44 protein-coding genes, 4 tRNA genes, 2 rRNA genes and 1 pseudogene (2 of these 51 cut by a window edge) are annotated in these 57,671 nt (G+C 36.8%); 28 read left to right on the forward strand and 23 right to left on the reverse strand.

What is annotated here, in order from left to right:
• The 3 genes from V4B18_RS03225 to V4B18_RS03235 form a co-directional block, all read left to right on the forward strand.
• Window positions 1-94, forward strand: a 23S ribosomal RNA gene (locus V4B18_RS03225) (it extends 2,717 nt beyond the left edge of the window).
• A gap of 71 nt (window positions 95-165) precedes the next feature.
• Window positions 166-280 (forward strand): 5S ribosomal RNA (gene rrf, locus V4B18_RS03230).
• A 108-nt stretch (window positions 281-388) separates the two neighbouring features.
• Window positions 389-465: transfer RNA gene (locus V4B18_RS03235), tRNA-Met, on the forward strand.
• A gap of 759 nt (window positions 466-1,224) precedes the next feature.
• Here the strand turns inward: V4B18_RS03235 and V4B18_RS03240 are convergent.
• Complete coding sequence (locus V4B18_RS03240; RefSeq protein WP_455476337.1) at window positions 1,225-2,301, reverse strand: DUF3792 domain-containing protein; 1,077 nt, start codon at window positions 2,299-2,301, stop codon at window positions 1,225-1,227.
• Window positions 2,302-3,439: 1,138 nt separating this feature from the next.
• On the opposite strand from V4B18_RS03240, the gene V4B18_RS03245 reads away from it, so the two are divergent.
• Window positions 3,440-4,333, forward strand: coding sequence for an N-acetylmuramoyl-L-alanine amidase (locus tag V4B18_RS03245; protein WP_455476391.1), 894 nt, complete (start codon window positions 3,440-3,442; stop codon window positions 4,331-4,333).
• Between the two features lie 93 nt (window positions 4,334-4,426).
• On the opposite strand, the gene V4B18_RS03250 is transcribed toward V4B18_RS03245, so the two are convergent.
• The gene (locus tag V4B18_RS03250; RefSeq protein ID WP_455476392.1) at window positions 4,427-5,662 is read right to left on the reverse strand and encodes a porin; all 1,236 of its coding nucleotides are present in this window, start codon (window positions 5,660-5,662) and stop codon (window positions 4,427-4,429) included.
• A 325-nt stretch (window positions 5,663-5,987) separates the two neighbouring features.
• Here V4B18_RS03250 and V4B18_RS03255 point away from each other — a divergent pair.
• Window positions 5,988-6,078, forward strand: a tRNA-Ser gene (locus V4B18_RS03255).
• 852 nt (window positions 6,079-6,930) lie between these two features.
• Here V4B18_RS03255 and V4B18_RS03260 read toward each other — a convergent pair.
• The 9 genes from V4B18_RS03260 to rpmH all read right to left on the reverse strand — a co-directional run bounded on the left by V4B18_RS03260 (window position 6,931) and on the right by rpmH (window position 16,656).
• Window positions 6,931-9,090 (reverse strand): isocitrate/isopropylmalate family dehydrogenase, encoded by a 2,160-nt coding sequence (locus tag V4B18_RS03260; protein WP_455476393.1) that lies wholly within the window; start codon window positions 9,088-9,090, stop codon window positions 6,931-6,933.
• A 1,613-nt stretch (window positions 9,091-10,703) separates the two neighbouring features.
• A tRNA-Leu gene (locus V4B18_RS03265) sits at window positions 10,704-10,788 on the reverse strand.
• Between the two features lie 108 nt (window positions 10,789-10,896).
• A complete protein-coding gene (locus V4B18_RS03270) occupies window positions 10,897-11,517 on the reverse strand; it encodes a 2,3-bisphosphoglycerate-dependent phosphoglycerate mutase (protein ID WP_455476394.1) in 621 nt (206 codons plus the stop codon).
• Window positions 11,518-11,543: 26 nt separating this feature from the next.
• Window positions 11,544-12,353 carry a 4-hydroxy-tetrahydrodipicolinate reductase gene (gene dapB, locus V4B18_RS03275; RefSeq protein WP_455476395.1) on the reverse strand — a complete coding sequence of 270 codons (810 nt, stop codon included), beginning with the start codon at window positions 12,351-12,353 and terminating at the stop codon, window positions 11,544-11,546.
• Window positions 12,354-12,685: 332 nt separating this feature from the next.
• Window positions 12,686-13,378 carry a glutathione S-transferase family protein gene (locus V4B18_RS03280; protein WP_455476396.1) on the reverse strand — a complete coding sequence of 231 codons (693 nt, stop codon included), beginning with the start codon at window positions 13,376-13,378 and terminating at the stop codon, window positions 12,686-12,688.
• A gap of 159 nt (window positions 13,379-13,537) precedes the next feature.
• Complete coding sequence (gene yihA, locus V4B18_RS03285; protein ID WP_455476397.1) at window positions 13,538-14,182, reverse strand: ribosome biogenesis GTP-binding protein YihA/YsxC; 645 nt, start codon at window positions 14,180-14,182, stop codon at window positions 13,538-13,540.
• Window positions 14,179-16,011, reverse strand: coding sequence for a membrane protein insertase YidC (gene yidC / locus V4B18_RS03290; protein WP_455476398.1), 1,833 nt, complete (start codon window positions 16,009-16,011; stop codon window positions 14,179-14,181). The genes yihA and yidC overlap by 4 nt, the downstream gene beginning before the upstream one ends.
• The gene (gene rnpA / locus V4B18_RS03295) at window positions 16,001-16,399 is read right to left on the reverse strand and encodes a ribonuclease P protein component (RefSeq protein WP_455476399.1); all 399 of its coding nucleotides are present in this window, start codon (window positions 16,397-16,399) and stop codon (window positions 16,001-16,003) included. The genes yidC and rnpA overlap by 11 nt, the downstream gene beginning before the upstream one ends.
• A 122-nt stretch (window positions 16,400-16,521) precedes the next feature.
• Window positions 16,522-16,656 carry a 50S ribosomal protein L34 gene (gene rpmH, locus V4B18_RS03300; protein ID WP_332061010.1) on the reverse strand — a complete coding sequence of 45 codons (135 nt, stop codon included), beginning with the start codon at window positions 16,654-16,656 and terminating at the stop codon, window positions 16,522-16,524.
• Between the two features lie 602 nt (window positions 16,657-17,258).
• Here rpmH and V4B18_RS03305 point away from each other — a divergent pair.
• From V4B18_RS03305 to V4B18_RS03330, 6 genes and pseudogenes are all read left to right on the forward strand, one after another.
• Window positions 17,259-18,353: a P-loop NTPase gene (locus V4B18_RS03305; RefSeq protein WP_455476400.1), complete on the forward strand. Its 1,095-nt coding sequence runs from the start codon at window positions 17,259-17,261 to the stop codon at window positions 18,351-18,353.
• 61 nt (window positions 18,354-18,414) lie between these two features.
• Window positions 18,415-19,125: pseudogene (gene pyrF / locus V4B18_RS03310) on the forward strand (orotidine-5'-phosphate decarboxylase).
• A gap of 39 nt (window positions 19,126-19,164) precedes the next feature.
• The gene (rsmI, locus tag V4B18_RS03315) at window positions 19,165-20,052 is read left to right on the forward strand and encodes a 16S rRNA (cytidine(1402)-2'-O)-methyltransferase (protein ID WP_455476401.1); all 888 of its coding nucleotides are present in this window, start codon (window positions 19,165-19,167) and stop codon (window positions 20,050-20,052) included.
• A gap of 4 nt (window positions 20,053-20,056) precedes the next feature.
• Window positions 20,057-20,425 (forward strand): YraN family protein, encoded by a 369-nt coding sequence (locus V4B18_RS03320; RefSeq protein ID WP_455476402.1) that lies wholly within the window; start codon window positions 20,057-20,059, stop codon window positions 20,423-20,425.
• Between the two features lie 92 nt (window positions 20,426-20,517).
• Window positions 20,518-20,763, forward strand: a complete 246-nt coding sequence (locus V4B18_RS03325) for a hypothetical protein (protein ID WP_455476403.1) — start codon at window positions 20,518-20,520, stop codon at window positions 20,761-20,763.
• A gap of 54 nt (window positions 20,764-20,817) precedes the next feature.
• Window positions 20,818-21,609, forward strand: a complete 792-nt coding sequence (locus V4B18_RS03330; protein ID WP_455476404.1) for a pyrroline-5-carboxylate reductase — start codon at window positions 20,818-20,820, stop codon at window positions 21,607-21,609.
• A gap of 388 nt (window positions 21,610-21,997) precedes the next feature.
• Here V4B18_RS03330 and V4B18_RS03335 read toward each other — a convergent pair whose 3' ends face one another.
• From V4B18_RS03335 to V4B18_RS03345, 3 genes are read right to left on the reverse strand one after another with little or no spacing between them, the layout of a single operon-like run.
• On the reverse strand, window positions 21,998-23,659 hold the full coding sequence (locus V4B18_RS03335; protein ID WP_455476405.1) for a 4Fe-4S dicluster domain-containing protein: 1,662 nt from the start codon (window positions 23,657-23,659) through the stop codon (window positions 21,998-22,000).
• A gap of 3 nt (window positions 23,660-23,662) precedes the next feature.
• Window positions 23,663-24,583: an electron transfer flavoprotein subunit alpha/FixB family protein gene (locus tag V4B18_RS03340; protein WP_455476406.1), complete on the reverse strand. Its 921-nt coding sequence runs from the start codon at window positions 24,581-24,583 to the stop codon at window positions 23,663-23,665.
• 52 nt (window positions 24,584-24,635) lie between these two features.
• Window positions 24,636-25,382 (reverse strand): electron transfer flavoprotein subunit beta/FixA family protein, encoded by a 747-nt coding sequence (locus tag V4B18_RS03345; RefSeq protein WP_455476407.1) that lies wholly within the window; start codon window positions 25,380-25,382, stop codon window positions 24,636-24,638.
• 576 nt (window positions 25,383-25,958) lie between these two features.
• On the opposite strand from V4B18_RS03345, the gene V4B18_RS03350 reads away from it, so the two are divergent.
• The 3 genes from V4B18_RS03350 to V4B18_RS03360 all read left to right on the forward strand — a co-directional run bounded on the left by V4B18_RS03350 (window position 25,959) and on the right by V4B18_RS03360 (window position 28,660).
• On the forward strand, window positions 25,959-26,768 hold the full coding sequence (locus V4B18_RS03350; protein WP_455476408.1) for a hypothetical protein: 810 nt from the start codon (window positions 25,959-25,961) through the stop codon (window positions 26,766-26,768).
• A 168-nt stretch (window positions 26,769-26,936) separates the two neighbouring features.
• Window positions 26,937-27,857 (forward strand): sulfite exporter TauE/SafE family protein, encoded by a 921-nt coding sequence (locus V4B18_RS03355; RefSeq protein ID WP_455476409.1) that lies wholly within the window; start codon window positions 26,937-26,939, stop codon window positions 27,855-27,857.
• 2 nt (window positions 27,858-27,859) lie between these two features.
• The gene (locus V4B18_RS03360) at window positions 27,860-28,660 is read left to right on the forward strand and encodes a TIGR02186 family protein (RefSeq protein WP_455476410.1); all 801 of its coding nucleotides are present in this window, start codon (window positions 27,860-27,862) and stop codon (window positions 28,658-28,660) included.
• 28 nt (window positions 28,661-28,688) lie between these two features.
• Here the strand turns inward: V4B18_RS03360 and V4B18_RS03365 are convergent, their stop codons facing one another.
• A complete protein-coding gene (locus tag V4B18_RS03365; protein WP_455476411.1) occupies window positions 28,689-28,973 on the reverse strand; it encodes a DUF6460 domain-containing protein in 285 nt (94 codons plus the stop codon).
• Between the two features lie 405 nt (window positions 28,974-29,378).
• Between V4B18_RS03365 and xseA the strand changes: the two genes are divergently transcribed.
• From xseA to V4B18_RS03405, 8 genes are all read left to right on the forward strand, one after another.
• Window positions 29,379-30,809 (forward strand): exodeoxyribonuclease VII large subunit, encoded by a 1,431-nt coding sequence (gene xseA, locus V4B18_RS03370; protein ID WP_455476412.1) that lies wholly within the window; start codon window positions 29,379-29,381, stop codon window positions 30,807-30,809.
• Window positions 30,787-31,413, forward strand: coding sequence for a DNA-3-methyladenine glycosylase I (locus tag V4B18_RS03375; RefSeq protein WP_455476413.1), 627 nt, complete (start codon window positions 30,787-30,789; stop codon window positions 31,411-31,413). Before xseA ends, V4B18_RS03375 begins: the two co-directional genes overlap by 23 nt.
• Before the next feature lie 1,104 nt (window positions 31,414-32,517).
• Entirely contained in the window at window positions 32,518-34,143 is a 1,626-nt protein-coding gene (locus tag V4B18_RS03380) for an ABC transporter substrate-binding protein (protein WP_455476414.1), read from the forward strand.
• A 384-nt stretch (window positions 34,144-34,527) separates the two neighbouring features.
• Window positions 34,528-36,153, forward strand: a complete 1,626-nt coding sequence (locus V4B18_RS03385; RefSeq protein ID WP_455476516.1) for an ABC transporter substrate-binding protein — start codon at window positions 34,528-34,530, stop codon at window positions 36,151-36,153.
• A 102-nt stretch (window positions 36,154-36,255) separates the two neighbouring features.
• On the forward strand, window positions 36,256-37,332 hold the full coding sequence (locus tag V4B18_RS03390; RefSeq protein ID WP_455476415.1) for an ABC transporter permease: 1,077 nt from the start codon (window positions 36,256-36,258) through the stop codon (window positions 37,330-37,332).
• A complete protein-coding gene (nikC, locus tag V4B18_RS03395; protein ID WP_455476416.1) occupies window positions 37,329-38,258 on the forward strand; it encodes a nickel transporter permease in 930 nt (309 codons plus the stop codon). Before V4B18_RS03390 ends, nikC begins: the two co-directional genes overlap by 4 nt.
• Window positions 38,251-39,135, forward strand: a complete 885-nt coding sequence (locus V4B18_RS03400; protein ID WP_455476417.1) for an ABC transporter ATP-binding protein — start codon at window positions 38,251-38,253, stop codon at window positions 39,133-39,135. The genes nikC and V4B18_RS03400 overlap by 8 nt, the downstream gene beginning before the upstream one ends.
• A complete protein-coding gene (locus tag V4B18_RS03405) occupies window positions 39,122-39,904 on the forward strand; it encodes an ABC transporter ATP-binding protein (RefSeq protein WP_455476418.1) in 783 nt (260 codons plus the stop codon). The genes V4B18_RS03400 and V4B18_RS03405 overlap by 14 nt, the downstream gene beginning before the upstream one ends.
• Window positions 39,905-40,938: 1,034 nt before the next feature.
• On the opposite strand, the gene V4B18_RS03410 is transcribed toward V4B18_RS03405, so the two are convergent.
• A tRNA-Met gene (locus V4B18_RS03410) sits at window positions 40,939-41,015 on the reverse strand.
• A gap of 172 nt (window positions 41,016-41,187) precedes the next feature.
• Between V4B18_RS03410 and V4B18_RS03415 the strand changes: the two genes are divergently transcribed.
• Together V4B18_RS03415 and V4B18_RS03420 are read left to right on the forward strand one after the other, a co-directional pair.
• Entirely contained in the window at window positions 41,188-42,132 is a 945-nt protein-coding gene (locus V4B18_RS03415; protein WP_455476419.1) for a Gfo/Idh/MocA family protein, read from the forward strand.
• Between the two features lie 54 nt (window positions 42,133-42,186).
• Window positions 42,187-43,305: a DegT/DnrJ/EryC1/StrS family aminotransferase gene (locus tag V4B18_RS03420; protein WP_455476420.1), complete on the forward strand. Its 1,119-nt coding sequence runs from the start codon at window positions 42,187-42,189 to the stop codon at window positions 43,303-43,305.
• A 242-nt stretch (window positions 43,306-43,547) separates the two neighbouring features.
• Here the strand turns inward: V4B18_RS03420 and V4B18_RS03425 are convergent, their stop codons facing one another.
• Together V4B18_RS03425 and V4B18_RS03430 are read right to left on the reverse strand one after the other, a co-directional pair.
• Window positions 43,548-44,207 (reverse strand): hypothetical protein, encoded by a 660-nt coding sequence (locus V4B18_RS03425; RefSeq protein ID WP_455476421.1) that lies wholly within the window; start codon window positions 44,205-44,207, stop codon window positions 43,548-43,550.
• Window positions 44,208-44,233: 26 nt separating this feature from the next.
• A complete protein-coding gene (locus V4B18_RS03430; RefSeq protein WP_455476422.1) occupies window positions 44,234-44,830 on the reverse strand; it encodes a DUF1134 domain-containing protein in 597 nt (198 codons plus the stop codon).
• 215 nt (window positions 44,831-45,045) lie between these two features.
• Between V4B18_RS03430 and chpT the strand changes: the two genes are divergently transcribed.
• The gene (gene chpT, locus V4B18_RS03435) at window positions 45,046-45,684 is read left to right on the forward strand and encodes a histidine phosphotransferase ChpT (RefSeq protein ID WP_455476423.1); all 639 of its coding nucleotides are present in this window, start codon (window positions 45,046-45,048) and stop codon (window positions 45,682-45,684) included.
• Window positions 45,685-45,849: 165 nt separating this feature from the next.
• On the opposite strand, the gene ctrA is transcribed toward chpT, so the two are convergent.
• Entirely contained in the window at window positions 45,850-46,551 is a 702-nt protein-coding gene (gene ctrA / locus V4B18_RS03440) for a response regulator transcription factor CtrA (RefSeq protein ID WP_455476424.1), read from the reverse strand.
• A gap of 607 nt (window positions 46,552-47,158) precedes the next feature.
• On the opposite strand from ctrA, the gene V4B18_RS03445 reads away from it, so the two are divergent.
• Window positions 47,159-47,545, forward strand: coding sequence for a flagellar export protein FliJ (locus V4B18_RS03445; RefSeq protein WP_455476517.1), 387 nt, complete (start codon window positions 47,159-47,161; stop codon window positions 47,543-47,545).
• A 128-nt stretch (window positions 47,546-47,673) separates the two neighbouring features.
• On the opposite strand, the gene sciP is transcribed toward V4B18_RS03445, so the two are convergent.
• Entirely contained in the window at window positions 47,674-47,949 is a 276-nt protein-coding gene (sciP, locus tag V4B18_RS03450; protein WP_455476425.1) for a CtrA inhibitor SciP, read from the reverse strand.
• Between the two features lie 346 nt (window positions 47,950-48,295).
• On the opposite strand from sciP, the gene mnmA reads away from it, so the two are divergent.
• Window positions 48,296-49,525, forward strand: a complete 1,230-nt coding sequence (mnmA, locus tag V4B18_RS03455; RefSeq protein ID WP_455476426.1) for a tRNA 2-thiouridine(34) synthase MnmA — start codon at window positions 48,296-48,298, stop codon at window positions 49,523-49,525.
• A 1,585-nt stretch (window positions 49,526-51,110) separates the two neighbouring features.
• A complete protein-coding gene (locus V4B18_RS03460; protein ID WP_455476518.1) occupies window positions 51,111-52,019 on the forward strand; it encodes a cation diffusion facilitator family transporter in 909 nt (302 codons plus the stop codon).
• A gap of 32 nt (window positions 52,020-52,051) precedes the next feature.
• On the opposite strand, the gene V4B18_RS03465 is transcribed toward V4B18_RS03460, so the two are convergent.
• From V4B18_RS03465 to V4B18_RS03475, 3 genes are all read right to left on the reverse strand, one after another.
• Window positions 52,052-52,954 (reverse strand): metallophosphoesterase family protein, encoded by a 903-nt coding sequence (locus tag V4B18_RS03465; protein ID WP_455476427.1) that lies wholly within the window; start codon window positions 52,952-52,954, stop codon window positions 52,052-52,054.
• Between the two features lie 238 nt (window positions 52,955-53,192).
• Complete coding sequence (locus V4B18_RS03470; RefSeq protein ID WP_455476428.1) at window positions 53,193-55,298, reverse strand: glutamine amidotransferase; 2,106 nt, start codon at window positions 55,296-55,298, stop codon at window positions 53,193-53,195.
• Window positions 55,295-57,671 carry the 3' portion of a DUF4159 domain-containing protein gene (locus V4B18_RS03475; RefSeq protein WP_455476429.1) on the reverse strand. 422 nt of this gene lie beyond the right edge of the window, so the window shows 2,377 of its 2,799 coding nt (coding positions 423-2,799); its start codon lies off the right edge, out of view — the gene reads right to left on this strand; its stop codon occupies window positions 55,295-55,297. The genes V4B18_RS03470 and V4B18_RS03475 overlap by 4 nt, the downstream gene beginning before the upstream one ends.

The raw sequence follows: 57,671 nt of genomic DNA on the forward strand, positions 1-57,671 counted from the left end.
GAACCGTGGTAGACTACCACGTTGATAGGTCAGGTGTGGAAGTGTGGTAACACATGAAGCTTACTGATACTAATAGTTCGATAGGCTTGATCGTTCCCATTACCTATATACATTTACTAATGCAGATATAAGAGAGCTTCTCATCGTTTCTATGCGCTTTGCTGACTTGGTGGTTATAGCGGAGCGAACGCACCCGATCCCATCCCGAACTCGGCCGTGAAACGTTCCAGCGCCAATGGTACTGTGTCTTAAGGCACGGGAGAGTAGGTCGCTGCCGGGTCTGCTAAGTGCATAAAAACCTTTCTAAGCAAAAATAAAATTAAAGGTGAAATCACTAAAGGTGAAATCACAATTGAACGTAAAAATAATCTTAATCTGGTCTTAATGGCGCGGGGTGGAGCAGCCCGGTAGCTCGTCAGGCTCATAACCTGAAGGCCGCAGGTTCAAATCCTGCCCCCGCAACCAGTATCAATCAGTGTTATAAAATACTATCAAAAAAAATCTAAGCTCGAAAATACAATAGACAGGTAGATCATATCTTTTAAGAACAACGGGTTGCTCATTTAAAGTCCGTGGAAAACTTAGAGGAAAAAAGTGCGCTATATTATGAAACTTCATGGAAGCTTTTCTGAAAAATTTTGGCGCGCTCTTAACATCTTTAAAAAACAGCATAAAAACATGAAAAATTGTTAGGGCAAAAATGCCCATTCGTAACTGAATAAATAGGAACATAATCATCGCAGATTGTGCTCAAAATATGCTCCTTAATCTTCTTCCTAAAAAATATAACCCCATCAAACGCGCATCTATAGCTTGTAAATAAAAATCTTAAGCACAAACTTTTTGATCTTCAAACACGCTCCTCAGCACAACCCTCTCTCATTATCGTCTATTTTGCTATTAGTTATGGGGAAAAAAGACGCTGTTGGTTCCATAAAAACACACTTCATCTCCTAAATACAATCATAGTGACCAGATCTTCACTGATATCTGCTTTGCAACAGAACTCAACATGAAAATTAATATAAAACCAAAAATTCTGGTTTTTATTCAAGACGCCATTATTAAGCGGCATAATATGAAGCAGAATAAGGAAAAATATATCACTTCTTATCCTATTAAAAATAAGCTAAGCTTAGAAAATTAAGTATTTGGGAAAATAAAAAGCTGCACCAATTGTGCAGCTTTTCTATGAATTTCATATTTTGTGAAGCAAAGATTTTTTTAAATATGTAAAGGGATTTTACGACTTTTGTAGCCATAGTAACCAAAAAGACTGGCAACAATGGCACCTATCAGACTTCCAAAGAAACTCCACCATCCAATGTGAGATGCAGTTTTAGCAGCTTGATCGGCAGTGTCACGAGCATCCTTTGCAAGTGTGTCTAATTTCTTGGATAATGTATCTATCTGCTGTTCAAGAGCCTTTATTGTCTGCTCGGTTTTTGTTTTTGCTGTTTGATAAACATCAAGCGCTTGATCGGTTGTTTTTTCTGCTTCAGCGCGGGTCATGCCATTGTTTATAAGAGCGTTGACAATATCGTCGCGGTCAATGTTTTTTGTGATATCTTGTATATGGTCTGAAAGACGTGTGCTCAAGTTTTTAAGATGTGTGCGATAATGAGAAGGATCATCCTTAAAAGCCATTATAGCAGAGCCGATATCTTTGATAGCGGCCTTATAGACTTGCTTTAAACGGTCAGGGTTGAGAGCGGGGATATCACTTTTATTGAGGAATTCGCGCAATTGGCTGCGCAATTTATCAAAATCAACTCCATTACCGTCTTTCCCATTTAAAAAGTTTTCGCTACCTAACTTTGAAAGCAGAGGAAAGCTATCTGTGTCTAAATTGGCCACAGTTTGCTGTATCGCAGAACCGCTATTTAAAATAGCTTTAGCGCCTAAATTTGCTGCGCTCGAAGCGAAAAAAATCGTTTGGATAGCTATGATAAGTGTTAATAAAGCCCAAGTTAAAAAACCATGAAGTGTGCCTGACATATCTGCAAAACGTCCAGCAATAAAACCTCCGCTTGCTAAGCTGAGAAGCATAATAATCAGGGAACCAATACCAATGGATAGAAAGACGCCCTCAAAAGGAGACGAAGAATAAAGGTCAATTTGCCCTAATCCTAAAGCTACAACCAGAAAAGATAAGCAGATTGAAGTAGCAAATGCTGTCACCAGTCCAGCAAAAACGGCTGACCATGAAATGGGTGTGTGAAGAAAGGGATATTCTGTTTCTATTGATGTTGCTTTAAATAAATGAGTATCACGCTCACCTTCTGGAATACGGATTTCCATGTCTTTATCTCCTTAAATGATGCTGGAGATAAAATGCACTTTTGATAATTATGTTCCAAAAATGGTCAAAACAAACAAAAATAGTAAATGATACGTGATGAAAATGTAGAAACACTCAAAAAACGATTGCTGGTATTATAGGTTAGACGCAGCAGTTGTTTTTAATGTCTTTCTAGATAGTTTATATTTGCATGCATCTTTTTTTGGCATCATAGCATGGTTGAACGGTGTTTAATAACTAGAAAATATTTGACTCTAAAATTTCACAAAAAATGCGAGTGCTGTCGTTCAGGTTTTTTAGGATATTACTGAGGTTAGAGTTTTACATTACCTTTTTTGCAACAAATATTTATACAATTTCGAGTAAAAATCATATGCATATATGAATTGTGAAGGGGATCTCTATTGAGCAATGAAACCACGAGTATTCTTAAAGATTTATTTAGTTCAGAACAAAAGTAGGCATCTGTTTCTTTAGAGATGAGAGATATATTTTTAGGAGAGAGGATCGGAAAAACCTCTTAATGAAAAAACAAAAAGGCATTTTGATTATTTATGACAGGTACAGAAAAAACTTGTAAATTTTGTTGAAAAATATACCTGTGAAGAGTTAATCGTAAATATGCGTTATTAATTTCTCTGCCAATAAATTGCTACAAAAATTTCATAAAGATGTTTTCTAACGCTTTTACACTATTGTACGATAGTTAGATATCGTATCTCGTGTGCAGGAGTGTTTGGCGTATGGTGTTGTTCAAACTTATAAGAGAAAGAATTGTTTTACGTGCAAGATGCGAAGAAATATTGAGTCAGCGGTTTTTCTATACTTTTATTTGTTTTTCGGATGGGCAATTTTTAGGCATTTATTTGGGCAGATATTGAAGCTGTTTATTTGAGCATATTCTCAGAATCGCTTTGCTGGTTGTGTGTAGAGACTTTGAAAATGCGTATGAATTGTTGGAGAAAAGCTTTGATGTTTTTTATGAGCCAATTGTAAGCGTTGTTTTTGGTATCTGGATGTTGGAATTTTATTGTAAAAATTTTTAAAAGTCGTTTCAACACTAATTTTGCGTGCTGTCCTGCTGTCTATTGGGATGCGCGATGGTTTTTGTAAACTAAACAAAAAGGAAGAATTTCGATGTATCAGATTGATTACAATAGTTATCGCTCTATCAAGAGCTTTAATCGTCGTGTTCGTTTTCTTGTAATGCATTATACTGCGCTTGATTTTAAAGCCTCTGTTATGGCTCTTACAGGAGAAAATGTTAGCGCCCACTATCTTGTTCCTGATCCATCAGAGCAGACGTATATTGAGTCAGGATTTAAAGATATGCGTATCTTCAATCTAGTTGATGAAAACGAGCGTGCATGGCATGCGGGTGTGAGTGCATGGGCTGGACGCAGTAATCTAAACGATACATCTATTGGGATTGAAATAGTTAATTTAGCGATGAGTCACTCTGATTCATCAGAAAAGGCGCATACTGATGAAGCGTCTTTGAAGGGTGTGCACATTTTATATCCAGTTAATAAAGATGGATATGAATTGCAGGATGAAGCAGTTAATTTAGTTCCTTATGAAAATGAGAGCTTTATATTTCCTCCTTATAATCCGACGCAAATTGATGCAGTTAAGGAACTTGCGTTGAATATTCTTCAACGGTATCCAGATATTATGCCAACCGATGTTGTTGGGCACAGTGATATTGCCATTGGACGAAAGAGTGATCCAGGGGCTGCTTTCCCATGGAAAGAACTTTATACGGCAGGCATAGGAGCATGGTATGATGATGAACTAAAGGATCATTATCAGGAGCAGTTCTGTAAGAGTTTTCCATCCAAAGAGGATGTCTTGGCTAAGTTGAAATGTTATGGATATGATATTTCGATTGCATGTACCGAAATTGGGTATAAGAATTTGATCCGAGCGTTTCAGCTTCATTTTCGCCAAAAAAATTATGATGGAATTTTGGATGTTGAAACAGCGGCAATTATCTATGCTTTGGTAGATAAATATTTTCCGTCAAATTGATTTGACTCAGTTTAATTTAAATAGTTGCAGATGGTTCTAAAAATTAAGAACTGGCAACATAGGTTGCCAGTTCTTAAAAACGTCGTTTAAGAATTAGAATGAGTGTTGGATACGAATCATACCTTGTAAAGCACTTTTCCCATTTAGAGCATGTATAAATGTTGTATTGCCGTCAATGCTCTTTAGAGTACGATCATCGTTCCAAGAAACATAAGTTAATTCAGGTGTAATCACGAGACCTGGAACCAGCGTGTATGAAATATTTACGGAAGTTGCAAAGGTTTTTACAGCACTGTAAGAAATTTGAGCATTCAAATCTGCTGTTGGGGTAATTTTATAAGTTGCGCCAGCCCATGCAGCCCATTTTCCTCCCCAGTTTGCATAGATTGTGGCATTTTGTCGTGATAGTATAAAACTACCGTCTTTTGTAAATATAGCGGCGCCATCTTTTGTGTTTACTTCATAGTAGTCAATGTTGTCTTTATAGCCACCCATTGCCCATAGATTTAAATTCTCATTGATATTGAAATCTACACGCAGCTTACCAGCCCATTTTGCATAGTAAGAATCATAAGCAGCAACTGTTGAAAAGCCACCCCATTTTTGCATAAATTTCATACCAACAACAAAATTAGGAGTATAGTCTTTTGTTTGTTTACTCAATTCGGGCAGATCATCGATGAAAGTGGGAGAAATTGCACCATCGTTATTAATGTAAAAGCTTTTGTTTGTAGTACCTGAAGCATTTCCTAATTCAGCTCCGATAATAGCAGAAAAACCGCTGTCGCCATTAAAGGTGTAAGAAATAAAATTGGTTCTTGTAACACCAGCGGGCGCTATGCTGTCATCATTTATAACATTACCATAGCCACCAGTCCAATTGTTGAAAATTGTATCATCAAGACCTACGCGAAAACCACCAAGTTCGAGGTAAGCAGCTGAGAGTTTTGCACCATCCTTGTCTCTACCGTTGCTCCACTGTGAGTAAACCTTTGCATATGAACGAAGTGTTCCTAACTCTGTTTCAGTGGCAGTTTGAAAAACAAGTGTGAGTCGTGATGATGCACCGTAGCTTTTTCTACCTTCGTTTAATTCTGCATTTGTTGTTGCATCAACGTTATCTCCACCTATAAGATCAGCACGGATACTGCCTGATAAGCGTATGCAAGTTTCTGTCCCAGGGATATAAAAATATCCTTTTCCATATGCATCACAAACGCGAACATATTTCACAGGTTCTAATTTTTTTGCAACTTCTGAAGCTGCTTGTGCTCCAGAAATCGTGGCAAAAATTGCTGTAGTGCTAAAAAAAAGGGATTTAATATTCATAATGGATCTCTCCGGTAAGGGTAACGTAATCTTGATATTTGCTTAATTCACTCAAGACAAAATGAAATATGCAATATTGATGATCTTGGCTATACTAATCTTTTTAGGATATACAAATACGAAATTGCTTTTTTTTATGGTATTCATGTAGTATCCGGTGAAGTGTTGCGAAAAAATCACTTTTTTTGCCTATTCATTGTTATATTCAGAGTTCATTAATAAATTTTATTTGATTTGGTTAATAAAAAATAAAAATCTTAGATATTTTTGAAAAAAGTAGAAAATATCTTGAACTTTTTGTCGATACCGTTTATGCACCGCTCTTGGAGAGGTGGCCGAGTGGTCGAAGGCGCTCCCCTGCTAAGGGAGTAGGGCTCAAAAGGCTCTCGAGAGTTCGAATCTCTTCCTCTCCGCCATTGATCTTAAAAAACTTTCCTACGTTTCTTGATGGCATAGATCAAAATCGAAACATTTGTGGATTTTTTGCTGTTTGCAATTGGTGTCCTCTTTATAAAAACATCCCGTTTTTCTCTATTTTTCTTCTCTATAATCTCTTTCCTGAAAACGCTGTACTTGGGAAATAAAGTACAGAGCTTTTAGTTATGAAAAATAAAAGGGTTAGCAATTGACCTATTTGCATCAGTCTATGCTTAGTATTGTTATTTATCGGGTGAGATGTTGAACTTGGAACGATAGCAAATACAGTTTTTGTTGTCTTTATAATCTTCAAATGGATTGCTGTCGTATATGTCGAAGAATTTTTAAAGCATCTCCTTTCATTGGCAAAATCTTTCAGCAGCTTTTACTGTTTGTTGGGAGAAGCGGTTTGTCATTTGCCATGTTTATTGGGATGAGGTTATAAACGTGAGAGATGTTATCATTTCTGGTGTTGGTATGTAACGCGAACAGTATGATCATCAATAAATTTGATTGAAATATGAGACTACTCGGCATCTGCATGTTTAGAAAGGTAACACAAGTTACATTGGCATTGAGGCTTTCTAATTTTTATGAAAAGCTTGGGGCGATTGTAATGCTTTTAGTGTATCTATAAGGCTATCAGTAACTTGTAAATCCTATAAACCAATTAAGGTTGGATCTTTTGCTCTGATAATACGAATTTTATCCTAATTCATATGATTGATAGTCAGGGACATAAAGATTGTACGAATTGAGGAATATTCTTACAAGCAAAGCATTACATAAATCTGTAGAAGAGACAGTTGTTTATAATTTTGCTCGTGATAAGCAGATATTCGACAGATGAATTATCCTTCTTTAAGCGACTCTAAGAAACACCAAGCCGCATAATGTGGAACAACCTGTTTCAGCAATAATTGATTATAGGGAACGGTCAAATGGTGTTGCTTGGTTTTAGAATGATGTACAGAAATAGTCATTTTTCCCATCACTTCTGTTGAAGTTATGAGTGTTTGGAATGCTGGCTCTATTTGTACAGAGACATTGCAGCGCGGTAAGTTGCGCTTATCAGGGATCGTTGTTGGCAAACAAGATTGCAAGGCATTATCTTTTGTTTCCCAAATGACATTATAGTGTGCAGTTAAAATATCTAAAGCGGTTTTTTTATCTCGACTGACAATATAGCCAGAAAATTCTTGTTCGAACTTTGCTAGAGCTTCTGTTGATAGGGAGGCATCGTGTGCTGTCTCTATTTCCACAAAGACATAAGGGCTTTTCCATAAAAAATGCACATTATGTTCTTCTGCTAAATTCATTTTTTGCACTTTGCGGCCTATTTCACCCTCGCTTATTCCAATTAAGACCCAATGATAGGTTTTTTTCTGCTCTTGTAGATAGGCAAATTGGCGCAAATAATTTTCTAACATGAGTTGCGCTTGTGATGGCGGCCCAGGTAAAACAAGAATTTTCGCTTGCTCAAATGATAAATAAAAGCCTGGAGCAGTGCCCCATGGATTATCTAATATTTGTGCGTTTTCTGGAAAAAAAGCCTGCAATTTATTGCAGTCATCTAAAGGCAAGCCTAATTTTTGTAATTGATCTTGGATTGTTAACCAAGCTGTTTCATTATAAATTAACGCTTGTCCAACCGTTTTTGAGACAGCTTCCCGTGTTTTATCATCAGGCGTTGGACCTAAACCACCACAGACCACAATAAGGTCATCTTGTCGGCAAGAAGCAAGAATAGTGTGGTTAATATGCATGAGATTATCACCACAAGTGCTTTGAGATCGAGTCACATAACCAAATTTTTTAAGCCATTGGCTAATCATTTGTTGGTTTGTATTTAAATACTGGCCCGATAATAATTCATCACCAATGGTAATAACACTGGCGCTCAAATATTCTTTGGGTTTTTTTATGGCTTCGATAATGGCATGAGCCATTTTTGTGGTTGAGGCGTTGCCACCTAAATCATAAGTTAAAATTTGTGCCTCTTTCATAACTTGTTTAATAGCCTTGTGAATTTGTCCTGCTTCTTTTTCAAAACCCAAATAATCAAGAAGCATGGCAACAGTATAAAACATAGCAGTTGGATTTGCTTTATCTTGTCCTGCTATATGGGGTGCACTTCCATGAACAGGTTTAAAATAAGCACTTTTCCCGCCGATATTAGCGCTCGGCGCTAACCATAAACCGCCCATAACTGCTGCACCAACATTTGACAGAACATCACCAAACATATTTTCGGCAACAATAACACCAAATTCATGTGGCTTTCGGATAAGACAAAGTGCTAGAGCATCGACATTGTGGATGTCGGCATGAATGTTAGGAAATTGTGCAGCAACCTCAAAGAAAATTGTTCCAGCAAAATGGCTACTTTCTTGCATCACATTCAGCTTATCCGCGAAAGTTACGCGTTTAAAATGATGTGTGGAGGCATATTCAAAAGCTAATTTAAACAAACGCTCTAAACCAAAACGTGTTTGGATGCGAGCTGTCCACGCTACCTCATCTCTTCCAGATTTGTCAATATTGGGATGTTGTAATCGCTTAGAAACTTCGCTTTTTTTTATACCTTTAAAATCTAAACCAGCATAAAGACCTTCACTATTTTCTCGTATAATACAACAACGAAAGGGATGTCCTTCGCCAACAATCGAAAAAATAGGGTAAATATTTGCAAATAGGTCTAGCTTTTGTCGCAATTGGATGAGAGGAGAAACATAGGCTACATTTTGATTTTTATAGGCGAAGGGGAGAGCTTTTAAAGCCTCCGGTTTATCTTTACTGGTTATAGCACCTAATAAGATTGCATCAGCTTCTGTTATTTTTTGCCAAGTTTCAGTAGGCACTGGATTTGCATCTTGGCACCAACATTCCCAGCCAATGGCACTATAGTCTAATTGTATTGGTAAGTTAAAAATTTCAAAAAGTTTTATAGCTTCTCTACATATTTCAGGCCCGATACCATCACCGGCTAGTACTAATACTTTTTTATTCATAATTAATTTAGTTATTCCTCTTGAAATAATTGCATTCTGGTTATGGGATTATCACTCTAAGGACGCATATCTGTATCTGGAATGAATAGTGATGTTGCATATAATCATCTTTAGAGATGCCAGAGAGATGCCAGTTAATCCAAGGCCTTTTATGGATTTGGAAGGGCTGTTACGATAGCTAATTTTGACCCATTCAATATCGCTATGTGTTATATTTTGAATATGTGTTAAAGCATAGTCAAGTTTAAATTGGAATTTATTTTGATATCCATCATTTTCATAGAGTTAGTTACAGCGATATTATTTATTTTACTTACAATTGCTCCTCTTTCATGTAATTAATTTACATTATTTACAGTTCCAAACTTGTATCCAGATCAATATATTATAAATCCACTTATGCAGATAAGATTTGTGATGATGGCTGTATAACGTGAGACATGATCGGAAATTTTTCCGATAAGGAATGCAGTTAGAGCAGTACTATCCAATTGCAAAGTACTCATTACACCAGAGGCTGCTTCTGAGTTTTATGGATGTGCAGCAATCGTAGAAGCTGTGTCCAAGGGTAGCAAAAAACTATTACCGAAAGTAAGAATAGAAAAAGATACTGGTTAGTAATAAAATGGACTTATATAAAGCTGCAGCGTACACAAAACCTCTTTCAGAACAAACAATATACAGCTTTGGTGGATAATATTTTCGATATTTCTTTTTTTGCATGAAAACCAACCAAACGCTGTGCAAAAGGCATGTTTCTCACTACACAGTTTTACGAAACTCTTCGGTTTCTATCGCAAAAACGTGTTTCTCTTTACTTGCAGGCATTGCTGCAACGATAATTGGTATTCAAGCCAGTTGTTGGTTTGTGTTGACAATGATTGCACTGAGCTTCGCCATATTATGGCGTATCTTCTCTTCTTTATGGCAAAAAAATTATCATAGTAAATAAGTAGCTTAAAAAATGAATAGCACTATCTACAGTATGCGCCAAAATGTGATACAGATAATTCTCGAATTCGGTATGAATTCTGAACCTTTGAAAAAATTGTTTGGCTGGGATCTTCTACTATAAATAAGTTTGTTCACACTTCGCGTCTTATTTTAGTAAAGAAGGAACGCAGTTTTAAAGATTGGCGTGCATGTTGTGGTAAAGTGCTCAAGAAAACAAGTTGGCTGTTAAAATTTTCTAAATGAACATAAAAGCTGGCTATATTCTATTTGCTTTGTATTTTTTGTAAGGCTGAAAAAAATTATGAAAATATTCAAGGTAATGACCTTAAAAATTCTCAAAGTTCTTTTTGGGTGAGGCATTTTGAAGGTTCTTAGGATCTATTTATAGCTAAAAGAGGTATTTTTTGATAATTATCTATGTGGCAAAAAAGATTTGCAAATTTAGTATTTGATTTTAGAGTTACTATTAAGATTCGAACTATTGACGTTGAAGTTTTTTGTACATTAAAAATCGTTTTTTAAAAGGTATAACAGTAAACTTCTAATGTTCTATTTAGAGTTGTTATGAGTATTTTTAACCAAGCGATAAAGGATGAATTATTTGGTGGATTAAAAATAGAATAATCAACTAATTTATTGATTATAATTGATTTTTTAAATGGTGCCCAAAAGAGGACTCGAACCTCCACGCCTTACGGCACAGGTACCTGAAACCTGCGCGTCTACCAATTCCGCCATTTGGGCTATGAAATTCATCTAAGCTTACGAAGAAGCTCTGTCAATAAAATTGTAAATTCATTTTTTAGCTGAAATCATTAAAAAATAATTTGTGTCTGTTATAATTTAAAAGATTTAAAGTGATATGATTGTTTTTGATGAAATTGTTGAGTCAGAATTGAATGTGTAAATAATAGGAATGCCAGTTGTTAATTCTTTAGATACAATTTCTTTACCATCTAAACCTTCAAGTGCCATAATAAGAGCGCGGAGAGAATTGCCGTGAGCTGCAACCAAAACAGTTTGAGAACGCAAAATATGAGGTTGGATATGGTAAAGATAATAGGGCCAAACACGTGCACCGGTATCGCGTAAGCTTTCTCCGTTAGGTGGTGCAATAGTATAAGAACGGCGCCATATTTCTACTTGTTCTTTCCCCCATTGTTGGCGCACTTCATCTTTATTTAGACCAGATAGATCACCATAATCACGCTCATTTAATGCGGAGGTTTTTATTAATTGCAAATCTGGTTGTTCCATTTGTTCTAAAATGTGCTGAGCTGTTTTTTGCGCGCGCTGTAAGGCAGATGTATAAACGATGTCAAATTTTAAACCAAATTTTTTAAGATTATTTCCCGCTGTTATCGCTTCTTCATGACCTCTTTCTGTTAGATCTGGATCTTTCCAGCCGGTAAAAAGATTTTTAACATTCCATTCACTTTGTCCGTGACGGATTAAAACAAGTGTGCGTCTCATTACGAATTTCCTGCGTTAATTCTTGACTATTCGTCATTTAGTCCCAAAACATCGAGCATTGAATAAAGACCTTTTTTCTGATTTCTTGCCCATAAAGCTGCTTTTAACGCACCATTGGCAAAAATAGAGCGTTCTTGTGCTAAGTGTGAAAGAACAATGCGCTCGTTTAAGCCAGCAAAGATGACACTATGATCACCAATGACGGTTCCACCTCTTGAACAAGAAAAACCGATAGTGCCTTTTTCACGTTTTCCTGTATAGTTATTGGGTTCGCTAAGGCTAACGTCCTTAAGCATAACATTGCGACCTTTAGCTGCTGCATTGCCAAGAAGAAGAGCTGTTCCAGAAGGAGCGTCAATTTTGCTAGAGTGATGCATCTCGTAAATCTCAATATCAAAATCATCAGATCCTAATATTTGAGCTGCTTTTTTTACGAGGCTTGCTAAAAGATTAATTCCAAGGCTCATATTTCCAGATTTTACAATAGTAGTATGCTTCGCTGAATCTGTAATTTGCGCTTCTTCTGTTTTATTAAATCCTGTTGTTCCTATAATATGAACTAAGCCTTTTTGAGCTGCATAGTCGGCATAGAGAACACTGGCTTGTGGCCGAGAAAAATCCAAAATCCCTTCCGTGTTAGAAAAGGCACTTTCGGGATCATCAGTGATGCGAATGTTGAGAATATCTGAGCCAATTAATGTGCTGGCGTCTTTTCCTACAAAAGACGATCTTTCACGCACAAGCACAGCAGAAAGTTCCACGTCTTTTCTATGCTGGATAGCAGTAATGAGTTCTCGTCCCATTTTTCCATTTCCACCAACAACTGTAAGACGCATATTTATCTCCTTATGATCTTTTATTCTTTGAGTATAGGTAAATTCTCTTTTTTTTTCCAATTGTTCTTTTAATAAGAAAAAAATTTTTTTCTTTTGATTATTGGACTAATAGTTGGTTTATAAGAGCTTGTCGTGAAAAATATACGCGTTATCTGATAGAAGAGATCCATGCGAAGACAGAGCAATAAATTTAAAATGCGCATTTTGTGGACGATGTGAGGATCACATGTTATGATGCGTAAATCCGTAAGATTCCTTGTAATAGAAGCGATTAAAGATTTATTGTTTACTGTGAATATTGCTTTTACTTTTGTCTCCAAGAGGAGGGATACTCAAAAATCAAGATCCGCATAATGAGGACTAGCCGCAATTCCTCGAATGCGATCTGTTAAAAGAGGGCGAAAGGAAGGACGCGATTTAATTCGCATATACCAATCTTTGGCTGCAGGAGAATGCTCCCAATCAATTTCTCCTAAAAAATCCAGCACAGAAACAGCCGCAGCTGCTGCTAAATCTGCATAAGACAATTCCAATCCGACTAACCAATCACGAGATGCGCAAAGCCAATTAAGGTAGTTCATATGTGGTCGAATATTGGCGCGTGCATTGCGTAAAATTTGCGAATTTGGGGCTCCACCTCCAATGGTTGATGGCATTTCACGTTTATAGATTCTTTCTCGTACAATATGGCGTGTAGCCTCATTTTCAAATTTATTTAAGAACCAATCGTTGAGACGGCGCACCTCAGCACGATCTAAAGGGTTTTCAGGAAAAAATTTATTTTCTTGTCGTAAACTACCACGTGTTTCATCTAAATATTCGAAAATAACGGTGGCTCCTGATAAGGGAATTTCACGTTCAGCTAGAAGGACAGGGACATGTCCAGCTGGATTAAGTGCGAGAAACTCATGTCTTCTTGCCCATTCGTGTTCTTCAATCAGTTGCGTATTTATAGCATATTCTCCAAGAACGAGGCGTATGAAGCGAGAGGCAGAAGATAGAGGTGAGTGAAAAAGCGTCAGCATAATTTATACTATTAAATAAAGTTGATGAATTCTGTAAAGAGTAACAAGATGACTTATAAAGGTGCTTTACTGGAAGTACAAGATCATTAGCCTCTGTAAACAATCATATTTAATAATTAATAACAGGGATATACTTTATTATGACAGGGTTATACCTTATTATATGATTGCTTGCAAAATCGCAGCGCGTAATTCTTCTAGACCTAATACTTTTTCTGAAGATGTTACGAGAAGTTCAGGATAAGCTGCTGGGTGCTTAAGGAGCGTTGCCTGTGTAATCATTATTAACTTTTTGAGCGCGTCTGATTTGACTTTATCGCTTTTTGTCAACACAATCTGGTAAGAGACAGCTGCTTTATCAAGAAGAGTTAGAACATCTGCATCATTTTTTTTGATTCCATGACGTGAATCAATCAAGACATAGACACGTTTTAGTGTTGTGCGCCCCCGTAAGTAGCTAAAAATTAGGCGAGTCCACGCCTCAACAAGATTTTGTGGAGCTTCAGCAAAACCATAGCCTGGCATATCTACAAGTGCTATAGGAGGAAGGTCTTCAGATTGACTGCTAAAACCATCAGGTACAAAGTAGTTAAGCTCTTGAGTGCGTCCTGGTGTATTTGAGGTGCGTGCTAAATTTTTTTGCTGAACGAGTGCATTTATCAAGGATGATTTCCCAACGTTAGAGCGTCCTGCAAACGCGATCTCCGGTGGTCCCTCAGGAGGAAGAAAGCGTATTGCAGGCACTCCACGAATGAAAATCCAATTGCGAGAAAAAATTCCAGAAAGAGAAGAATATTTTGTCATTCATGAATTTCTTTTTTTGGTGATTTTCGCCACATAGCTTTTAGATTATCTAAAAGCTCAATTTTAACGCCTTGACGTTTCATCATGATACCTTGCTGAATCATCGACAATACATTGTTCCATGCCCAATAAATGACAAGACCAACAGGGAAGGAGGCGAGCATAAAGGTAAAAATGACTGGCATCCACGTGAAAATCATAGCTTGCGTTTGATCTTGGGGAGCAGGGTTCATACGCATTTGTAAAAACATTGTTATTCCCATGATGAGAGGCCATGCGCCAAGCATAAGAAATGTTGGAGTTGTATAAGGCAAGAGACCAAACAGATTAAAAAGAGAAGTTGGATCAGGAGCTGCTAAATCTTGGATCCAACCGAAGAAAGGGGCATGCCGCATTTCAATGGTGATATACAAAACTTTATAAAGAGCAAAGAATATTGGAAATTGAATCAACATGGGCCAACAGCCTGCAAGGGGATTGATATTTTTGCTTTTATACAACTCTACAATTGCTTGTTGTTGCTTGACTTTATCATCTGGATATTTTTCTTTGATCTCCTGTAACATTGGCTGTAAAAGCTTCATGCGTGCCATAGATTTGTAGGATTTATTTGCAAGCGGGAATAGAAGTATTTTCAAGAGTACTGTGACTAGAAGAATGGCTACACCAAAATTGCCTGTTTGCTTATAAAGAATATCAATAATAGAAAACATTGGTTTAGTGATGAAATCAAACCAACCCCAGTCAATTAAGAGAGCGAATTTTTTAATATTCAGCTTATTTTGATAATCATTAATGATCTCAACTTGTTTTGCACCAGCAAAAAGATGGTTTGTAATGGTCTTTGTTTCATGGGGAGCAACAGTTAAAGGGGCTTCAAGCAAATCAGATTGATAGTGAGTGCTTAGGCGATCAAAATAGATAAAGCGACTTGTGTATTCTTTATCTTGCTTAGGAATAACCGCAACAGCCCAATATTTATCGGTAATGCCAATCCAACCTCCTGTAACTTTAGCAAAAGTCATACTCTTTTGGCCATTATCAGGATTGGGACTAAGATCTGCCATATTTGTGTACTTTTCCGTTTTGAGTGCATCACCTGCAACTCCTATCATGCCTTCATGGAGTACATAGGCTGCCTTTGAGTTTTCTGGTGGAGCAGCACGTGCAACTCGAGCATAAGAGGAAAGGTAGATTGGTTCATTACTTTCATTGCTGATAGAATCCTCAACGGTAAACATGTAATGATCATCAATCGAAAGGGTTCGGCGGAAAATTTGTCCTTGTCCGTTATCGTAGATTAAAGTAACGGGTGTTGAAGGGGTTAGAGTTGTATTATTGCCTTCTATTTGCCATTGGGTATCAGATTGTGGCAATGCTTTTGCAGGTAAAGATGAACTTGTAAAGCCAAATTCAGCAAGATAAGTTGTGGTAAATCCCTTGGGATTGAGTAGAGCGATTTCTGGTGAATCTTTATCTACTGTTAGGCGATATTTTTTGAGCAAAAGATCATCAAACTGTGCGCCTACAAGATTAATAGAGCCCGAAAGTTCATTCGTATTTATTGGAACACGATTTGTTTTTGCTAATTGAATATTCCGAGCCTCAGAAGTCATTTTAGAATTTATTACAGGTATTGCCCCATGTATTTGTGCATCGTCAGAAGAATCTGCGGTAGCAAGTGGAGATTGTTGTTTTGACAGCTGCTGTGCATTCATTTGCTGTTGTTGCAGTTCGGCTTGTTTGGGAGCAACATAAAGAAAATGCCACGAGGTGAGCACTACAAAAGACAATCCAATGGCGATAAAGAAATTGCGGTTATATTCCATTCTTACTATCCTGTTGCCGTTGCTGATGTTGTATTTTCGGTTTTATCCGTACTCGTCGACTTAATTCATTGATCAAAGATGTAAATGGCGCATGAAGCACATCTCGATGTGCGACAATAACATAGTCTGTTCCTGCCTCTATCTCATCTGTTAAACCAACTCTAACTGCTTCACGCAAACGTCTTTTTATACGATTGCGTTTAACAGCATTACCGTTTTTACGCGTGACAGTAAAACCTACACGCGCAACAAGGGGATGCTTCATTTTTGCTGTTTGTTCACGGGGTTTAACTTCAAGCAAAAATAAAGGACCGCGTCGTTTTTCTCCTGTACGTACAGCCAAGAAATCCGCTCTCTTGCGAATGCGGCAGGGATGTTTTTTCTTCATAAAAAACGTCTCGTAGCTTTAATAAATGCCTGCAAAAATACAAGCATTTGAGATCCATAATAAAAACCTCACAACAAGGAGACGGTAAGTAATATTAAACCTGTCGTGAAAATTAAAAATGGTCAAGCAGATAACCGTTTGCGTCCACGAGCACGTCTTGCTGCGATAACTTTGCGTCCACCAGCTGTTGCCATACGTGCACGAAATCCATGACGGCGTTTACGTACAAGTTTAGAGGGGTTGTAAGTGCGTTTCATTTATTTTAATACCGCGGTGTGCGGCCCTTCTTATTTCTATGAGCAGTTATGCGCTAGACGAACAATCTTACTTTTATATCAAATAATCGCCAATCCATAAGGAAAAACATTAAAAAAGTCAATCTTAGATTATTTTTCTACCTCTTGAAAAAATGCAAAAAATCTCTCTAGATATTTATTTTGTGAAAGATATTTCCAAACTTAAAAAAGTGATTATTGGTTATCATGCTTCAATTTACAATTATTTTGTCCATATACACATGCATTTAAAATAGGCTATAAAGAAAGCAAAGTGATTTGTTATTGTATCACTATAAAAAGTATCATTATGCACTATTCTTTTTTAATATAAGCAATTTGCTCGATTTTAGTTTTTAAAGACGCTTTATAAAGTGATTGTACAGTAAAGTATATTTTGCTGAATTTCATGCTTTAAGTTTTTTATATGAGGTTGGTTTAGTTTTTTGAAAGAGATAAGACGTAAAATACTTATACACTTTAAAATTCTCATAAAGTGAAAATTTTTAGGTCATTAATTTAGGTATTTTTGTCTTTGTTTCTGTGTTTTCTGGCATTTATATATTTATTAAAGAGGAAAGAGTGTGAATCTTATCACAAGCGAGGTTATTCGCAAAGAGTTACGGAAAATTAAGGGACTGGATTTTGAAAGCGATATTGTATCGTTGGGGCTTCTTTCAGAAATATTGATTATCAATGGTAAGGTTTTCTTTTCCATTACTGTTCCTGATGGGCGTGTGCAAGAATTTGAATCGTTGCGTCATGCTGCTGAAAAAATGGTAAGCGCTATGGATGGGGTTGAATCTGTTGTTGTTACACTTACGGCAGAAAAAAAATTGAAGTCATCTTTGTCTGTGCGTAAAGACGCGATTTTGTCTGCACAAAAACATAGAGCAAACTCATTGCCTGCTAAAACGGCGATAGAAGGTGTGCGGCATGTAATTGCGGTTGCTTCTGGGAAGGGCGGGGTTGGCAAATCTACCATGGCGATAAATATTGCTTTAGCTTTACAAGATTTTGGCTTCAAAACGGGAGTGATGGATGCAGATATTTATGGTCCATCTTTGCCGCGTTTGACGGGGCTTGTTAATCAAAAATCGCAGCTTGTAGGTGAAAAAAAACTTCAACCGCTTGAAAAGTTCGGCCTTAAATTAATGTCGATGGGATTTTTGATTGAGGAAGAAAAGCCTGTAGTCTGGCGTGGTCCCATGGTGATGGCGGCTGTAACGCAATTGTTAAGAGACGTTTTATGGGAGCCTCTTGATGTATTGGTGGTTGATATGCCACCAGGTACGGGAGACGCGCAATTAACGCTTGCGCAACAAGTGCAATTAACGGGTGCGCTGGTTATTTCTACTCCACAGGATCTTGCTTTGGTTGATGCTCGTAAAGCGATAGAAATGTTTATGAAGGTTGATGTTCCTATTTTAGGCCTCATTGAAAATATGAGTTATTTTATTGCTCCTGATACACGAAAACGCTATGATATTTTTGGTTATGGTGGTGCACGTGCAGAAGCTGAACGCCGAGGTATCCCTTTCTTGGCAGAAGTGCCGCTTGATGCTGCATTGCGGTCTTCTTCAGATGATGGCGTGCCAATCTTTGCTGCTAAACCCAATGAAGAGCATGCCAAGCTTTATCGTACAATAATTGATCAGGTAAAACACAATTTTTTTTAATTGTGTTTTTCTAAAAGCTTTTACTAAGATACAATCATCAAAAAATATAAAGGATTGTTTTATGAGAATTTCAGGAAATGAGCATCTTATCATTGGATTAGATGTTTCAGATGTCAAACAAGCGGAAAAATTGATCATACAATTGAGTAATAATATCTGTTTTATAAAATAGGTTATCAATTAGCTTTTGCTGGTGGCATGGAAATTGATTAAAGATTTTGTTCAAGTGCGGAAAGGGTTTTTTTCGGTATGAAATTGCTAGATAATGATTATATCATTGAAAAGGCTGTAGAAAGTATTGAAAATTAGGTGTTTTGATGCTGAGATTCATACTTACCCTAAAGCATGCAGGTAGCTGGTTTTGATACTCGAGAGAGCGATTTATGTTTGCTTGGGGTGACAGTTTTGATGTTGATGGATGAAGCTGATTTCAAAAATGCAGATTATAAAGATAATTCAGAAAATTTAGTCTTGAAAAGAGCTGAGCAAGCTAAAAATGTGGGAATGGGTAGAATTATTGTTTCGGTTTTGAAATGGAAGCTATGCGGAAGATGATTGGTGTTGATATGGTGTTAGTCACACCGAGAATTCGTCTTGTTGGAAGCAATAATGATGATCAAAAATGGGTTGTAACGCCAAAACAAGTGTTAGAAGCAGGAGCAAGCCATCTTGTCGCGGCAAAACCGATTGTTCGCGCCTCTGATCTTTTAGCAGCAGTAAAAAAATTTTGGCAGAAATGGTCGATGATGATCAGGGATCAAGATATTGGTAAGGTCTAATGGCAAGAGGATGTTGATTATGAAAGAAGGGTATGAGTAAGAAAGCATATTTTATAGGCGCTCATGCTTATTCTGCACCCGTCATAGAATCAGCGCTTTATTTAGTGGCAACGCCTATTGGAAATCTTGCAGATATAACGATTCGTGCTTTGCAAGTGCTCTCAGGGGTTGATATCTTGGCGTGTGAGGATACGCGTGTGACGCGTGTCTTGTTAGAACGCTATGGTATTGAGAAAAAAACATTTCTTTATCATGAACACAATGCGCAAAAAGCAGGATCGAGATTATTAGCGGCTTTGGCAGAAAATAAAGCTGTTGCACTTGTTTCAGATGCTGGGACACCGCTTATTTCTGATCCCGGTTTTAAATTAGTAGAGCAGGCACGTGAAGCGGGTTACAAAATCGTTCCGATTCCTGGTGCCTCAGCTCTTTTAGCCGCTTTAGTGGCGACGGGACTTCCTACGGATAGCTTTTTCTTTGCAGGTTTTTTGAGTGCGCGCAAGGTACAGCGCCAAAAGCGGTTGGAGCAATTAAAAGCTATCCCTGCAACTTTGATTTTTTATGAATCACCTCATCGTCTTGTTGAAACTTTGCAGGATATGGTCTCTGTTTTTTCGGTGGATCGGCCTGCTGCAATATGTCGTGAATTAACAAAAAAATTTGAAACAGTGGATGTTTCTAATTTAGGAAATTTGCTCGAAAATTATGGGAAGCAGTCACGAGTTCGTGGGGAAATTGTTGTGCTTGTTGGGGCAGTTCTTTCCTCTTTGGAAGCGATAAGCGATAAAGAAATTGATGGAATGTTATTAGAATTGGCAAGTGTGCATTCTGCGGCAAAAGCTGCAGCGATGGCTGCAAAAAAAACAGGCTTCAAAAAGCAAGAACTTTTTCAGCGGTTGATTTTTTTAAAAGGTGCATAAAATTATGCAAAAAGAACGCAGGCAAGAGTCTTTTTATAAAGGTGTTCGTGCAGAAAAGTGGGCAGCTTGGTGGTTGCGTTTCAAAGGTTTTCACATTGCTGAAATTCGTTTTAAAACAAAATGTGGTGAAATTGATTTAATTGCACGGCGTGGAAATCTTGTTTTAATTGTTGAAGTAAAAGCACGCCCAACATTAGCTGAAGCAATGATTGCTGTTTCTCGGGTAAATGAGAAGCGCATCAAAGCAGCGACTGATATTTGGTTAGCACGACAAAAAGATCATTTCCTTTTATCCATACGCTTTGATTTGATTGCAATATTACCTTGGCGTTTTCCGCATCATATTCCAGCGTTTTTCACGTCTGATAGATAAGGAGCCCTATATTATTTTCTAAGTGAGAAGTTTTTTATTATATGTGCGTAAGTAAAAAGCGAATAACACTTGAGTGTTATAAGGAGTAAAATATGGACGATTATGAAAAATTTGCAACTGGTTTATTGATTGTTTTGGGAGCATTGATTATTGGTGGGCTAATGGCAGTGCATATTGTGTTCATGAATAAGCCAGGATTTTTATTTGCATTAGCGGCTGCTATTGTTGGTTGGTTTTCTGCTTTTGCAGTTCTTTTTGATAAGCCTAGAATCTACTTTGGATTGGTTACTCTTGCTATATTATGCGTTGCTTTTTCAATTAGTATTTATGTTAATTAAAATCGATAAAGTATTGGTTTGACTCTATTGAGATTATAAGAGTGAGGAATAGAAATGAAAATTGGTTTTTTAGGAACAGGTACAATTAGTGCTGCAATGGTGGATGGCTTAATGGCGAGCGCTTTTGATGTTCTTTCAATTATCATTTCGCCACGCAATGTACAAATAGCAGAGCGCCTTTCATGCAAGTATGATAAGGTTACGATTGCTGAAAATAATCAAGCGTTACTGGATGCGAGTGATTGTGTTTTTCTGTGTCTGCCCAATCAAATTGCAGAAGAGGTTTTGCGTCCTCTGCGGTTTCGTTCAGAACAGCTTGTTGTTTCCGTTCTTGCTATGGCAAAAGCAGCAGAAGTTGAAGAGTGGATTGATCATAAAGTTTATCGTGCTGTTCCACTTCCTTTTGTTTCAGAATGCAAAAATTTAACGCCAATTTATCCTGATCATCCATTTTTACACACTGTATTTGATGCTTTGGGTGGTACAATGGTGTTGGAAGCGGAAGATCAGTTTAACCTTTTCATGACTGCTGGTTCGTTAATGGGAGTTTATTTTAATTTTATAGGAACAGCACATCAGTGGTTTGTTGCAAAAGGGTTAAAAGAACAGCAGTCGGTAGAGTTTCTTGCTATGATGTTTGGCAATCTTACTGATGAAATGCGCAAAATTATAGCAATTGATCATACTGCATCTCTCGATTTTGCACTGCTTGAAAAAGAGTTTTCAACAAAAGGGGGAACAAATGAACTTTTATCAAATTGTTTTTCTCGCCAAGGAGGAAATGCTGCTTTGATAACAGCTCTTGAGAATACTTTGCACAAAATGGGTGCTTCATGTAAAAATTAGGATTGTTTTGCTAATATTTTTTTACTTCAATGAATGCTGAAAAATATTAATATATTCGTTTATATTTACATAGACATCGAAACTGCAAAATTTCCCGCTGGGTACGTTCAACAACAAATAGATTGATTTTATGATTTTTCTATAGCGTATTACAATAGCCAGTATTGTGATTATTATTTCGTCATTGAGAGATAGAATATAGTGGTCTTTTTTATGGAAAAATTTACACGATGGTTTAAAGATTTTATTGCTGGTGCGATGTAAAAAGTGCATTTTGCTTTGCACAAAAAGTTGCATGTATTGGTGGTTTGGGGGATTTTGGTCTAAGGGAAGAGAATAGTGTTCATTGAGTTTTTGTGAGCTCAAGCTTTAGAGAAATGAACAATTACTACATATTTGGATAAATGGGACCTTCATTGCCTTGCGGACAGGTCCAATTGATATTTTGATTAGGGTCTTTGATATCGCATGTTTTGCAATGTATGCAGTTTGAAGCATTGATAACATAAGCTTCGTGATCATTATATTCGAGCCATTCATAAACAGCCGCGGGACAATAGCGTGCAGAAGGCCCTCCATATATAGCATATTCAGAGTTCTTTTGTTTTTCAAGTGAAGCTATTTTTAAATGACAAGGTTGATTTTCTTCATGGTGTGTATTTGAAAGCGCAACACTGGAAAGACAATCAAAGGTTACAATACCATCAGGCTTTGGATAAACAATGGGATGGAATTTTTTTGCTGGTTCAAGACATGCATAATCTGCTTTTCCGTGGGAAAGTGTCCTAAATAAAGAGAATCCAAACAGCTGTTGCCACCACATATCAAAGCCGGCAAGCTTAATTCCGTATTTTGTGCCATATTTTGTCCAGAGTGGTTTGGCATTGCGTGCTTTATAAAGATCTTTACCAATAGGGCCTTTTCGCCAATGCGTTTCTATTTCTTTTACTTCATCATGGGCGCGACCTTGAGCAAGAGCTGAAGCGATTTTATCAGCTGCTAATATGCCAGATAAGATAGCATTGTGTGATCCTTTTATGCGAGGAACATTGACAAATCCAGCTGCACAGCCAATGAGTGCCCCACCAGGAAAGGTGAGTTTTGGTACAGACTGCCAGCCACCCTCATTGATGACACGGGCGCCATAGGCAATACGTTTTGCGCCTTTGAAGATCTCATATAATTTGGGATGCGTTTTAAAACGTTGAAATTCTTCAAAAGGAGAGAGGTAAGGGTTTTTATAATCTAGGTGTATAACAAGACCAACAGAAATTAAATTATTTTCTTGATGATAGAGGAATCCCCCACCCCCAGTATCATTATCTAGCGGCCAGCCAGTAAAATGTTGAACTAAACCTAGCTTATGTTTTGTAGGATCAATTTCCCATAGTTCTTTGATGCCAAGTCCAAATTTTTGCGGTTCACGGCCTTTACTGAGGTCAAATTTTTGTATTATTTGTTTTGCAATTGAGCCACGTGCCCCTTCGGCAATCAAAGTATATTTGGCCAGTAAAGCCATCCCTGGCATATAATTTTCTCCAGGGGTTCCATCTTTGTTAAGCCCCATATCACCTGTTAGAACACCAATGATAGCTCCGTTATCGTTTTGGATGGTGTGCGATACAGCAAAGCCAGGATAAATCTCAACGCCGAGTGCTTCGGCTTTTTTACTGAGCCAGCGGCAAACATCGCCGAGTGAAACTACATAGCAACCATCATTTGATAAAATTTTTGGGCGAAAAATATTGGGAAATATTGTGGCATGTTTTGGCTTTAGAAAAAAAAATTGGTCACTAGTGACAGGTGTTTTGAAGGGATGATTGTGTTCATTTTTCCATTCTGGCAAGAGGGTATTAATACCAATAGGATCAACAACTGCACCAGAGAGAATATGAGCACCGACTTCAGAGCCTTTTTCAATGATTGTAACAGAAAGTTCAGGATTAATCTGTTTTAAGCGGATTGCCGCGGAAAGTCCTGCAGGTCCAGCACCTACAATGACAATATCAAATTCCATACTTTCGCGTTGATGATGCTGAGACACATTCATAGCTTATAAAGCTTTCTCCAATTCAGGAATGATTTGGTGAAGATCACCTACAAGAGCATAATCAGCAATTTGCATAATGGGAGCTTCTTCATCTTTATTAATGGCGACAATGACTTGTGCGTCCATGATACCAGCTAAATGCTGGATGGCACCAGAAATGCCAACAGCGATATAAAGTTCAGGAGCAACGATTTTACCAGTTTGTCCAATTTGCCAATCATTGGGAGCATAGCCTGCATCAACCGCTGCTCGGCTAGCACCTAAGGCTGCTTCTAGCTTATTTGCAAGGGGTAAAAGAAGCGCCATAAATTTCTCTTGTGAACCAAGACCGCGTCCACCAGATACAATAACACGCGCTGAGGTAATGTCGGGGCGATCACTTTTATTGGTGTTTTCTTGAATGAAAGAAGACAGGTTTGGATTAGGAGCAGGCGTTATTATTTTAATAGGAGCATTATTATTTTGAGAAGGGTTTTGATTAAAACAGGCAGTACGAACTGTTATAACTTTTTGACGATCACTGGTTCGTACAGTTTCAATGGCATTTCCTGCATAAATTGGTCGCTTGAAAGTATCAGGTGCAACAATGGCGATAATATCTGAAATTTGCATAACATCAAGAAGAGCAGCCACGCGCGGCATGATATTTTTGCCAATACTGGTAGAGGCAGCTATGATGACATCATAATCATTAGCTAGCTTGACTATCGTGTTTGCCACAGGTTCAGCTGGTTGATGTGCTAAATGATCAGCTTCAGCAACCAGAACTTGTCGCACACCAGAAAGTTTGGCACTCTTCTCGGCGAGTGTTTGTGTATTTGCTTCACAAACCAAAATATCAATATGATCGCTGATCGCTTGAGCAGCGGTAAGCGCTTTTGCAGTTTCTTCTATATTATGTTCTGCTAATAAAAGAATTGCCATAGACTAATACCTTTTTATGCGTCGTTATTTTTGACCTATTTGTTATAAAATGTTAAATGCGATTTGTTTGCTTTAGCGCACTGACAAGCTCTGTTACATTAGCGACTTTTATGCCGGATTGACGAGATTGTGGCTCTTCAACGCTAAGGATTGTTAAGCGTGCTCGCGTATCTACGTCAAAGTCAGCAAGTGTCTTTTTTTCAATGGATTTCTTTTTTGCTTTCATAATATTAGGAAGAGAAATATAACGTGGTTCATTTAATCGCAGATCAGCGGTCATAACTATGGGAAGGGGGAGACGAATAGTTTGTGTGCCGTTATCTACTTCTCGGACAACTGTAGCATATCCATTTTCTATATCCAGATGTGAGGCAAAGGTTGCTTGTCCCCAACCAAGAAGGGCGGCTAACATTTGTCCAGTTTGGTTGCTATCATCATCAATAGCTTGTTTGCCTAAAAAGACCATATCTGGTTTTTCTTCATGAATGATGGTTTTCAGAATTTTCGCAATTGCTAATGGTTCAAGAGTTTCTTCAGTTGTGACAAGGATCGCTCGGTCAGCACCCATTGCAAGTCCTGTTCGCAATATTTCTTGTGCTGCTTCTGAACCAATTGAAACAAGAACAACTTCTGAAATTTTGCCGGCTTCTTTCTGGCGGACTGCTTCTTCCACGGCGATTTCGTCAAAAGGGTTCATAGACATTTTTACATGAGATAGATCAACGCCTGTGTTATCAGGTTTGACGCGTACCTTAATATTATAGTCAACAACACGTTTGACAGCGACAATTACCTTCATAATGATCCTCTTTGTTTATATGACCATGAGTTTATAATAATCTTAAAAAGAAACCAAATCGTTTAGACATGAGTCTTTCTTACAATTGTTTTTTTAGTTATGTAAGTTTTCTTATGTCTGCTAGTACTCTACAAATTGTATTGTCGTCCTCAATCTATACTTGTTTTCTTTTGCTCTTAATAAATTTTTATTTGAATAAAAGTAAGAGAAACAATGGTCATATTTATTTTAAAATCTGAGTGTATTTAGTATAATTTATAGAGCAATTGAACAAAAGAAGCTTGAAATAAGAAAAGGATGAGAATGGAATATAATAAAAATAAGGATATCTTTTTTTAGTTCCATATGCTCAATTTATAACAAACAGATATTTTACGTGTTCAACGCTATAGAGAAATGGTAAGAAACAAAACAGAAGAATGATTTGTTCATCTAAATATTGGAAATCAACAAGTTAGCTATTTTACTCTTTTTAATGTTTTTTTTGTAATTTTAAAGCTCTGTTTACTAAAATAGAGCATATTCTCTATTCATTTATGCGATTCTTTGAAGTAAGGTAAATGAGGGGCAGCATCTGTGAATAAAAAAAGTCATATTACAAAGCAGACTATGCACGACAAACCTTCTTCTTTTGCTGTTGAGCAAAAGAAGAGAGAGGCTTCACCTACTGAAATGACAATGTCGGATATTGCTAAAAAATTACGCTATATTCACACACAAATGCAGGAGAAGCATTCTCCTTGCCGCGTAGCATCACAGAGTTTAGTAAAAGATGATTTAAAATCTTATTTAGATGATATTAGTCGGGCAATTTTGGCTGAGTATTACATACGCCGCCAGAAAGAAAAAGCGCTTTTTGAGCATTTAGAGCAGATTAAAACTCTTGTTCAGAGTTTGCAGAGTAAAAAAATAAGTTCGCAAAAAACTGCAACAGCACAGCCTGTTTCTCATGTAAAATCGCCAGCTTCTATTGTACATCATCTTGCTCATATGACATGCGAGGAGAGCCAAGTAGATTATTCGTTTCAAAAAGGAGCGAACTTTTCAGAAAAAAACAATAAAAAACCAATCAAAATAGATGCTTTAAGTGTATCGCAACAAAGTAAAAAAAGTGCTTTATTAAAAGATGCTGCAAAGCTTGCTGTAAAAGAGGATAAGGAGCTTGTACATTCTGCAATGAAAGAGAATTATTCTGATGCGCAAACATCTGATGATTGCATTGAAGGTGAGCAATCTTCTCCTTCTTTTAAAGCCTTATTCTTAAGGGTTCCATTTTTTTTACGCTATTTTGTTAAAAACCGATTTACTCGTTTTTTAACGATTGCATTTATGGCAGCGATAACGTTATGCTTCTACAGTTTTTTAAGAGAATCTCATTTTTCTTAATTTTATGATGTGGTAGTTGAATAAAGAGATGTGATGGTGTACGTAGTTTCATAATTTTTTAGGGCTGTGTATAGTATCTGAAGCTGTTTGTTAAGCGCAAAGAAATTATAGAAAAAGAGCTTTAAAATTATCCAAAACAAGCCTCAAATTGCGTTGAAGGTTGTGTCTGTGAGTATTTATTTACCAATTGCTGAAATGTCGCTCAATATGCTGGTCTTGATTGGCATGGGGGTGGTCGCTGGCTTTTTTTCTGGTCTTTTTGGGATTGGTGGTGGTTTTTTAATTACGCCTTTTTTGATTTTTTATAATATTCCTCCTGCTATTGCTGTTGGAACAGGAGCTAATCAAATGATTGCATCATCTGTGACAGGGGCGATTACACATTTTAGAAGGCGCACTCTTGATATCAAACTTGGTACTCTTTTAACAATTGGAGGGGGGATTGGTGCTTTCATTGGAACTCAGATCTTTTCTATTTTAAAGGGAGTGGGGCAATTAGATTTAATCATTTCGCTTCTTTATGTGGTTCTTCTTGGGACTGTCGGAAGTTTGATGATTATTGAAAGTTGGTGCGATATGATGCGACGGCGCAAAGGACAAAAAGTCCATATTCGTCTTGCTGGTAAGCATAATTGGATCCATAAATTGCCGTTAAAAATGCGTTTTCGGACATCAATGATATATGTAAGCATCATTCCAGTTTTAGGAATTGGTTTAATTGTCGGGTTATTATCTTCCATTATGGGAATTGGTGGGGGGTTTTTTACGGTGCCAGCGCTGGTTTACTTTTTGCGAGTTCCAACTAGTGTAGTGATTGGAACTTCACTTTTTCAGATTACGTTTGTATCCTCTTTTACTACAGTTTTGCAAAGTGTGAGTAATCAGTCCGTTGATATTGTTTTGGCTTTTTTGTTGATGCTTGGGGGAAGTATTGGCGTGCAATATGGAATACGAGCTGGACGAAAATTAAAGGCGGAGCAATTGCGCGTGGCGCTCGCATTTTTAGTGTTAATTATATGTATGCATTTGGCTTTTCAATTATTTGTACGTCCCGATAACCTTTTTTCTTTGGCCATTCTTATGGGATAAAAATGGGTAAATTATTTCCTTTATGCATAATTTCCAACTTGTTTTGTCTGGTTCCTTTTTCTACGTTGGCATATGTTAGCAAGGAAACTGCATCGGTGAACTATGAGACTCTTCAAATTATTGTAACAACGAATACAATTACGGTTGATACATATTTTGATGGTCGTGATCTTTATATTGCTGGAGTTTTAGAAAATACTGATCCACTTTATTCTCGACAAAAATGCTACGATATCGTTGTTAGCTTAGAGGGACAAACTCGATCAATGGTTATGCGAGAAAAGAAGCGTAATGCTGGGGTTTGGGTTAATGCCGATTCTCTCGTTTTTGAAAATGTTCCTCTTTTTTATTCAATGGTTACAACGCGTGAAATTGATGATATTACTAGTGCTGAAAATTACAGACGTTTAAGGTTAGGATTATCTTATTTTCCGTTGCAAACAGATGAACAGGATCAAGAAAAAATAAAAAATTTTCGCAACGAACTTATAAAATTGCAAAAAGCTAAAAAACTTTATAGTGAGGAGGTCGGTGGCGTTCGTTTTGGTTCTGGTTCACTTTTTACAGCGCATTTTCGGCTACCAGCAAACATTCCTGTTGGCCATTATCAGGTTCGTGCTTACCTTTTTCGTGATGGGCAATTCATTGATAGAGCGGAAACGACTCTTGAGATAGTTAAAGCACATATCGCGTATTCAATCTTTTACGGAGCTCATAAATACAGCTTGTTATATGGTATTGTTGCAGTGCTTGTAGCTATAGTTACGGGTTTTTTATGCCGTTTTATTTTTCGAAAAGATTAGCGTAAAATATAGAAAATACTTAAGAAATTTATTTTTTGCGTTTTTTGCAAAAAATGCGTAAAAGAAGAAAAATAGGCACGACAATAACTGCTCCCGTTACGGTTATGTGGAATAAGTTTGTGAAAAAAGTTGCAAATCCTGTTTCCCATAAAAATTTTATTATTTTTCGTATGAGACTACGAGGAGTCCACTCAAAAAAGTTCATCACAATGCCAACGAGGAATGAAAGGGTGAGTAATTTTATAGCGACATGCCCTAATGTGCTTCTAAAAAATGAATGCAAAGAATTGGACGTATTTTTCTTTTTGTTCACTTTCGTATACTTTCAAACATATTGTTTTATTGTACTTCAGCTGTAGAATGTATCATTGTTACTTTTATAAAAAGAACAGGGGAGTTTTCTTCTCTTCTTTTTCAAGTTTAATGCTTTGTGATACTGGTATGTCATTTTTGTGGTATTTTCTAATATTTTCTTTTATGAATTTTCTAGATTTTTTGAAAAGAGTTTTCAAAGAGGTATCTATAATATTTTAACATTTTGCATGAGAGGTAAGAGTTCTTAATGTATCGATGGCTTTTTTTCATAGCAAGTAAGTATGTTGTGTATAGAATGTGATTTTAAAACATCCTATTTTACGGAGATACTGTTCATTTTGGTGTATATGTGTTTGTGTCGATATTAAGATTGAATATTTTGTTATCCCTAGATTGAAAAAAAATGACGAATTTGTTTACTGAAAAACCAGTGGCTACAAATGTAGTGGAATTTAGTGTTTCTGAAATAGCAGGGGCTTTAAAACGTGTCGTTGAAGAAAAGTTTGGTTATGTGCGGGTGCGTGGAGAAATATCAGGTTATCGCGGTACCCATGCTTCAGGTCATGCTTACTTTGCCTTAAAAGATGATAAGGCGCGGTTGGAAGCTGTCATTTGGCGCGGTGTTATGGAAAAACTCAAGTTTCCTCCAGAAGAAGGGATGGAAGTGGTAGCCGTTGGCAAGCTTACAACTTATTTGGGGTCGTCAAAATATCAAATTATCATTGAAGCGCTTGAGCCAACGGGGATTGGTGCTTTAATGACACTCTTAGAAAACCGCAAAAAGAAGCTTGCGGATGAAGGTTTATTTGACGAAGCCAAGAAGAAACCTTTGCCTTATATGCCCAGAATTATAGGCGTTGTGACATCACCAACAGGTGCTGTCATTCGCGATATTATTCATCGTATATCAGATCGCTTTCCATTACATATTTTGGTTTGGCCTGTACGGGTTCAAGGAGATACCAGTGGGAGAGAAGTGGCTGCTGCTGTTGAAGGTTTTAATAAATTGCCTGTAGGAGGTATTGTTCCAAAGCCTGATCTTATTATTGTTGCACGAGGAGGAGGAAGCTTAGAAGATTTATGGGGGTTTAATGATGAAGCCGTTGTTCGTGCTGTTTATGCCTCTGTCCTTCCGGTTATTTCTGCTGTTGGGCATGAAACAGATTGGACCTTGATTGATTATGTCGCTGATTGGCGCGCTCCAACTCCCACAGGAGCAGCAGAGAAGGCTGTTCCTGTTAAACTTGATCTTGAAGTGGAGGTGGCATCGCTTGGTGCACGTTTACGCAAAGGAATAGTGCGTTATTTTGATTTTCATCAACAAAGGTTTCGTGCAGTTGCACGAGGTCTTCCAACTGCAGATCAACTTTTTGCCTTTTCTCGGCGTGTTTTTGATGAAGTTTCAAGCCGATTACAGCGTGCTTTTCGTGTAAATTTTGATAAAAAACGTTCTTATTTTCATGCACTTAGTACGCGTCTTTCACCACGGTTATTAAATACTGAAAAAGTTAAGCAAAGGATCAAAGAATACACTGTGCGTCTCCGTCGTACTTTTGTGCACACTGTTGAAAAACAGCGTGCTCAGGTAAAGTTAGCATTTAGACTTTTAAAAAGTACTTCATACCAAAGTATTTTAGAGCGTGGCTTTGTTTTAGCTTTGGGGAAAAATGATAAGCCTATTAAACGGTTGGTGCAATTTCCTGAAATAGGGTCAATAAATTTGCGTTTTTTTGATGGTGAAATCAGTGTTTCAGCACAAAATAATGCTTCCAACCAATCTATAAAATCTAAACGGGTAAAATCAAAGCAAGATGACCAAGGAACGCTCTTCTGATACGGTAAAGATAGCACTTAATGAAGGGCTTCTTATGGGAGCGGATGGGAAAGTTCGTTGTTCGTGGGCAGGAACTGATCCGCTTTATTGTGCTTATCATGATAATGAATGGGGAAAGCCTGTTTTTGATGATTGCCGTTTATTTGAGAAAATCTGTCTTGAAGGTTTTCAAGCAGGGCTTTCTTGGTTGATAATCTTAAAAAAAATCCCTCATTTTCGCCAAGCATTTGACACTTTTGATTTCAAAAAGATTGCTTGTTATGATGAGAAAAAGGTCAAAACATTGATGCTTGATAAAGATATTATTCGCCATCAGGGAAAGATCCGATCGGTGATTAATAATGCCATAAAAGCACGGGAAATCGTTGAAGAATGGGGTAGTTTGTCTGATTATTTTTGGTCTTTTCAGCCGCCGCAATTTGAGCGTTATGAAAAAGTAAATTTTCAAATATTGCGTGATAATCCTATTACACCCGCTTCTGTTCGTCTTGCGACAGATTTAAAAAAACGTGGCTGGACATTTGTTGGTCCTACAACTTGTTATGCTTTCATGCAGGCAATAGGGATTGTTAATGATCATCTTGAAGGGTGTTTTTGTCGTTAAATTTTCGATATTCTTTTCAATTTATCCATGTATGCGTTGTTCTCTTTTTTAAAATTGAAAGAAAAATGTTTTTTACTGAATGTATAGTCATTGGTTATTTTGATTAAATGTTCCGTTATCAAGTGTTTGTGAGTGAAGTATAAAGCAAAATGGTGATAATGAAAAATTGATGTTAAATCATTTAGAATACTTGTGTGACATTTTATTATCTGATAGCTTTTTCTTTTAAAAGCGTTTTTTTATGTGTTGGTTTCAGCTTTTTAAGAATAAAGTTGAAGTCGGAAAGGTTTTCTATCTGCTGTAATGTTTAGTTGAGTCTTTAGCATTTATTACTGATGTCAAGGGGTTCAGTGTGGTGTGTGAGTTCTTTGAATGCACTAGCGGTGATAAAAATCGAGATTAAGAAAAATTTATATTCGGTTATGTTTTTATGAGGGGGCAAGAATGATGGGTTTTGTTTTTATCAGTGAAAAAGTGTGTTAGGTTATGCGCTTTCTTGTTGGGCATGATTTTTTGAAAATAGTGTCTTCTTAAAAAGATGACGTTTGTTTGAAAAGATTGGTATTTTTTGTCGCAATTTTATTCCAGTCAAATTGCTTGGTATTGTAAGTAAAAAGGGTTTTTTACGTTTAGCTTTTAAGAGGTTAAATGGTTTTTATAGAAGCTGGCGTTTAAACAAGGATACTTTTTATATTTTACTAAGTTTAGTTCAATTACAACAATGCGAAGGATAATGTTTGCGCTTTAAAATTGAATATTTGGGGGCAGAACTATTTTTAAACAATTTATAGAGAGTAGAATGATAACTCATAAATCTTCATGTAACAATTTTATTCATGGTTTACAACTTCAACGATTAGTTTAAGGATAATCTGCTTGTTCCAGTGAATAAGGGGTGTTATGTGTTATGTTGTGGATACAAGTTAGCAGTATTAAGGGGGGATGCGTATTCTTATGGTTTTATTAAGGCATAAATAAATAGACTAAAAATGGAATAAATATGTGTAGATCGTTAGATTGTTTTTATTCAGTTTTTATTGTCGTAAATTTATTGTGTCATTTGAAAATAATGAATTGATTAAAATATTACAAAGGGAAAAATTTATGAGTTTGAAGAGAAAGATATTGAGGGGTAGTAGTTCTTTTATTTCTGCTCTTGTTGTTATGGGTGTGTCTTTGCAGCAAGTATCCGCAAAAACTCCTGTTGATACACTTGTGATGGCTTGGAATATTGATTCTATTGTTACATTTGATCCTGCGCAAATCAATGAAGTTATTCCAGCTGAAATTATTGGCAATACTTGTGATAGTTTGGTTAGTTCTTCTCGAGATAATGCAGCTAAGGTGGTTCCGTCTTTGGCGAAGAGCTGGGATGTTTCAGGTGATGATCACAGTACGACGATTACTTTTCATTTGCGCGATGGTTTAAAGTTTAATGATGGTCGTCCTGCAAACGCTTATGATCTTCTTTGGAGCATGAAGCGGGTTGTTAAATTAAGTATGGCCAATGCTGCGACATTTAGTGATTATGGTATTACTTCTGAAACAGTCGATTCTGCTCTTCAAGCACCAGATGAGAAAACTGTGGTAATGAAATTTGATAAACCTTACCCAGAAGAGCTTATTCTTAATAATGTTGCTGCTCGATATACTACTGTTTTGCTTGATCGTAAAACGCTTACAGAGAATGAAAAAGACGGCGATATGGGAAGTCGGTATTTGGCTAACCATGTTGCTTGTGTTGGTCCTTATCAGTTGGCGAGTTGGCGTCCTGGAGAAGCCGTTTTATTGCGTGCTAGTTCCAATTATTGGGGAGAAGCGCCTAAGATTAAACAGATTTTAATTCGTCATGTTGCTGAGTCAGGAACACAACGTCTATTGTTACAAAAACATGATATTGATGTTGCACGTAACTTGACATCTGAAGATTTAGCAGATCTCCAAAAAACAACGGATATTAAGGTTGAGAGAGTGTTGGCACCGTCCATGATGTATTGGGGTTTCAATATGACGAATCCTATTTTTGCCAATGAAAAAGTGCGTTTAGCGATGCGCTACCTTATTGATTATGAAGGTCTTGCAAAGACAACTCTCAAGGGAATTGCTGTTCCGCGGGCAAGTTTTCTTCCTCTCGGTACTTTGGGGGCTTTGAATGAAAAGGAAGGACAGCCTTTTAAAGTCGATTTTCAAAAAGCTAAGCAACTTTTAACCGAAGCAGGTTATCCGAATGGATTTGAGACAAGTGTTTTGGTCGGAGCGTCTTCTCTTAATCTGCCGATTATGCAATCTATTCAAGATAATGCTGCAAAGGTTGGTGTGAATTTGAAAATTGAACGCTTAGGAGGCGCACAATTATTTTCGAAAATTTATGCACGTTCTTTTGATACCGTTTTTGTTGGTTGGAATAATGATTCTGCGGATCCTCATACAATGGCTTTACGTCTTATTTACAACCCTGATAATCGATTTGATGCTAGGAATACAGGCTATCCCAGCTGGCAGAAGGGGTATTTTGATAAAAATATGAATCAGGAAGTTAACGATGCATTATTTGAAAAAAATTCCCAAAAGCGAGCGGAAATATATGCTGATTTACAGCGCAAGCTTATGCAAACAGGACCGTATGCGTTCATTTTTCAAAAATATAGTGTTGTCGCTATGTCACCTGTTGTTAAAAAATGGGTTTGGAACAATGCGCCGCATATTTTTTATAGCGCAATTGAAAAATAGGTGCATATTAGGCTCTGTTAGTACGAAGAAAAATGTGGTTATGACATAAATAATATCCCTGTTCCCTGCATAAAAGTGATTTTTAAGCCGTCTAGGATATGAAATTGCAGGGAATTTACTATACAGTGGGGTTAGGTACAGTTTATGATGGGGGAGTTTTCATTCGTAATCATAAAAATCATATTTGAAAAGCGGCAGGGAGGCTATCTCAATTTGTAGATTTAGAGCTTGAGAATATGTTTTTCGGAAGTTAAGCAGGAAATTTATGATTGTATTGTAGGGGGGCGATGCAATGGAGAAATTAGAAGTACAGAAACTAGAAGTAATTTGTGTACAAAATATCTCCAAAAATAAAATGCAAAGTAGGGAAACAAAATGAAAAAAATGAACAAGGGAAAGACGTTAAAGAAGCTTTGTGTTTTATTGGGAGTGATGAGTTTTTTAAATGGATTCATATCACCAGCATTAAGTACACTACCGAAAGATACGTTGGTGATAGCTTGGAATATTGATTCAATTAGCAGTTTTGATCCAGCACAATCCCTTGAGATTGTAACGAGCGAGTTATTGTTGAATATGTGCAGCGCATTAGTGCAATATGATCAGTCTAATGCTGCAAAAATTCGTCCTGCAATGGCTCAATCTTGGGATGTTTTAGATGGTGGGAAAAGAATTATTTTTCATCTTCGTGATGATTTAAAGTTTGATGATGGAAGAGTGGCAACAGCGCAGGATCTTGCATGGTCAATGCAACGTATTGTTAAATTAGGATTTAGTTTTGCTCAGTCTTTGATAAATTATGGATTTACAAAAGATAATATAGAAACCAATATTCAAGCTTTGGATGATAAAACTCTGCAACTAAAATTGGATAAACCTTATCCTATTCATCTTATATTGACAGTGATTGGGCAATCCTATGCTTCTGCTTTACTTGATCGGAAGACAATTGAGGCAAATAGTGTTGATGGTGATATGGGTAATAAATATTTAGCGACCCATTCAGCCTGTGTTGGTCCTTATAAATTAGTACGTTGGAACCCAGGAGACAAAGTCGTATTACAAGCAGCCCAACATTATTGGGGCGACGCTCCTAAAATACAGAAGATCATACTGCAGCATGTAGCTGAATCAACGAGTCAGAGATTGCTTTTGGAAAAAGGTGATGTAGATATTGCGCGTGATCTTTCTTCAGAGGATATTTTAAGCATTGAAAGGCAAAAAGGTTCTATTAAAATTAGCCGTGTTTTACGACCGCAATCTGTCTATTTATCGCTGAACAATAAAAATGTAATTTTTTCTAACAAAAAAGTAAGATTAGCATTTCGTTATTTGATTGATTACGAAAATCTTGGAAAAACTATTTTAAAAGGCATTGCAATTCCACGAGCAAGTTACATGCCATTAGGTATTCCAGGAGCTTTGAATGAAAAGGAAGGATTGCCGTTCAGGCTAGATTTAGAAAAAGCAAAGCAGTTAATAAGCGAAGCGGGTTATCCTGATGGTTTTAAAGCTAATCTTTTAGTGAGTAGCCTTTCTTATGCATTACCTGTTGCGCAATCTATCCAAGAAAATGCGCGCAAAATTGGTATTGAGCTTACAATTGAAAAAATGGCACATACTCAATTATTGAATCGTGTGCGTGGTGGAAGTTATGATACTGCGATTATGAGGTGGGGGAGCTCTGATCCTGATGGGCACCCTGTTTCATTAAGTAGTATTTTTAATCCTGATCCGACATTTACAAAAAAGCATAGCATGTATCTTGCTTGGCGCGCTGGCTATTACGATGCAAATGCCAATAAAATGGTAATGGATGCATTGTTTGAGAAAGATCAAAATAAGCGGATTAAGCAATATCATGCTTTACAGTATTATATGTTCGAACACGGTCCCATGATTTATTTATTTCAGCCATATTATATCGTTGGCATGGGATCCGCAGTAAAAAATTGGATTTGGAATAGTTTTAGGATTTACTACAATGATGCTGAAAAGTATGCGCAATAGTATGAGTAAAATTGTGTATAAAGCTTTATTGTAGTTTATTTAGCTGTGTGGCGGAGAAAAACGTCGCATTCACTTGTTATCGGTGTATAGGATCTTATTAAGATGACTTTATCATTTTCAGAAGCTAGTGTAGCAATATCACCAAGGCAGAAAAGTTTGTATTTATGGGCCTTTTTTTTAAAGGTATTAAAGTTGTTGATTTCGGTGTTTTTTACGCTGCTTGGTTTAGTGACCATTACTTTTTTTATTGGTCACCTTCTTCCTTTAGATCCTGTTCTTGCTATTCTTGGTGATAATATTAGCCAAGAAGCTTATGATGCAATGTTTTATAAGTTGGGTCTTGATAAGCCCTTGATAGTTCAATATTGGAATTATCTTCGCGATATATTTTCCTTTAATTTGGGGGATGCGTTAACTTCGGGGCGTCCTGTCATGGAAGATATTATGCGCGTATTTCCTGCAACATTAGAGCTTGCAACAATTGCTACTATTGTTGGCACGAGTTTAGGTATTCCGCTTGGTGTTTTTGCAGCAATGTATCGTAATTCATTCATCGATCATTTTGTTCGTATTTTTACGCTCCTTCGTTATTCAACACCAGCTTTTTGGCTTGGATTGATGGCGTTATTGATATTTTATGCTAAGCTTGGTTGGATTGGAGGTCCAGGGCGGATTGATTTTATTTATGAATATTCTTTTGAACCCAGAACTGGATTTTTGCTTTGGGATACTGCTTGGCAGGGGCAGTGGGAGGCTTTTCGCAACGTTTTAAGCCACATTATTATGCCTGCTTTAATTTTAGCTTTCGGTTCTATGGCTTACATTACGCGTATGACTCGTGGATTTATGATTGAACAGCTTAATCAGGAATATATTATTACTGCGCGTGTTAAAGGATTATCTTGGATGCGAACGGTTTGGTGTCATGCTTTTCGTAACGCTGCTGTTCAGATTATCACTGTCGTTGCGCTTTCTTATGCTTCTTTATTAGAAGGAGCTGTTTTAACAGAGACAGTTTTTGCTTGGCCTGGTTTTGGTCGTTATTTGACGAATGCTCTTTTGGCAGGAGACATGAATGCGGTTGTAGGATGCACCTTGATTATAGGATTTATCTTTATTGCTATTAATTTATTTTCTGATTTTCTTTACCGCATATTTGATCCGAGGACACGTTTATGACAACAGTTAATCATCATACATTGCAACCATCATTTTCTTTGAGGTATTGGTTAAATGAGCCTATTCCAAGATCAATAATTCAAGCAAATGTACAAAAAATTTATCATTCAGCAATCAGATTTTCTCATAATCTTTCGGCTGTATTTGGTTTGGTTATCATCCTTATTATTATCTTGTGTGCAATTTTTGCTCCTTGGATTACTTCTTATGATCCTTTTCATAATGATCTATTGCATCGATTACAACCGCCATCTATGCAGCATTATTTAGGAACGGATGAATTGGGGCGTGATATTTTTAGTCGAATCATTTTTGGTACGCGTATTACTCTTTATATTGTTTTTCTCACCACAATTATTGTAGGGCCTGTAGGGTTAATCGTTGGAACTGTATCTGGCTATATGGGGGGAGTGGTTGATACTATTCTTATGCGTATTGTCGATGTTTTTCTTGCTTTTCCAAGCTTGATTTTAGCACTTGCTTTTTCAGCGGCTTTGGGACCAGGTATTGAAAATGCAGCTATTGCAATTTCAATTGCAGCGTGGCCACCAATAGCACGTTTAGCACGTGCTGAAACTTTAACTATACGTTCATCTGATTATGTTTCAGCAGTTCGTTTGCAAGGTGCATCTACTTGGCGAATTATTTTATTTCATATTGCACCTATGTGTATTCCTTCAGTGATTGTACGACTAGCGTTAGATATGTCTGGAATTATTTTGACGGCTGCAGGGCTTGGTTTCTTGGGATTAGGTGCCCAACTGCCAAGTCCTGAATGGGGAGCAATGCTTTCAACAGGTCGTGAATTTATGATGACAAGTTGGTGGCTAGCGGCGATGCCAGGTTGTGCAATATTGCTTGCAAGCCTTGCTTTCAATCTTTTAGGTGACGGACTTCGTGATATATTGGATCCACGTAATGGCTAAAAATTTATTAGAAATAGAGAATTTACGTATTTCTTTTCCGACAACGCGTAGTGTTTTAGAAGTTGTGCGTGGTGTTAGTTTTTCAGTTGGAAAAGAAAAAATTGGAATTGTTGGCGAATCTGGGTCTGGAAAATCAACGACTGGACGTGCAATATTAAAATTAAACTCAAAATCAGCAATCATTAAAGCTGACAAAATGCGTTTTGATGATGTTGACTTGCTAGCAGCAAGTGAACCGAAAATGCGGACTATCCGTGGAAAACGTATTTCGATGATTTTACAAGATCCTAAATATTCGCTTAATCCATTAGTGAGAATTGGAGATCAGATCATGGAAGCTTACCGTATCCATTATCGTGTTTCAAAGATGGATGCGTGGGAAAAATCAATTTCTATGTTAGAATCTGTTCATATTCGTAATCCTGAGCATGTTATGCGGTTGTTTCCTCATGAAATATCAGGTGGAATGGGACAAAGGGTTATGATTGCTATGATGTTGATCCCTAAACCTGATTTGATTATTGCTGATGAGCCAACTTCTGCACTTGATGTCACTGTAAGGTCTCAAGTTTTATCTGTATTAGATGAACTTGTGACAAAATCTGGAATGGGGCTTATTTTTATTAGTCATGATTTAAATATGATTGCTGATTTTTGTGATCGTGTTTTGGTGATGTATGCTGGTCGCATAGTAGAAGAATTACCTGCATGTGATTTGTCGCATGCGCGTCACCCATATACTCGGGCTTTATTAGATAGTTTGCCGCGGCTTGATAGAACAGTGGATGTTTTGGCGGTTCCTGAGCGAGATCCTGCTTGGCTAGATGGTCCGATCATTGTTAATGGTATTGAGGGAGTTTGCCATGACCACTTGTGAAAATATTATTGATGTTTCTAATTTATCTGTAACCTTTGAGCATGGGCACAAAGCAATAACAGTTGTTAAAAATGTTAATTTCCATATTAAGCTTGGCGAAGCTTATGGTTTAATTGGTGAATCTGGATGTGGAAAGTCAACAATTTTGAATGCATTGGTAGGGCTTATTCCTCATTATAGTGGGGATTTCATCTTTCATGGAGACAAAATATCACAGAAAAGAAGCAAAGCTCTTTTACGTTGTATTCAAATTGTTTTTCAAGATCCCTATGCTTCGCTTCATCCAAGAAAAATGGTTTATACTGTTCTTTCTGAATCTCTAAAAATCCATAATATGGATAATCGAAAAGAGCGGATACAAAATGTTTTAAGTTCTGTAGGTTTAGATTCTTCATTTCTTTACCGTTATCCACATGAGTTATCTGGAGGGCAGCGTCAGCGTATTGCTTTGGCACGGGCTTTAATTATTGAACCGGAAGTTTTATTACTGGATGAACCAACATCTGCATTGGATGTATCGGTGCAGGCCGAAATTTTGAATTTATTAAAGTCACTACGGGAAAAGCATCAATTAACTTATTTGATGGTATCTCATGATCTTCCCGTTATTGCTCATATATGTGAGCGTGTTGGCATTATGCATCGAGGGATTATCCTTGAAGAGCTCAGCAATAGTGATTTACGCCATTTACGTGCGAAAAATGATTACACAAAGATGTTTTTTGAAGCCAGTATTGATTCTATTGCTTGCAGAGAAGAAAGAGTGTGATGATTTTTTTAGAATTTTGAATAAGTAAAGAGAACCATGCGCATGCGGAAAAGTGCAAGCATTTGCTTTTTACTTTTTTCTTTTAAGTATCATATGAAAATTGCTGTGGTGCTTGACATCTCTATAAAGCAGAGACTTATTAATTTTGGGCGCCTATTAGGCGCCATTATTTTGTATTAGAGTAATTCTTTACTTATTTATTGCGTGATGGATGCCTATGATACTTAATTTTTAGATATTATTACGCAATCTTTAGTTTATGACTTTCTATTGATTTTTTTTATAATGGAATTGTTGTTGAGATTTAGTATAGAAATATTAATAATATTATTATCTCGAGCTATTTTTATGTTTATTTTTAATACTTGTTTTGTATTGCTTTTTAAGCAAAAAGCTTTTTTCTGTTCTTAAGTATAATGATTTGTAGTTAAATAAAGGTATCGGTAGATATCATCTTGAAACAGCTTCGTTTATTCCAATTATTGTTTTCTGATAAAATATTGACGTCAGTTTTAAAATTTTATTATATTGCTTTATAAATTGATGTTATGTTCAATGAAAAGGTTTTTGTATTTATCATGTTAATATTATTGCATGATAAATATCAATGATATTTTTATATTTAAGTAATTTATGAATCTATTTAATAAAATATTTAAAAACATTGATGGATAATATTACAAGATTTTTATTTATGTTAAGTATTATTTGTTTTAAACTTAATTTGTTTTTGTAAAAATGATAAAAGTACTAAAAAACAGGTAATGATTAATAGGATAGCAGTATTTGTACATCTGTATATGTACATATGTAACAAAAATACTTGCGTATGTTTTTATTTCAGAATCAGAAGAGAGTAGGTTTTATAAAAAATTATTGAAAAAGTATCATACGGATTAAAATAATTTTTTAAAGCTCCTTTAAGGTATTTTGAAAAAATAAATGAACACAAATTTTATAAAAATCCGCGAGAAATCAAAATAACTTTAGATAAAAAGCATAAAGTTTTCTAAAAATTGCTATGAAAAAGAAAATGGTAGCGGAGGAGGGATTTGAACCCCCGACACAAGGATTATGATTCCTCTGCTCTAACCTACTGAGCTACTCCGCCATAACAAACAAATATCATTACAAATTGTTTTATCTTCTGCGGATATAAGAGGTAGAATAGCGGTATGTCAAGCACCGTTTTTGAGCTTTTCTCTTGTCATTCTATTTTATCCTCGATATGGAGTATATATTGGGAAGTATATTTTTATATAAGTGAGGGGTAAGGCATAAAAATGTTGCCACGTGTAGCGGTTTTAGGGTGCGGAGATTGGGGTAGAAATCATATACGGACACTTCAGGGGCTTAGAGCTTTAGTAGCAGTTTCTGATGCTGATATTGATCGGGCTAAAAATTTTTCTAAAATTTATGGTGTTGAAGCTGTTGCACCTGATAATCTCTTTACTCATGAAAATATTGATGCGCTAGTGTTAGCGTTACCTCCACAATTCCATACAGAAAATGTGCTGCGTGCTGTTAAAAATGGTAAAGATGTTTTGGTTGAAAAACCAATTGCTTTAAATATAGCAGATGCTGAGCAGCAAGTTAAGATTGCTGGTGAATATGGGCGAATTTTTATGGTAAGCCATATTTTGCGTTTTCATCCTGCTTTTGAAAAAATGTGTGAATTAGTGGCAGAGGGAAAACTTGGAGATGTGCGTTATATTTATTCTCATCGATTAGGATTTGGAAAATTTCATACACAAAGCGATGCTTTATGGGATCTTGCTCCTCATGATCTTTCAATGATTTTGACTTTAACGGGATGTGAACCTTCTGAAATTCAGGGAAAGGGGGCAGCTGTTATTGATCGTCTTTCTGATTTTGCTCATATTCATATGACTTTTCCAAATGGTATACGGGGCCATCTTTTTGCTTCGCGCTTTAGTCCTTATCGTGAAAGACGTTTAACAGTTGTTGGTACAAAGGCTATGCTCATTTTTGATGATATGGAGCCGTGGAGTCGTAAATTGGCATTTCATCATTTTTCTATTTGGAAGGAGAATGAAGGGTGGGCTTTTAACACTGATAAGCTAGATTATATTGATATTTGTGAAGATTTGCCGCTTACCTGTGAACTACAGCACTTTCTTCATTGTATTAAAACACGTCAATTGCCCCGTACAAATGGCGATGAGGCTATCGCTGTTTTACGGATTTTAGCTGCTGCTAGTATCTAATTATCATAGATAGAAAGATAAGCAGTGCTTTGGCATTATTTAAGGGGAGTTAACATGCAATTTATAGACCTTGGGATGCAGCGTGCGCGCATTGAAGATAAAATTAATGCTGCAATTGCACATGTGGTCAACAGTGGAAAGTATATTTTAGGGCCAAAAGTAATAGAATTTGAAGAAAAATTAGCAGATTATCTTGGTGTAAAACATGTGATTGCGTGTGCTAATGGAACTGATGCTTTGAAGATGCCGCTTATGGCTAAGAATATTGGTTTAGGTGATGCAGTTTTTTGTCCTAGCTTTACGTTTTCTGCAACTGCTGAAGTTATCGCTTTGGTAGGAGCTGAACCTGTTTTTATTGATGTAATGCCTGATACATTCAATATTGATGTTGAGAAGCTCTGTGAAGCGATCGAAATGGTTAAAAAAGAAGGACGTCTGAAACCAAAAGCAATCATTGCTGTTGATTTGTTTGGGCTTCCTGCCAATTATACTCAAATTGCTGCAATAGCTGCGAAGGAGAATCTTCTTGTTATTGAGGATAGTGCTCAATCGATGGGTGGTAAAAGTGGTAATGTTATGTGTGGCGCTTTTGGTGATGTAGCTGCAACTAGCTTTTATCCTGCAAAACCATTGGGGTGTTATGGTGACGGAGGTGCGATGATGACCAATGATGATGATTTGGCCGCACTTTTACGCTCTATTTTGTTCCATGGTAAAGGTGAAACACAATATGACAATGTGCGTATTGGTTTGAATTCACGTTTAGATACAATTCAAGCTGCAATTTTGCTAGAAAAGCTCGTTATATTTGAAGATGAAATGGAAAAGCGTGTGGCAATTGCTCAATATTATTCCGATAATTTAAGAGATATTGTCACTGTTCCAGAAGTAGAGCAGGAGAAGCGTTGTGCTTATGCGCAGTATACTATTAAAGTAGAAAATCGCGATAAATTAAAGGACTATTTGCAGAAAAATTCTATTCCGACGATGATTTACTATAAAACTCCATTACATCAACAGTTAGCTTATAAGCACTTTCCTTATGTGAAAGGTTCTCTTTCTGTTTCTGAATCTTTGGGAGATTCTGTTTTAAGTTTACCCATGCATCCTTATTTGATGCAAAATGATCAGGATACGATTATTCAGCGAATAAGAGATTTTTATCATGTTTAAGAAAATGACTTTATCTTAGAAAAAATTCTTTAAGAGCGGGCTTTATTTAGGTTACATCTTAGAAAATTTTTTTAAGCTAAAACCGGAACTATAAAAAGATATCCCCAAATTAATAAAGTAGGTTTTTGTGGAGAGTCTATTTTAATGTATTTTTTAATGTGACAATGAGGATGTTGTGTTGTGGAAGATGCAATTTGTTAATTGATTGAGATATTTATTTTGCATTATTCAAAATTGATAATCTATGTAAGGGATGTTTTGGAGGCGAGAGCTATTTTTTTGTGAATGCGGGATGCTAGATCATTTTTGTTTTTAGAATTTTGCGTCAATGTATTGATGGGTGAAGATTGTCCCTCTTGCAAAGCTATTTGAGCTGCTAATGTTGCAGCTAATTCTTTTGTTTCTTCGCGCAGTTCATCTATAATTTTAGGATTAATAGCAGAATCAAATTCGCTTTTTTGAATTTTTTCTAAATGTTGCAGATAGTGTATAATTTTTTTACGCATTATTTTGATTTCCATTATAAAATTATCTGCTGCAAGAGTATTTTGTTCATTCTCTATTGCAATAGATTCTTTATGAGGGAGATAAGAAGTACATTGTGTGGGAAAACATAATCGATAAAGCTGTTCTACTGTTTGGCTAAGTTGTATTTTTTGTTGGTCATATTTTTTTTGTAAAGTGTTGTATTTTTGTTCATTGCGTACTAACTCTACAGCATGTTGGGCGCAGAGGAAATCATAATTTGCTTGCATTTCTGTGACTGATGATGGAGTTTGTGCAGAAACAGATTTATACGCGAAGTGAATAGCTCTTTGCCAAATAAGAGGAGCAAAAAGCACTAATAACCAAGCAACACAGGCAACACCAAGAATAAAAAAAAGCAACGATTGAATAAACATAGCTCCCCTTTTCAATGATAATCCGTTTAAAATGGATTCCACGTCGGTTTAGGCGTTAATTTCAAATATCCTACATTGATGCCGAGACGTGCACCAACTCCTGTGCGTATTGGAATTAACAAAACATTTTTCCGTTTTAGAACGTGAAAGCCAACACCTGCAATTAGATAGGCCGAACCTGAAATACCGCCATAGCGTCCCCACAAATTATTTATATTATTGAGATCATAAACTAATATCATTAAGCGGGAACCTTGACCACCAAAATCCCATCCCACAGAAGGTCCCTGCCAAAAAACTTTATGTTTACCGTAAAGCTTTGTAAAAAGTTGCCCTTCGCCATAGGTTAATCCAGCAAAAAAAGCACCAGAAGCTTCTTCGCCTAAAATATAGGCATTGGGATAACCATATTGCGAAAAGATATTTTCAATTGCTGCTGCGATACTACCTGCAGTTTTTCCAAAAAAAATATGACCAGAATCAATAATTTCTTGCAAAGAATAATGTGGTTCGTGTTGTTCTATTGGTTGGGGTTGTGTGTGTGCAGTATTTATTGTTACGAATAAAAGGAATATGAAGGATATGCTACCTTTATACAAGCGTAACAAGAAAGAAAGAGCCATGAGATTTTTCCATTTTATTAGTTACAAACAAAGAGATAATATTAGGATTTTCATTCAATTCAAATAAAAAATAAGATGAAAGCTTATTTAAATTACTGAATTTATTTTTTAAAAGTTTATCTTGCTTGTTAAATTTGCATGCATGTGTGCATGAGATGTTAAGAGTTTTGCTTTAAAACACTATTATTTAAAAAATCTGGGAGTTATCAATAGTTATGACGTTAGCTGTTTCTTTGAAGTCTATCGATCTTGCTGCTCTGCTTTGTAGTCGAATTTGCCATGATTTGATTTCACCCATTGGTGCTATTCAAAATGCGATGGAGCTCTACGATGAAGGAGGAGCTGAGGAAGATGCTTTGCAATTGGTGCGTTGGTCTGTTGCAAATGCCTCTGCACGTTTGCAATTTGCGCGATTGGCTTTTGGTTTTTCAGGGGCTGTTGGATCTCAAATAGATACGCGCTCTGCTGAGCAGGTTGCTCAGCAATATATGAAGGAAGAAAAAGCAGTTTTAAAATGGCAAGCTCCCGCACTCCTCTTACCAAAAGATGAAGTTAAGCTTTTGCTTAATTTGTTATTGATTGCAAATGCAACAGTTTCGCGTGGTGGTGAAATAATAGTTACAATTTTACAAAGTGAAAGTAAACGTACTTTTCAATTTAAGATTTGCGGTAAAATTTTACGTATTCCTTCTCATTTTATTGAATTATATAGTGGAAAAATTCAAGAAGAATTCATTGATGCTCATATGATCCAGTTTTATTACACTCTGTTACTTTCTGAGATGACAGCCATGAAGCTAAACATAGATGAAAGTGACAGTTTTATTGTTTTGACGAGTGAGAAGAAACTTTGAGAAAAATAAAATGGTTTAAGTTGTGTTTGAGAAGAGGGAACTTGAGTCCTATTGGTATGGAGTGACTTTTTAAGCCACTTGGTTTACAAGCATTTTTTCTAGAAAATCTTATGTAAAAAATCTCGGCCCCGCTTTCCGAGATTTTTCAATATATATTTTATTGTTTTAAGCTGTTTTGCGTACATTTTCTTCAACTGGGTCACGCAACACATAACCACGTCCCCAAACTGTATCAATGTAGTTTGTACCAGAAGACACTGCTTCCAGTTTTTTTCGCAATTTACAGATAAAGACATCGATAATTTTAAGTTCTGGCTCGTCCATTCCACCATAGAGATGATTGAGAAACATCTCTTTGGTTAGTGTGGTACCTTTGCGTAGAGATAAAAGCTCTAGCATCTGATACTCTTTACCAGTCAAATGGACGGGGTTTCCTGCAACTTCAACTGTTTTTGCATCAAGATTAACGACGAGATCGCCAGTGATAATGACTGATTGTGCATGACCTTTAGAGCGACGCACAACTGCATGAATACGGGCAATTAACTCCTCTTTGTGAAAAGGCTTTGTCATGTAATCATCAGCACCAAAGCCAAAACCACGCACTTTGTCTTCAATGGCTCCCATGCCAGAAAGAATAAGAACAGGGGTTTTTATTTTTGCTAATCTTAGTGTCCGCAAGACATCATAACCTGACATATCAGGTAAATTCAGATCAAGCAAAATGATATCATAGTCATAAAGCTTACCTAAATCGACTCCTTCTTCACCTAAATCTGTGATATAAACATTAAAATTTTCTGATTTTAGCATTAACTCAATGCTTTGAGTGGTTGCTTTATCATCTTCAATTAATAATACGCGCATCTTAGATCCCTCATTTCGCTCCTTTGGAATCAAGCGGAGCTGCTTTGTTTTACAACAGTTGGTAAAACCACTGTTTATAAAAAATGATTCATAAAAACAGACACTTATTATTACAAAGAGTCCATGAACATTTCAGCAGTACGCGTAACAATCACCACTGAATTCCCCAATCTACGATAATTTCCCACTATGTATGATAGTGGTTAACAAAACATTTTTATTTTTAAAAGGGGTTAATAAAATTATTTTTTGGAAATCGTATATTTAAAGTTATTGACGAAATAAGTTGCTTTGCACATAGAGAGACATCCATGCTGTTTCTATTATTTTTTTAAAATTATAATAGACTATTTCAAATTCCTTTTTATAATTATAGTATTTATTTACCGGGCTTTAAATGTCTTCATTTTATTATAATGGAAATGAAGAGTAAAACACAGTTATTGCCCTTTAAAGCTGGTTGTGTTCGCAGATGTTTTAGGGAAGGCTAAAAAAGCTTAATTATATTAAAATAATGGTCTGTTTTCTTCAGACAGATAACAATTTAAGAACGTGCGTAATAGTGCGAATGCGAATTTGGGGTTAGTGTAATCAAGGAGTAATGAGTATGAAGTCGCGGGAAAGTATGGTGCGATTGAAGATGTTTCAAGCACGCGAGAAGCGTCGTGAAATTGCACAGCTTGAGATGATGATCACGGAGTTTGAGCGAATGGTGTTAGAGCTAGAAGCCCAAATTACGAGTGAAGAACGTAAATCTGGAAATAGTGATATTCATCATTTTGCTTATTCAGCTTTTGCACGTGCAGCGCGGCAAAGGCGTGATAATCTTATAAATTCGATTCGTGATTTGCAGCTTAGGAAAACAAATGCTGAAATTGCTCTATATGAAATTGATACAGAATTGCAACGCGCACAGCTTCTTGATGTGCGGGAAGGTACAACAGCGGTAGATGATAACAGTACTTTAATTCAATCCAATTCAATGACTGGATGATAAAAGCAGTCATTGAAAAATAGACTCTTGAAGATTTATGTGCAAAGGCAAAAAACAGCCAGATCTCTATGAAATCTGGCTGTTTTAAGTAGTCATTTTAGCTGTGATCCAATTATTATTAATAGCAGTTAGTGTCTATAATCTTGGATCTTAGTCGTCCGTAATCCAGCTAAGCCGTGTTCATCGATTAAACTTTGCCATGAAAGAAATTCTTCTACAGTTAAGCTATAGCGTTGACACGCCTCATCAAGACTTAACAATCCACCTCTGATAGCTGCAACAACTTCGGCTTTGCGACGAATCACCCAACGCCTTGTTGTTTTTGGCGGCAGATCGGCGATTGTAAGTGGACTTCCATCTGGCCCAATAACATATTTCGTTTGTGTTTTTGTCAAATCAGTCATTGTATTCTTCTGTCTTTGGTCAAGGATTTGACTTATTGATAAAACAGGAACCTTTAAAAAAAAGCTAAGCATTTTACATATTAAAAGAAAAAATAAATGAAATGAATTGTCATCTAAAAGATATGGGATAATGATAGAATAGTCTATCATAATGTTTTTATAGGATTTTTTATAAAAGGGCAAAAAACATTTTTTGTATTTTAATTTGTGTTTTTTTTGCTTTAGCTGCTTTTTTAAAAGTGAGACTATTGGTTGTGGAAAGAATAAAAAAATAATATAAAAAAACGATAAAGAGTGTCCATAAAGTATTCCCTAATATTACACATTTTAAGTAGAGAATAAATGTATGTCTTTAAATAGTCTTGATTTGCCGGGGCGTCCTGAAAATTCCCGTATAGTTGTTGCAATGTCTGGTGGGGTTGATTCGTCGGTTGTTGCAGGTCTCTTAAAAAAAGAAGGTTATAATGTGGTTGGGATTACACTGCAGCTTTATGATCATGGTGCTGCAACACATCGTGTAGGTGCGTGTTGCGCTGGTCAAGACATTGAAGATGCTCGTCGTGTGTCGGAGATGTTAGAAATTCCTCACTATGTTCTTGATTATGAAAGGCGGTTTCGTGAAGCTGTAATTGATCCTTTTGCAGAAAGTTATGCACATGGAGAGACACCTGTACCGTGTGTGGCGTGCAATCAGACTGTCAAATTTGCTGATTTATTAGCGACTGCGCGCGAACTTGGTGCGGATGCTTTAGCAACAGGTCATTATATTCGCAGTCGTTCTCATGGTACGCATCGAGCACTTTTTCGCCCTATCGATTCTGAGCGTGATCAAAGTTATTTTCTTTTTGCAACGACACAAGAACAGATTGATTATTTGCGTTTTCCACTTGGAAGCCTTCCCAAAGCGCGTGTTCGTGAAATAGCGGCAGAAATGGGTCTTGTTGTTGCCAATAAACATGACAGTCAGGATATTTGTTTTGTTCCGCAAGGAAAATATTCTGATGTTATCACAAAGTTACGACCAGAAGCGGCAAACCCTGGAGTTATTGTGCATATTGATGGAAAAATTTTGGGCAAACATTCGGGAATTGTCAATTATACTGTTGGTCAACGACGTGGTATTGGTGTCGCAACGGGGGAAGCGCTTTATGTCGTTTATCTCGATGTGGAAAATGCGCGCGTTATTGTTGGTCCACGTGAAATGCTGGAAACACGTAAGCTTTTTTTGCGTGACGTAAATTGGCTTGGAGATGAGCGGTTAGACAATTTTCCTTCCGATGGTATTGAGGTAGCTGTAAAGGTTCGTTCAACGCGTCCTCCACATCTGGCTCGTCTACATTATAAAGAGGGAATTTTTTCTGTTGACTTGTTGGAATGTGAAAGTGGTGTGGCTCCAGGGCAGGCGTGTGTTTTTTATGATGAAAATAGTAATGATGCACGTGTCCTTGGGGGGGGATTTGTTACACATTCAAAACGTGCTGCTGGTGCTGAAATGATGTTGCAACGCGTTTTATGTAATTTAGAAACAAAAATTGCTGCTCCTTCTGAATTTAAAACAAACGTTTCTTGCAAATAAAATATACATGCTCGTGAGATATTTTTATAATTTTGGGTGTTATTGCTTTTTACAAAGCTTATTAGAATCGGCAAAATGTGTTAGCGTGAGATCTGATACTGTGGTGATATTGAGGTCATCAAAGCCGTAAGCTTAAGTCATAGGGATGTACAAATTTTCTGATTGTTGCAAAGCATGGGCTGGAAATCCGTCATCTTCTGTCAAAAATAAGTGTTATCTGTTTTTTTTTACTTTTGCTTGTTTGAGGAGCGTGAACTAGAAGGAAAAAGCGCATAAAGATGAAAATCTACGTCATTTAAAGCTTTTATAATGTTGTTTACGTTAGCGTTTTGTATATAGGGATATCTTTAAGAGAGGCATTGGCAAAAACTATAATTTATTTGCAATAAAAACGGATTGCATGAGGTTTTGTCAATGATAATGCTTTACTGACAAAAGGTAGCGGTGGCTTTGCGAAAATTACTCTCATATCATCATGATTAAAGATACCATATGAAACCAGAATTAAAGCTTTTTCTGGAAAACTTTGTAAAAAATTTTAATGATAGAAGCGTTTTGCGTTTATCAATACCCAATATATCACGGTGAACATGGAAGCCTGCATGTAATATTATTCATAATTTTATGGAACGCGATAAATGAGATATGTAGACTTTGTTTCTTCTAAAATAGGTCTAAGTTTGGGAAGGCATTTTACCGCTGTAAATAATAAGCAGAGCAAAAAATTCTTTCAAACGCAATAACGCTGATAATATCATTTTGCCTTCGGTAATAAATGAATGTTTCCTCCTAACAGATTCTTTTGTGAATGTCGTAATAGTCTTTCAAGATGTGAGCTACTTACTGGTTTTGCGGATTGTTGTTGTTTAAAATTCATAGAGAAACTTTTAGTATTATTTTTTCAAATTTCTAGATGGAGAATATTTATTTTGGTTCTGAATAAAGGGAAGAAAAAAATTCATTATTTTAAACCTATGATAGAATTTGTATTGACAAAATACAATCATAGGTATAGTTTACAAATACCGGGTGCGGTACATTGTATTCGTATCGGGCATGGGGTCTTAGGTCCCCGCTATTTCCTAAGTCCTGTGTGCCTTTACTTGGTAAGGGAAAAGAATCTGGGTCCCCCAATGCCCAGATTCTTTTTTTAGGGTGGTTATCCTTTTTGTTGTTTCTAAAAATATTTTTTAAGGTTTTTAACGATCTCAATATTTTTATAAGTAAAAGGAGCAAGGTTGCAACGGAATGTGGAGCAGCCTTTTTGCAATGTTGATTGGTGTAATTTTTATCTAAAAGATTGATAAATGATGCGTCAGTGTGATGCATTTTCATGACAATATGAGAAAATAATAGATAATTTTTCTTGGGAACTGATTGTTTTTTTTAATAATATCCACATTATTGATATCTGTTGCGTTATGGTAAAGGCATTTTGAAAATAACAATAGGGGCGTGAGAAGTCGTTTTATTGTATTCTGAAGCTTTTGTGCTCTTGAGGAAATATGAGCGACGTGTCAGAACATCATAAAGTGTATAATTAAAAATGCTATAACTATTCAGTTTTAAAGCAGAGTTTGTGGTTATGAATGTAAAAGTCAATATACAAAGCTTAACCCTCTATTCTATTTTTGTCGCTTGTATTGTTTTTGCTTTGAAATATTGGGCATATTATCTCACTGGTTCGGTTGCACTTTATTCTGATGCCTTGGAATCAATTGTCAATATGCTTGCAGCATTGGCAACATGGTTAGCTATTAAAGTGAGTATGAAGCCAGCAGATCAAGATCACCCTTTTGGACATCATAAAGCGGAGTATTTTTCTGCTATTCTTGAGGGAGTGTTGATTATCGTTGCAGCAGTTATGATTTTAAGAGAAGCATGGTTAGCTCTCTCGACTGTTGAGTTATTGCAAAAACCTGGAATATGGCTCGTTATTCATCTTGCTGCAAGTATTATAAATTACGCATGGGGTTGGATTCTTATTAGGCAGGGGAAAATCCACCGCTCACCAGCTCTTAAAGCTGATGGAATACATTTCATAACAGATTTTTTTACTTCATTTGGCATTTTGGTTGGTTTAATTGCTGCTTTTATAGGAGGATGGGCTATTTTGGATCCGATTTTGGCAGTAATTGTTGCTGTTAATATTCTTTTTCAAGGAGGAAAAGTTATTAACAATGCTGTTCAAGGATTAATGGATGTTGGAGTTGAATTAAGCGAAACTATGCGGATTCGTGATCTTATTTCCACAAATGCACATGGCGCGCTCGAAGTGCATGATTTGCGTACGCGTGTTGCAGGTAGAGTCACTTTTATAGAGTTTCATCTGGTTGTGCCAGCCACAATGCAGGTAGGAGAAGCACATCAGATTTGTAATAAAATTGAGAATGTACTTGAAAAAGAGTTTGACAATGTGCATGTTTCTATTCATGTAGAACCTGAAGATGAAGCTAAATTACCTCCTAGTACAACAGTTATTCCTTTGATATAAAGATTTTTTACTAATTATTTTTTGACTCAACGCTAAAGATCAATTTTTTCGGTACATATCATGTCATTTTTTTGATTGATAATATTATAACGTTGCAATTGGCAGTGCCATTGATGATGAGAGCGTTCAATGGCAAATAAGTTGAAACCAGCTGGTGGTTTTTTGTCACCGAAAGCTTGCGATGCGGAAGAAACTCCGATAATAGGAACTCTTCCCATTTTTCCTTCGATGATGTTTAGTGTGGGCAGATGGGTATGTCCGTGAAGAATGAGTTCGCATCCGTTATTTTTTATAACTTCTAGAAAACGTCCTATACCCCATAATTTTTTATGCCAATAAGTTGCATGATAAAAGGGGGGATGATGTATCATTACGACACGAAAAAGGTTACGTTCTGCAGCTTCATTTAAAAGTTGCGATAAAATTTTTGCTTGCTTTCTACCAAAATATCCAGAAGCCTGAAAAGGAGGTGTAGCAATAGCAGAAGAAGCACCTATAATGGCGATATTATCGCGAATACGCATATAAGGGAAGGGAAGATCATTTTTTTGAGGCAAATCACCTTTAATCCAAGGTTGAAAGAGTGCACATGCCTTTCGGAAGGTTCCACGAACGTAGGCATCATGGTTTCCAAATGTTAAAGAAATGTTTCGAGGATCACCTTGGTTAAGCAACCAAGTATGTGCTTGTTTAAATTCTTTATCTAAAGCAAGATTGACTAGATCACCAGAGATCACAATATGGTCAGGATTTTTCTCATTTAAGATATTTATTAAAATTTCTAAGACATTTGTTTCCATTTGCCCTTTACGCTTTTTTTGCCAATTAAGATAACCCGTAAGGCGCTTCCCAAAAAGTTCCAACAGGGAAGGTTGTGGCAAAGGTGAAAGATGTACATCCGATATATGGGCAAGATAAAACATAAACAATAGCATAGCGCTGAAAACAATTTAAGCAATAAAAAAGAGTATAGGAAGATTTGTATATTAGGAAAACAAGAGAAAGTTGTATAATGATAAGCGGTTTGTAAATAATGTCGGAAAGTTTTGGTAAAGTTTATATTTTGTTTTTAGGATTCCTAAAGGCTGAATAGTAGGTTATTATTTACATTCTTGGTGTATATTTAAAAACATGATAATGGCAGGCAACGTTTGCATGAAGTGAAGGAATTTTTTAAGATTTTGAATAGCTTTCGCGGTGCCACATACTGCTCAACAGTAAAAAACAGGTGATCAGTGCAAAAAAACCAGAAAAGGCGGAAAAATAAGATACATTGATTAAACGGGTTTCAGTTGCGTCTTTTAGAACAATTGAGTGGTCAAGCGGAGAGATTTGTTCTGTTTTCAATTGAAGCAATTTGATAGGGGGAAGATTAATATCTTCTTTTCCTTTGTCATGTAAACGCATAATGTGTCCGCCAGTGTGTTTACCGATGGGGGCTAACTTTTCTTCCGTTGAAATTAAGTCAGATAATTCGGGATTATCGAGTACTCCCATAGAAGAGAGTACTGTTAGATTACCATTTGTGATGGTAAAAATCCCTGTTTCATCGGTATTAATTGTTGTTGTAAATACACCTTCTTTTTCTTTAATAAGGGTGATAGTTTCTTTTTTTCCAGAAGGAAAGGTTACTTCAGCCGGCTCTGGTTGATCTTTAAGCGTTTGGCGACGAATTGTTAAATGGAGATGATCACTTGTGGTGCTCAATTTTTCTTCTTCAAGTTCTGGTTCTTTCATAAGCCAGTGAAAAATTCTACGATAAAGAGCTGCATAAGGTCCTCCACCTTCGAAACCTCGTGCCCAAAGCCAACTTTCGTCAGAGAGCAACATGCCTACACGCCCCTTGCCAACATGAGAAAGAAGCAAAAGTGGTTGCTCATCAGCTCCCTTCATGAGAGCGGTCATTTTGTCTGCATTTTGGATTGCAATTTGTCGTAGCCATTTTCCCCATTGAGACGCTGGATACGTGGGTGTTGCAAGATCCCGTGTAACGGGATGACGTTCACCCTCTCGTGTGATTGTAGGGCGAAAAGGTTTTTGAATAATAACACCATTTGGTAATGCGGGCAGAATACTTATCAAAGGCGTTTTAGCAAGCGAATATTCTTGGGTAAATTCAGGTCCCGTTACCATTAGTAATGCGCCACCATTTTGCACATATTGAGCAATATAATCATAATAAATTAATGGAAAAGCCGTAGAATGTTGATAACCATCAAGGATAATGAGATCAAAATTATCAATATCTTCAACAAATAATTTTGTTGTAGGAAATACGACAAGGGACAATTGGCTCAATGGCGTGTTATCTGCTTTACTGGGAGGACGCAGAATAGTAAAATGAACAAGATCAATATTAGAATCACCTTTTAAAAGATCTCGCCATGTACGTTCACCATTGTAAGGTGCTCCTGAAATGAGGAGAACGCGCAAATTTTCTCTAATACCTTCAATAACAGTTATAGCGCGGTTATTCTCAAAGCTTAATTCACCTTTGTGCGTATCGGTTGTCACTTGAATGATATTTTTTTCAGCATGGGGAAGAGTAATCTCAGTTTGAAAAATGGTTCCTGGGATGACTGAGTAATGGCCAACTTCTTGACCATTAACACTTACAATAATGTTTGCTTGCGTTGGCAAAGATTTTTTGGATTGGCCTTTATCTTCTACTAAAATAGAGAGCGTTTGTGGTCTATTGATTAGGGCAAAACGAGGAGGAGCAATGAATTTAATTTGACGATCAAATTCGTTTTGTTTTCCCGTTATGAGGGCATTGATAGGTGCTTTATGGTAAAGTTCTGATAACGGCGGAATGTCATGTACTTGTCCGTCGGTGATCAAAATTGTTCCTGCGTAGCGAGATGGTACTACATCGGATATAGCTTGCGTTAAGGCATGAAACAAATTCGTTGTAGACGCATATTGATTATTTTCAAGTCTTCCAGCATCAATAAAGCGTGGTTCAAATTGCGGATAGCGAGCCAATACATCTTTTAATTGCACAAGTGCTTCTTCACTATCGTTTGTACGTGTGCCAAATGTTTGGCTTTGACTGCGATCGATCACAACACCAACAGTACTTTTAAGTGGTTCGCGTTGCTCTTTTATGATCATTGGATTAAGTAAAGCAAGGATAAGCGAGGTCAATGCCAAAAGGCGCAATAAAGATCCTTTACGCTGCAAAATCAGACCAATAATGACAAAAAGAGTAGATATCCCTCCTAATAAGAGAATCCAAGTGATAGGTAAGAAAGGCTGAAAAGTTAAAAATGATATCATTGCCTTCTTTCTCTATTAAAGCGCTCCAATAATGCAGGAACATGCACTTGGTCTGCTTTATAGTTCCCTGTAAGCACATAGATAACAATATTTAATCCTGCACGAAATGCCCACAGGCGTTGCGTAGAATCATTGGAAATAAGTGGATATTTCCACATGCCATTTTCATCTAACGCCCAAGCTCCAGCAAAATTGTTAGCAGTGATAAATAGAGAGCTCACATTATCACCGGTAGTGAGGGCATTTTTATTTTTTTTATTCATTGATGATGATTCAGCCCACAAAGGAGAACCACGGTAGAGACCAGGGAAATCTGGCATAATATAAAAGGAACGTGCAACAACATGATCAGCGGATGCTGGTTCAATGGTTGGAATATTTAATCCCTTTAATATTGTTCGCAATCTTTGTGTCTCTGGGGTGGCATCTCCTTCAAGACTAAGATCAGTGCTTATTTGATCGCGCGTGTCAAATAAAACTGTTCCTCCATGTTTCATAAAATTATTGATTTTTTCAAGGCTTTTTTGTGTTGGTAAGGGACTATTAGCATCAATGGGCCAATAAATGAGAGGATAGAAAGAAAGTTCATCTTTATCGAGATCAAGTGCTACCACAGAGCCTGGTGAGAGCATTGTACGTTCCGCGATGAATTGGCTCAATGCTTCCAGCCCACTTTTACTTGTTGTATCGATTTCATGATTATTAGTTATGACATAACCAAGATGCGTTGCACCAGCTGCTTGTACTATGGCTTCATCGTCATTTTTTATAGTTTGTGCATGAATGACTGGTACATATAAAAATAAGGCGATAAGACCTGTTGTGAGGGGAAGCAAGAAAAGCATATTGCTTCGTTGATGGAGAAAAAAAGTACCTCCCATCCATAAAGCTAAAAAATTATCAAGGGCGAATAGTAAGATGGCTAATCCTAAAAGTGACCCAATGAGATGTTTCTCCTTTATATCGTAAGATAGAGGGGTCGCACTTAAGGAGGTCGGCAATGGCGATTGTTTTATCAAGCGCGACGAGTGATTTAAGAGATTAAGCGCATGAAGATTGTTTTTTGATCCGTAAAGCCCAGGTGGGGTATGATAAGAAGGCAAGGGAGGATTTTGCGCATCAATAACGAGAGGAATAACATGAGAAGGAGGTGTTTGCAGCCGACCATCACCGGTTAATGTTTTCCAAGGACGCATTGTTGTATTCATCTGTGTTGGATTTTTGTTTTCATAATTACTGAGTGTGATTAACTTTTGTAACATTTGTGCAAAAAAACCAGAAAGAGGGAGATTGGACCATGTGATGTCGGGCATAATATGAATAAGGATGAGTGTTCCTTTGCCACGACCGGCTGCTGTAATAAGAGGTGTTCCATCAGCAAGACTGAGCCATGTTTTTTCAAAAAGATCTGAACTGGGTTCTGCTAAGATTTGGCGCGATACTGTAACGTCTTCTGGGAATTGAAAGCCAAAGAAGATGCTATTTTTTGCGAAGGGTGCAAGTTTTTGCGGTTTTGCCCAAGACATAACACTCCCAAGCAGACGTTTACCAGGGCGTAGTGGTACTGGAAGTAGATTATCATGATGTTCTGTGGCACTCAAGTTTTCTCCTGCAAAGCGGATGAGTGTGCCCCCTTTATTTACGAAATCAGATAACTTTTGTTCTGCTTCTTTTGACATATTGGCAACGTCACCCATAATAAAAACAGAAGGGTTTTGTTGAAGCAAATGATCAATATCAACTGAAAGCTCTCTTCCTCCCGCTGTTATAAGCTGTGTATGATCTTGCAACGCCTTTATAATGTAATAAAATGGCGAAAGCAGGGGCTGAGCCATTTCATTTATGCTTGGTGATAAAAGAGCAACGCGGTTTATGCGATTACGGCTATCAACTAAGAAGGTTGCAGCAGCATAAGCATGGTTTTCGATTTTAATTGATGCGATATCATTGCGTAATTCAAGTGGTAAATTAAAGGGAATAACAGCTGTCTCTTCTCCTTCAAGAAAATTTTTCGTAAAATTTCCAAGGAATTGATTGTTTAAATCATAAAGATTTAAACTGACGACAGCTTTACCGTGTGTGGTTGCACGAATGATGTGCGCTTTGATATTTTCCCCATAGTTATCTATGGCTGTTATGCCAATTAAATCGGAAATATCAGTTGAATACCACAAAAATGTTTTTGGTTTTAATTGTTCGATGAGGGTAAAAGCCTGATCATCTTCGTTTGTGTATAATCCATCGCTCAAATATACAAGATCAAGAGGTTGGCTTTTGGTTTTTTCAATAAATTTTTTTAGTATCCGCACACGGTTAACAGGCCATGGTTTGGGTTGCAAATGCATTAAATGTTGTTTTACAGTTTTTGCAGGT

The organism is Bartonella sp. B17 (assembly GCF_053795755.1).

Bases quoted from the DNA above. Each gene is read 5' to 3' on its own strand.
- V4B18_RS03335 (WP_455476405.1), bottom strand. From the start codon at position 23,659: ATGAATGTGTCTCAGCATCATCAACGCGAAAGTATGGAATTTGATATT.
- V4B18_RS03385 (WP_455476516.1), top strand. From the start codon at position 34,528: ATGAACAAGGGAAAGACGTTAAAGAAGCTTTGTGTTTTATTGGGAGTG.
- rnpA (WP_455476399.1), bottom strand. From the start codon at position 16,399: ATGAAGAAAAAACATCCCTGCCGCATTCGCAAGAGAGCGGATTTCTTG.
- rpmH (WP_332061010.1), bottom strand. From the start codon at position 16,656: ATGAAACGCACTTACAACCCCTCTAAACTTGTACGTAAACGCCGTCAT.
- V4B18_RS03375 (WP_455476413.1), top strand. From the start codon at position 30,787: ATGACCAAGGAACGCTCTTCTGATACGGTAAAGATAGCACTTAATGAA.
- V4B18_RS03460 (WP_455476518.1), top strand. From the start codon at position 51,111: ATGAATGTAAAAGTCAATATACAAAGCTTAACCCTCTATTCTATTTTT.
- V4B18_RS03260 (WP_455476393.1), bottom strand. From the start codon at position 9,090: ATGAATAAAAAAGTATTAGTACTAGCCGGTGATGGTATCGGGCCTGAA.
- V4B18_RS03245 (WP_455476391.1), top strand. From the start codon at position 3,440: ATGTATCAGATTGATTACAATAGTTATCGCTCTATCAAGAGCTTTAAT.
- V4B18_RS03425 (WP_455476421.1), bottom strand. From the start codon at position 44,207: ATGTTTATTCAATCGTTGCTTTTTTTTATTCTTGGTGTTGCCTGTGTT.
- V4B18_RS03280 (WP_455476396.1), bottom strand. From the start codon at position 13,378: ATGCTGACGCTTTTTCACTCACCTCTATCTTCTGCCTCTCGCTTCATA.
- V4B18_RS03380 (WP_455476414.1), top strand. From the start codon at position 32,518: ATGAGTTTGAAGAGAAAGATATTGAGGGGTAGTAGTTCTTTTATTTCT.
- V4B18_RS03360 (WP_455476410.1), top strand. From the start codon at position 27,860: ATGGGTAAATTATTTCCTTTATGCATAATTTCCAACTTGTTTTGTCTG.
- yihA (WP_455476397.1), bottom strand. From the start codon at position 14,182: ATGACAAAATATTCTTCTCTTTCTGGAATTTTTTCTCGCAATTGGATT.
- nikC (WP_455476416.1), top strand. From the start codon at position 37,329: ATGACAACAGTTAATCATCATACATTGCAACCATCATTTTCTTTGAGG.
- mnmA (WP_455476426.1), top strand. From the start codon at position 48,296: ATGTCTTTAAATAGTCTTGATTTGCCGGGGCGTCCTGAAAATTCCCGT.
- V4B18_RS03415 (WP_455476419.1), top strand. From the start codon at position 41,188: ATGTTGCCACGTGTAGCGGTTTTAGGGTGCGGAGATTGGGGTAGAAAT.
- yidC (WP_455476398.1), bottom strand. From the start codon at position 16,011: ATGGAATATAACCGCAATTTCTTTATCGCCATTGGATTGTCTTTTGTA.
- V4B18_RS03270 (WP_455476394.1), bottom strand. From the start codon at position 11,517: ATGAGACGCACACTTGTTTTAATCCGTCACGGACAAAGTGAATGGAAT.
- V4B18_RS03470 (WP_455476428.1), bottom strand. From the start codon at position 55,298: ATGATATCATTTTTAACTTTTCAGCCTTTCTTACCTATCACTTGGATT.
- V4B18_RS03330 (WP_455476404.1), top strand. From the start codon at position 20,818: ATGAAAATTGGTTTTTTAGGAACAGGTACAATTAGTGCTGCAATGGTG.
- chpT (WP_455476423.1), top strand. From the start codon at position 45,046: ATGACGTTAGCTGTTTCTTTGAAGTCTATCGATCTTGCTGCTCTGCTT.
- rsmI (WP_455476401.1), top strand. From the start codon at position 19,165: ATGAGTAAGAAAGCATATTTTATAGGCGCTCATGCTTATTCTGCACCC.
- ctrA (WP_455476424.1), bottom strand. From the start codon at position 46,551: ATGCGCGTATTATTAATTGAAGATGATAAAGCAACCACTCAAAGCATT.
- V4B18_RS03390 (WP_455476415.1), top strand. From the start codon at position 36,256: ATGACTTTATCATTTTCAGAAGCTAGTGTAGCAATATCACCAAGGCAG.
- V4B18_RS03345 (WP_455476407.1), bottom strand. From the start codon at position 25,382: ATGAAGGTAATTGTCGCTGTCAAACGTGTTGTTGACTATAATATTAAG.
- V4B18_RS03430 (WP_455476422.1), bottom strand. From the start codon at position 44,830: ATGGCTCTTTCTTTCTTGTTACGCTTGTATAAAGGTAGCATATCCTTC.
- V4B18_RS03420 (WP_455476420.1), top strand. From the start codon at position 42,187: ATGCAATTTATAGACCTTGGGATGCAGCGTGCGCGCATTGAAGATAAA.
- V4B18_RS03250 (WP_455476392.1), bottom strand. From the start codon at position 5,662: ATGAATATTAAATCCCTTTTTTTTAGCACTACAGCAATTTTTGCCACG.
- V4B18_RS03325 (WP_455476403.1), top strand. From the start codon at position 20,518: ATGGACGATTATGAAAAATTTGCAACTGGTTTATTGATTGTTTTGGGA.
- dapB (WP_455476395.1), bottom strand. From the start codon at position 12,353: ATGCGTCTTACAGTTGTTGGTGGAAATGGAAAAATGGGACGAGAACTC.
- V4B18_RS03405 (WP_455476418.1), top strand. From the start codon at position 39,122: ATGACCACTTGTGAAAATATTATTGATGTTTCTAATTTATCTGTAACC.
- xseA (WP_455476412.1), top strand. From the start codon at position 29,379: ATGACGAATTTGTTTACTGAAAAACCAGTGGCTACAAATGTAGTGGAA.
- V4B18_RS03320 (WP_455476402.1), top strand. From the start codon at position 20,057: ATGCAAAAAGAACGCAGGCAAGAGTCTTTTTATAAAGGTGTTCGTGCA.
- sciP (WP_455476425.1), bottom strand. From the start codon at position 47,949: ATGACTGATTTGACAAAAACACAAACGAAATATGTTATTGGGCCAGAT.
- V4B18_RS03240 (WP_455476337.1), bottom strand. From the start codon at position 2,301: ATGGAAATCCGTATTCCAGAAGGTGAGCGTGATACTCATTTATTTAAA.
- V4B18_RS03340 (WP_455476406.1), bottom strand. From the start codon at position 24,583: ATGGCAATTCTTTTATTAGCAGAACATAATATAGAAGAAACTGCAAAA.
- V4B18_RS03400 (WP_455476417.1), top strand. From the start codon at position 38,251: ATGGCTAAAAATTTATTAGAAATAGAGAATTTACGTATTTCTTTTCCG.
- V4B18_RS03465 (WP_455476427.1), bottom strand. From the start codon at position 52,954: ATGCTATTGTTTATGTTTTATCTTGCCCATATATCGGATGTACATCTT.
- V4B18_RS03445 (WP_455476517.1), top strand. From the start codon at position 47,159: ATGAAGTCGCGGGAAAGTATGGTGCGATTGAAGATGTTTCAAGCACGC.